The sequence below is a fragment of the Streptococcus mitis B6 genome (assembly GCF_000027165.1).
GTDB classification, from domain to species: Bacteria; Bacillota; Bacilli; order Lactobacillales; family Streptococcaceae; genus Streptococcus; species Streptococcus mitis_AR.
In genome coordinates this window covers 1841506-1899176 of record NC_013853.1, presented here as the reverse complement: position 1 = coordinate 1899176, position 57671 = coordinate 1841506, and the positions used below count along the sequence as shown (strand labels likewise).

Below are 57671 nucleotides of genomic sequence, written 5' to 3'. Positions count from 1 at the left end.
ACATGATCCTAAGTGAAAAATCACTTGGGATTTTTTGAATCAAGAAAATAGTTCTCTAGGAAACTTTTTTTCTTGACATCCCTTTTCAAAGTGGTAAAATAGTTCTCATGGAAACTTATTTAGTTCTCAGGAGAACCAAATACAATGGTTAGAAAGGAGTAAGTATGGATAAACCGATGTTGATTTTAAAACGTTTTGGACACCAGGTACATCTGATGGTACAAAAGGAAGCCAAACGTTGTGGCATTGAATTTATGGGTGGGCCTCAAGGACAAGTCCTGCGTTTTTTAGGTTGGCGTGAGCATGAACAAGAATTAACGCTCATCAAGGATATTGAACAAGAACTCAATATTAGCAAGTCTGTTGCTAGTAATTTGGTCAAGCGTATGGTGCAAAATGGTTTGGTGGAGTTGGAGGCGAGTCCTGTTGATAAGCGGGCTAAGTTTGTTCGTCTGACGGACAAATCTCGTTCTCAAATGCAGCAAGTTAAGGCCTTCTTTGAACGCATTGACAAGCAGTTGATAGAAGACGTAGATGAAGATGAATTACTGATTTTTGAGAAAGTCCTGGCTCAACTACAGGCAAATATCAAGAGAATAGGAGGAGATAATGAAGAAATTAGCTAAACGAATTAGTAGAAAAGAATGGGGGATGATTTTACTAGCCATTCTCTTTACTTGTTTTTCGGTCTATCTAGAGTTGGAAGTGCCGACCTATATCTCGAAAATTACGGATTTGCTAGGTAGTCAAGGAACTAATTTAGATGAGTTGTGGCAGCCGGCAAGCATGATGGTGGGAATGTCCTTTCTTGCCTTCTTGTCCGTAGTTGCAGTTGGATTTTTTGCATCCCGAGTGGCGGCTTCTTATACTAGTAGGTTGAGAAGTGATATTTTTAACCGAGTTTTGGATTACTCGCAGACAGAGATTAAGAAATTCTCTATTCCCAGTCTCTTGACGCGTACTACCAATGACATTACTCAAGTTCAAATGTTGATTACCATGGGCTTGCAAGTGGTAACGCGTGGTCCGATTATGGCTATCTGGGCTATCGGGAAGATTTTAGGCCATTCAGAATACTGGCTCTGGGCCGTTCTTGTAGCAGTGATTGTCAATGTTTTGATGACGACCGTTTTGATGACGCTAGCCTTTCCAAAACAGTCCTTGATTCAAAGTTTGACTGATAAACTGAACAGTATCACTCGTGAGAGTTTAACAGGTATTCGTGTTGTTCGCGCCTACAATGCTGAAGAATACCAAAATGAAAAATTTGCAGCAGCAAATGATGAATTGACACGCTTGAATTTGTTTGTCAACCGTCTTATGGCTATTTTGAACCCTATCATGATGGGGATTTCAAGTGGTTTGAGTGTGGCGATTTACTGGATTGGGGCCTATGTGATTAACGACGCTGCTCCGATAGCGCGTCTGCCTCTCTTTAGTGACATGATTGTTTTCATGTCTTATGCTATGCAGGTTGTCATGGGCTTCCTTCTCATGGGAGCACTCTTCATCGTTCTTCCCCGAACTATGGTCTCTGCCAAGCGCATTAATCAAGTTTTAGATTTGCATTCTTCTATCCAAAACCCTGCTCAAGTGCAGCTGGCTGATGAAAACCTCAAAGGTCAGGTCGAATTTAAGGATGTGACCTTCCGCTATGCGGCAAATTCGGAGGCGGTTATTGAGAATGTTAGCTTTAAAGCAGAAGCTGGTCAAACAGTGGCCTTTATTGGGTCAACAGGTTCTGGTAAATCTACTCTGGTCAATCTGATTCCACGTTTTTACGACGTATCAGCAGGAGAAATTCTTGTAGACGGTGTCAATGTTCAAGACTATGCCTTAGAAGATTTGCGCAACAAGGTTGGTTATATTCCTCAGAAAGCAGTTCTTTTTTCAGGTGATGTCAAGGGTAATCTAGACTTTGGACAGAGTCAAGAAACACCACTTAGTGAGCAGGCTATGTGGCAAGCTTTGGAGTTGGCCCAGTCTAAAAACTTTATCGAAGACAAGGAAGCGGGCTTGGCCTCAGAAGTGGCCCAAGGAGGAACCAACTTCTCAGGTGGTCAGAGACAGCGTCTGGCAATTGCGCGTGCCTTAGTTCGGAAGCCAGAAATCCTCATCTTTGATGACTCCTTCTCAGCCTTGGACTACAAGACAGACCGTGTCCTACGCCAAGAGCTAGCAGAGAAAACAAAGTCTATGACCAAGCTCATTGTTGCACAGCGCATTTCAACGATTATGGATGCAGATTTGATTTTGGTCTTGGATCAAGGGAAAGTCGTGGGGCAAGGCACCCACAAGGAACTTCTAGCTAATAACGAAGTTTACCAAGAAATTGCCTATTCACAACTATCGAAGGAGGAATTGGAACATGGAAAATAAAAAAATGTCTCTCTGGAAACAGAGTAAACCCTATCTTGCAGGTCTCCAGTTTGCCCTTCTGATAGCCTTTCTAGCAACAATCCTATCCAATATCATTACTGTATATGGTCCAACTCGCATCAAGGAAATGACCAATATCATTGCCAGTGGTCTGGAAACAAGTGTGGATGTCGTGGCGGTTGCAGCTATTGGTGGTTTTTTGGCCGTCATCTATGTAATTGGGCTTCTATCAAATTATTTGCAGGCATTTCTGTTTACAACAGCTATTCAACGTTTTTCAGAGCGTTTAAGAAGAGCTATTGCAGAGAAAATCAATAGCCTACCATTAGGATATTTTGATGGACACTCTCAGGGGGATACTTTGTCTCGTGTAACCAATGACGTTGACACTGCAGCCCAGTCCCTTAATCAAAGTCTGGGAACAGTTCTTTCATCTAGTTTACTGGTCGTGGCAGTCTTGGTAACCATGTTTGGGATGAACTGGATTTTAGCCTTGGTGACGGTTGTGTCAACACTTATTGGTTTTGTTTTCGTGTCTGTCTTTATGGGCAAATCACAGGGCTTTTTTAAGAGTCAGCAACAGGATTTGGCAGCTGTCAATGGCTATGTGGAGGAAATGTACTCTGGCCATAATGTGGTGACCAGTTACAATGCCATCGAGAGTACGAAAGAAGAGTTTGCGAAATTAAACAATCGTCTGTATGATAGTATCTGGAAATCTCAGTTTATTTCAGGGATTATGATGCCGATTATGATGTTTATTGGGAACTTTAGCTATGCCTTGGTGATTATCGTTGGTGCAGCCTTGGCCTTAAATGGGCAGATCAGTATCGGGATTATCGTTGCCTTTATGGCTTACGTGCGTATCTTTTCTCAGCCCCTTTCGCAAATCGCCCAAGGGATTACTAGTTTGCAGCAGGCTAGCGCAGCCATGGGGCGTGTCTTCGAATTCTTAGCTGAAGAGGAGATGAAAGATGAATCCCATAAAGAAAGACAATTGAGCGATATGAAAGGTCAAGTAGTCTTTGATCGAGTCTCCTTTGGTTATACACCAGAGCGAACCATTATCCATGACTTTTCTGCGACGGCTCATGCAGGTCAAAAGGTTGCGATTGTCGGACCGACCGGAGCTGGTAAGACAACTATTGTCAATCTTTTGATGAAGTTCTATGAGATTGATAAGGGAAGTATTCGCATTGATGGTGTGGATACCAAGGAGATGAAGCGTTCGGAAGTACACGATGCCTTTTCAATGGTCTTGCAGGACACTTGGCTCTTTGAAGGAACCATTCGCGACAATCTTATCTATAACCAAACAGGTATTAGTGATGAGCGTGTGATTGAAGCCAGCAAGGCTGTAGGGATTCACCACTTTATCATGACCCTACCAGATGGTTACGATACCGTCTTGGATGATACAGTGAACTTGTCTGTCGGGCAAAAACAACTCTTGACCATTGCTCGTGCTTTGCTGAAAGATGCTCCACTCCTAATTCTAGATGAGGCGACTTCTTCTGTTGATACCCGTACAGAGGAATTGATCCAGAAAGCTATGGACCGATTGATGGAAGGCAGAACTTCCTTTGTCATCGCCCACCGCTTGTCAACCATCCGAAATGCTGATCTGATTCTTGTTATGAAAGATGGGAATATCATCGAGCAAGGAAATCATGATGAGCTGATGGCGCAAGCTGGTTTCTACGCTGACCTCTACAACAGTCAATTTACAGAAGACGAAGCAGAAGAATAAACCCAAAGAAGGCTTGACGGCCTTCTTTTTCTGCACTATACTAAAAGACAAGTGCTTCCCTATAAGCAAAATTTGAGTAAGTGATGAGAAAATATATGAAAAATTATCAAGAATGGTATGACCACATTGCTGGTAAGATTGAAAACAATCCTTTCTTTCTGAGATTGCTAAGAGCTTTCAATCGGTTCATGACGGTGGTTATGCCTATGATTTATCTAACCTTGTTAGCAACTACCTATCTCCAACAAGGACTTGGGAAAAAGGTCGGGATCTATTTGTTTATTCCAGCGTCAGGTTTTGTGATTTTGTCCTTTCTTCGTAAGAAAATCAATGCCCCTAGGCCTTATGAGGAATGGACTATTAAACCCTTGCTTGACAGAGATAGTCCTGGTCAGTCAATGCCCAGTCGTCATGTCTTTTCAGCAACCATTATCTCCATGGCTTGCTTACATGCTAGTTTATCTGTAGGGGTTATCTTGTTGGTCTTGTCAGCTTTCCTCGGTCTAGTAAGAGTCTTAGGGGGAGTGCATTATCCCAAGGATGTAGTAGTTGGTTATATTTGTGGCCTTGCGTGGGGTGTGCTTTTCTTTCTATTTTGACCTGCAAGTTAAGGTGGTCCTACAACCACTTACGGGTCTAAAGTAACCACTTGCTTTTTTGCTCTTGTTTTCTTATTTTGGCTTTGATATAGTAGAGTCAGAAAGGAGATGGAATGAAGTTACGAATCGAAATTGACAGCAATTTAGAGGAAACTGAAATTATCATCAAGGCAGCGACTTTGACAGATGAGATTGCAGATTTACAGCGCCTCTTGCAAGAGTCCAAGTCTCCTCGGTTGATTTTTTACAAGGGAACAGGTGAATATTATCTGGACTTGTCGGAAATTCTCTTCTTTGAGACGGAAGGTAGCAAGATTTATGCCCATACCCATAAAGATGCCTACGAAGTTCGGCTTAAACTCTATGAGTTAGAGGCTATCCTTCCTCGCTATTTTAGTCGGGTATCCAAGTCAACTATTGCTAATATTCGGCAAGTCTATTCAGTGGACAAGTCCTTTTCAGGAACGGGCACCATTTCCTTTTATCAGACCCACAAGGAGGTTCATGTGTCACGGCATTACCAATCCCTCCTAAAAGAAAATCTAAGAAACATGAGGTAAGAAGATGAAAAAGAAAGCATTTGGTATTGTGTTGCTAGCATTGGCAGCTTTAGTGTTATTGCAGGGTAATTTTGGAATCCCTTCTCTGGGAGGGCAAATTTGGCCCTTGTTCGGTATTGCATTTTTTGCCTATCAATCAGTTGGAGCTTTGTTGCGTCGTCACTTAACTTCAGCCTCTTTTACAGCCCTAGTGGCCCTCATGATTGCTAACCACTTTTATGGCATTTTACCAATTCCCAATCAGTCATTGTTCTGGGCAAGTATTTTAATCGTAATGGGTGTCAACGCACTCACTCATTCTAACAGAACTTGGAATGGGAAAAAATGGTGGTATGATGGTAAAAAGACCATTCTTACAGATAAGGAAGTTGCTTTTGGGACTGGGACTTTCTACAAGCAAGAGCAAGAATTGGTAGAAGATCAAGTAGAAGTTGGTTTTGGCAATGCCAAGATATATTATGACAATGCAGAGATGTTGGGAGATAGCGCAACATTGAAGATAGAAGTCGGTTTTGGGAATGCAGTTATCTATGTTCCTCAACATTGGGGAGTTGATTTAAAGGTAGAAACTTTCTGTGGCGTAGCCAAGGCAGATACTCCTCTAGCCCCAACCAGCAAAACCTTGATTATCCGTGGAGATGTAGCCTTTGGGAGGTTGGGGATTGTCTACGTTAAATAAAAAGGTAACTTCTAAAACTAACTTCCAGTTTCCCACAACCTAGCTTTTAGTATGAGAAAAATGCGTGAAATCAGTGGAAATCCGTCTTAGACTAACTTCCACTGGTTTTCTTTTTCTTGATATATAAGGGTTCAAAAGCGAAAAGACTCAGAAAAAAGTGCACGACAAATAGCCCTAAAACAGAGTCGTCTTAGAGTAAATTCCAGTTGCTAGCGTTTAGTGTGAGACTTTTCGATGGTGATAAGATGTGTAGTTAGAGGGGAAAATTCCCTTTATTTCAATAAATCAGGTGATAAGTGTGTGTCTTCTGGTTTGACAAATTGGCAACCCAGAAGAGCAGCGATGTCCTCGCTAAAGGTGAAGGTGAAGACGTCGTAAGCAGATTTTCCTTGAAACTCTTCTCGTTTCAAGGAATTGACATGGGAAATGACTAGATTGACGTCTTTCTGAGTCAGTTGGTCAAAGGAAGTGCCCTTGGGAAGAATGGCTCGCAAAACCGTATGGTTCTTCTCAATCCGCCCCTTCTGGTCAGGACGGCTAGGGTCGCAGAAGTAGAGGTGAGACTTCCCATCAATGTCTCGCTCAAGCTCCTCCACATAGGCGAACTCAGATCCGTTGTCTGTGAGAATGACAGGGAACAGCTGATGGAACGCATACCCTCCGTCCATGACTCTTTCTTTCAAAGCTGCGAATTTAGTGGCGACTTCCAGAGCAGTCTTGTTGTCCAAAAGCAAGGCGAAGAGGAAATTACAGAAGGAAACGTTGAAGGTGAGCAGTAGCTTTCCACCAGGTCTGCCGATGACCGTGTCCATTTCCAACCATTTGAAGAAATCATCAGTTTCTCGTAACTCTTGGAAATCTTGATAGGTCCGCCCAATTTTCAGCTCTTTGGGAATAGCTACTTTTCTGGATTTTCTGCGTTCCTTGAACGTGACCATCCGAGGGAAATCAATGGGCTTGGCTGTCAGATAGCCCAGCTTGGCATGCCGATACACCGTAGCTTTCGACACAGGTAGGTTATGTGTCTGAATGATATGGTAGATGCTTTGTTTCTTCTGGATGCCTAGGGTTAAGATCTTGTCCATCTGATAAAAACTTTCCTTGTTTAGGGGAATGCCCTGTCTGGATTCCCTCAACATAGTCTCGTACTGCTCCTGTGCCTTTTTCGCGTAGTAAAGATAGCGGTTAAACCCACAATCCGTCCTCTTTTTTGGACAGTTGTTACAGACATAAGGAGCTTTTTTGAGAAGAGGGCAATCCGTGCAATCAGATTTGACGGATGTTGGATGCATGATGCGATTGCGCTTGATTTCCTTTGAAATCGTTGACGGGTCTTTCCCCATCTTCTCAGCGATGGAACGGAAAGTCTCCTGTTGGCTGATTCCAGTTTGGATGTCAATACGGTCTTCTAGAGTGAGATGTTTTTGTTTTTTCGTCATGAGGTACCTCCTCACGAAAAGTCTCAGACTTAATTCTAGCATAATTCATCGTCTGAGACTAACTTCCAGTTTTGGGAGAGAGATGGAAGTTACTTTGAGAAGTTACGCGTTAAATAAAAAAAGGTAACTTCTAAAACTAACTTCCAGTTTCCCACAACCTAGCTTTTAGTATGAGAAAAATGCGTGAAATCAGTGGAAATCCGTCTTAGACTAACTTCCACTGGTTTTCTTTTTCTTGATATATAAGGGTTCAAAAGCGAAAAGACTCAGAAAAAAGTGCACGACAAATAGCCCTAAAACAGAGTCGTCTTAGAGTAAATTCCAGTTGCTAGCGTTTAGTGTGAGACTTTTCGATGGTGATAAGATGTGTAGTTAGAGGGGAAAATTCCCTTTATTTCAATAAATCAGGTGATAAGTGTGTGTCTTCTGGTTTGACAAATTGGCAACCCAGAAGAGCAGCGATGTCCTCGCCAAAGGTGAAGGTGAAGACGTCGTAAGCAGATTTTCCTTGAAACTCTTCTCGTTTCAAGGAATTGACATGGGAAATGACTAGATTGACGTCTTTCTGAGTCAGCTGGTCAAAGGAAGTGCCCTTGGGAAGAATGGCTCGCAAAACCGTATGGTTCTTCTCAATCCGCCCCTTCTGGTCAGGACGGCTAGGGTCGCAGAAGTAGAGGTGAGACTTCCCATCAATGTCTCGCTCAAGCTCCTCCACATAGGCGAACTCAGATCCGTTGTCTGTGAGAATGACAGGGAACAGCTGATGGAACGCATACCCTCCGTCCATGACTCTTTCTTTCAAAGCTGCGAATTTAGTGGCGACTTCCAGAGCAGTCTTGTTGTCCAAAAGCAAGGCGAAGAGGAAATTACAGAAGGAAACGTTGAAGGTGAGCAGTAGCTTTCCACCAGGTCTGCCGATGACCGTGTCCATTTCCAACCATTTGAAGAAATCATCAGTTTCTCGTAACTCTTGGAAATCTTGATAGGTCCGCCCAATTTTCAGCTCTTTGGGAATAGCTACTTTTCTGGATTTTCTGCGTTCCTTGAACGTGACCATCCGAGGGAAATCAATGGGCTTGGCTGTCAGATAGCCCAGCTTGGCATGCCGATACACCGTAGCTTTCGACACAGGTAGGTTATGTGTCTGAATGATATGGTAGATGCTTTGTTTCTTCTGGATGCCTAGGGTTAAGATCTTGTCCATCTGATAAAAACTTTCCTTGTTTAGGGGAATGCCCTGTCTGGATTCCCTCAACATAGTCTCGTACTGCTCCTGTGCCTTTTTCGCGTAGTAAAGATAGCGGTTAAACCCACAATCCGTCCTCTTTTTTGGACAGTTGTTACAGACATAAGGAGCTTTTTTGAGAAGAGGGCAATCCGTGCAATCAGATTTGACGGATGTTGGATGCATGATGCGATTGCGCTTGATTTCCTTTGAAATCGTTGACGGGTCTTTCCCCATCTTCTCAGCGATGGAACGGAAAGTCTCCTGTTGGCTGATTCCAGTTTGGATGTCAATACGGTCTTCTAGAGTGAGATGTTTTTGTTTTTTCGTCATGAGGTACCTCCTCACGAAAAGTCTCAGACTTAATTCTAGCATAATTCATCGTCTGAGACTAACTTCCAGTTTTGGGAGAGAGATGGAAGTTACTTTGAGAAGTTACGCGTTAAATAAAAAAATCTTCCAATTCCCTTGCAAAAATGAAGAAAGTGTGATAACATAGTACAGTATGTGGTGCTAGCACATCCGCTATATTAGATCTAATAGGAGGAAAACACAATGGCTAAAGTATGTTACTTTACAGGTCGTAAGACTGTATCAGGAAACAACCGTTCACACGCGATGAACCAAACAAAACGTGCCGTAAAACCAAACCTTCAAAAAGTTACTGTTCTTATCGATGGTAAACCTAAAAAAGTTTGGGCTTCAGCTCGTGCTTTGAAATCAGGTAAAGTTGAACGCGTTTAATAATAAAAGTAAGGAGACCTTAGGGTCTTTTTTCTTTTACTGTAGATATAAAATCATTTGAAAAATAGAGTAAATATCCGCTGATACAGTATTCTGCTTTTACACTTGGGATGAAATATGATAAAATAGAGTATCAACTAGTTGAGGTAAAAAGGATGACTGTAAAAATTAATACAAAAGATGGTCAAATCGAACTAACAGATGAAGTGATTGCAACCGTCGTAGGTGGAGCAGCAACTGAGATTTTTGGTGTGGTCGGTATGGCTAGTAAAAATGCCCTCAAAGATAATTTCCAAGCCCTTCTAGGTAAGGAAAATTATTCCAAAGGTGTCGTCGTAAAGGCGGCCGAAGATGGCAGTATTGCAGTTGATGTATATACCGTGTTGAGCTACGGAACAAAGATTAGCGAAGTGTCAAAAAACATTCAAGAGCGTGTTCGTTTTAGTTTGGAAAACCAACTTGGAATTACTGCTCAGACTGTAAATGTCTACATTCAAAATATCAAAGTTGTAGGAGAATAACCGTGTCAAAAATTACTACTAGCTTATTTCAAGAAATGGTGCAGGCTGCATCAACTCGCTTGAATAAGCAAGCTGAATATGTCAATTCATTAAACGTCTTTCCAGTTCCAGATGGAGATACTGGAACAAACATGGGAATGACCATTGAAAATGGAGCTAAAGAAGTTGCAGACAAGCCAGCTTCTACTGTTGGAGAGGTAGCGAGCATTCTTGCCAAAGGTCTTTTGATGGGTGCGCGTGGAAACTCAGGCGTTATTACGTCTCAGCTTTTCCGTGGATTTTCACAAGCCATCAAGGATAAAGGCGAGTTAACAGGTCAAGACTTGGCCCTTGCCCTCCAATCAGGTGTAGAAGTTGCCTACAAGGCCGTTATGAAACCAGTTGAAGGAACGATTTTGACAGTTTCACGCGGAGCTGCTATCGGTGCTAAGAAAAAAGCTGAGCAAACAGATGACGCTGTTGAAGTCATGCGCGCAGCCTTGGAAGGTGCTAAAACAGCTCTAGCTAAAACGCCAGACATGCTTCCTGTATTGAAAGAAGTTGGTGTTGTGGACTCAGGTGGTCAAGGACTGGTCTTCATCTACGAAGGTTTCCTTTCAGCCCTTACTGGCGAATATATTGCATCTGAGGACTTTGTAGCAACTCCAGCTAACATGAGTGAAATGATTAATGCAGAACATCATAAGTCTGTGGCTGGCCACGTAGCGACTGAGGACATCACATTTGGTTATTGTACTGAAATCATGGTAGCTCTTAAGCAAGGCCCAACCTATGCCAAAGATTTTGACTACGACGAATTCCGTAACTACTTGAATGAACTTGGGGATTCTCTCCTCGTTGTTAACGATGATGAAATTGTCAAAGTCCATGTCCATACAGAAGATCCAGGACTTGTTATGCAAGAAGGTCTTAAATATGGTAGCTTGGTCAAGGTAAAAGTTGACAATATGCGGAATCAACACGAAGCGCAGGTTGAAAAAGAAGCTGCTCAAGTTAGCAAACCAGCTGAAGAAAAAGAGTATGCTTTGATTGCTGTAGTGGCTGGTAAAGGTCTAGCAGATATCTTCCGTTCTCAAGGTGTAGATTATGTTATCGAAGGCGGTCAAACTATGAACCCTTCAACTAAAGACTTTATCAAGGCTGTTGAACAGGTCAACGCTCGTAACATTATCTTCCTGCCAAACAACAAAAATATCTTCATGGCAGCTCAATCTGCAGCAGAAGTTTTGGAGCAACCAGCAGTAGTGGTGGAATCTCGTACTTTGCCACAAGGTTTGACAAGTCTTCTCGCCTTTGATCCAAGCAAGTCCATCGAAGAAAACCAAGAGCGTATGACTGCTGCTCTTAGCGATGTCGTTAGTGGAAGCGTCACAACAGCTGTGCGTGATACAACCATTGATGGCTTAGAAATCCATGAAAATGATAATCTTGGTATGGTGGATGGGAAAATCCTCGTGTCAAACCCTGATATGCACCAAACTTTGACAGAAACCTTGAAACATATGTTGGATGAAGATAGTGAAATCGTAACCTTCTATGTCGGTGAAGACGGAAGCGAAGAACTTGCCAATGAAATTGCCCAAGAAATCGCAGAAGAATTCGAAGATGTTGAAGTCGAGATTCACCAAGGCCAACAACCAGTTTACCCATACCTATTTAGTGTGGAATAAGATTAATGAAGGACTGAGAAATCAGTTCTTTTTTCTTTTTTAGTAAATGAAACCGATATCTTTTTTATAAAAACAAAAATAACATTCATAAATAAACGTTAAAATAGAAAATTCAGAAAATTTCTTCTTTTCTCTTGAAAAATTTTGAAAAAATGGTATGATAGTAACAAGTTATTTTTAAGAGAAGAGAAAGGGGAACAATGGAGAAAATCAGTTTAGAATCTCCTAAGACGGGGTCGGACCTAGTTTTGGAAACACTTCGTGATTTAGGAATTGATACCATCTTTGGTTATCCTGGTGGTGCTGTCTTGCCTTTTTATGATGCGATATATAATTTTAAAGGCATTCGCCACATTCTAGGACGCCATGAGCAAGGCTGTCTGCATGAAGCTGAAGGTTATGCTAAATCAACTGGAAAGTTGGGTGTTGCCGTCGTCACTAGCGGACCAGGAGCAACAAATGCCATCACAGGTATTGCAGATGCTATGAGCGATAGCGTTCCCCTTTTGGTCTTTACAGGTCAGGTGGCGCGGGCAGGTATTGGGAAGGATGCCTTTCAGGAGGCAGACATCGTGGGAATTACCATGCCAATCACTAAGTACAATTACCAAGTTCGTGAGACAGCTGATATTCCTCGTATCATTACGGAAGCTGTTCATATCGCAACTACAGGTCGACCAGGGCCAGTCGTCATTGACCTACCTAAAGACGTATCTGCTTTAGAAACGGACTTCATCTATTCACCAGAAGTGAATCTACCAAGCTATCAACCGACTCTTGAGCCAAATGATATGCAAATTAAGAAAATCTTGAAGCAATTATCTAAGGCTAAAAAGCCAGTCTTGCTAGCTGGTGGTGGAATTAGTTATGCTGAAGCTGCTGCGGAACTAAATGAATTTGCAGAGCGCTATCAAATTCCGGTGGTCACCAGTCTTTTGGGGCAAGGTACGATTGCAACAAGTCACCCACTCTTCCTTGGAATGGGGGGGATGCATGGGTCATTCGCAGCTAATATTGCCATGACGGAAGCGGACTTTATGATTAGTATTGGTTGTCGTTTCGATGACCGCTTGACGGGGAATCCTAAGACCTTTGCTAAGAATGCTAAGGTTGCCCACATTGATATTGACCCAGCTGAGATCGGAAAGATTATCAGTGCAGATATTCCTGTAGTTGGAGATGCTAAGAAAGCCTTGCAAATGTTGCTGGCAGAACCGACAGTTCATAACAATACTGAAAAATGGATTGAAAAAGTCACTAAAGATAAGAACCGCGTTCGTTCTTATGATAAGAAAGAGCGTGTGGTTCAGCCACAAGCTGTTATTGAACGAATTGGTGAATTGACGAATGGAGATGCCATTGTGGTAACAGACGTTGGTCAACACCAAATGTGGACAGCCCAGTATTATCCCTACCAAAATGAACGTCAGTTAGTGACTTCAGGTGGTTTGGGAACGATGGGATTTGGAATTCCAGCAGCAATTGGTGCTAAAATTGCTAACCCAGATAAGGAAGTAGTCTTGTTTGTTGGGGATGGTGGCTTCCAAATGACTAACCAGGAATTGGCTATTTTGAACATTTACAAGGTGCCAATCAAGGTGGTTATGCTGAACAACCACTCACTTGGAATGGTTCGCCAGTGGCAAGAATCCTTCTATGAAGGTAGAACATCTGAGTCAGTCTTTGACACCCTTCCTGATTTCCAATTGATGGCACAAGCTTATGGCATTAAAAACTATAAGTTTGACAATCCTGAGACCTTGGCTCAAGACCTTGAAGTCATCACTGAGGATGTTCCTATGCTAATCGAGGTAGATATTTCTCGTAAGGAACAGGTGTTACCGATGGTACCAGCTGGTAAGAGTAATCATGAGATGTTGGGGGTGAAGTTCCATGCGTAGAATGTTAACAGCAAAACTACAAAATCGTTCAGGAGTCCTCAATCGCTTTACAGGTGTCCTGTCTCGTCGTCAGGTTAATATTGAAAGCATCTCTGTTGGAGCAACAGAAGATCCGAATGTATCGCGTATCACCATTATTATTGATGTAGCTTCTCATGATGAAGTGGAGCAAATCATCAAGCAACTTAATCGTCAGATTGATGTGATTCGCATTCGAGATATTACGGATAAACCACACTTGGAGCGCGAGGTGATTTTGGTTAAGATGTCGGCGCCAGCTGAGAAGCGAGCTGAGATTTTAGCGATTATTCAACCTTTCCGTGCAACAGTGGTAGACGTAGCGCCAAGCACGATTACCATTCAAATGACAGGAAATGCTGAAAAGAGCGAAGCCTTATTGCGAGTTATTCGACCATACGGTATTCGCAATATTGCTCGGACGGGTGCAACTGGATTTACCCGCGACTAATACTCTTCGAAAATCTCTTCAAATCACGTCAGTTTTGCCTTGCCGTAGATATATGTTACTGACTCCGTCAGTCTTATTTACAACCTCAAAGCAGTGCTTTGAGCAGTCTGCGGCTAGCTTCCTAATTTGCTCTTTGATTTTCATTGAGTATAAAAATATTTTAAATTTGTTAAACCAGCCTAAAAGGTAATAAATAATAGAAAAGAGAGAAAAAACTATGGCAGTTCAAATGGAATACGAAAAAGATGTTAAAGTAGCAGCACTTGACGGTAAAAAAATCGCCGTTATTGGTTATGGTTCGCAAGGACATGCGCATGCTCAAAACTTGCGTGATTCAGGTCGCGATGTCATCATCGGTGTACGTCCAGGTAAATCTTTTGACAAAGCAAAAGAAGACGGATTTGACACTTATACAGTAGCAGAAGCTACTAAATTGGCTGATGTTATCATGATTTTGGCACCAGACGAAATCCAACAAGAATTGTACGAAGCAGAAATCGCTCCAAACTTGGAAGCAGGAAACGCAGTTGGATTTGCTCACGGTTTCAACATCCACTTTGAGTTTATCAAAGTTCCTGCGGATGTAGATGTCTTTATGTGTGCTCCTAAAGGACCAGGACACTTGGTACGCCGTACTTACGAAGAAGGATTTGGTGTACCAGCTCTTTACGCAGTATATCAAGATGCAACAGGAAATGCGAAAAACATTGCTATGGATTGGTGTAAAGGTGTTGGAGCAGCTCGTGTAGGTCTTCTTGAAACAACATACAAAGAAGAAACTGAAGAAGATTTGTTTGGTGAACAAGCTGTACTTTGTGGTGGTTTGACTGCCCTTATCGAAGCAGGTTTCGAAGTCTTGACAGAAGCAGGTTACGCTCCAGAGTTGGCTTACTTTGAAGTTCTTCACGAAATGAAATTGATCGTTGACTTGATCTACGAAGGTGGATTCAAGAAAATGCGTCAATCAATTTCAAACACTGCTGAGTACGGTGACTATGTATCAGGTCCACGTGTAATCACTGAGCAAGTTAAAGAAAACATGAAAGCTGTCTTGGCAGACATCCAAAATGGTAAATTTGCAAATGACTTTGTAAATGACTATAAAGCTGGACGTCCAAAATTGACTGCTTACCGTGAACAAGCAGCTAACCTTGAAATTGAAAAAGTTGGTGCAGAATTGCGTAAAGCAATGCCATTCGTTGGTAAAAACGATGATGATGCATTCAAAATCTATAACTAATTGATAGAAATCAAGTTGAAGGCGAGTTGGGGGGACCTAACTCGCTTTTATAATCAATTCATCTCTTTTTAAAAGATGGATTATGATAAGTATGAAATAGTCTAGGAGAAAAAGATGTTAAGTTCGAAAGATATCATCAAGGCTCATAAGGTCTTGAACGGTGTGGTTGTGAATACACCGCTTGATTACGACCATTATTTATCGGAAAAGTATGGTGCTAAGATTTATTTGAAAAAGGAAAATGCTCAACGTGTTCGTTCCTTTAAAATTCGTGGTGCCTATTATGCCATTTCGCAGCTCAGCAAGGAAGAGCGTGAGCGTGGGGTAGTCTGTGCTTCTGCGGGAAATCATGCGCAGGGAGTTGCCTATACTTGTAATGAGATGAAAATTCCTGCTACTATTTTTATGCCAATTACAACTCCGCAACAAAAAATTGGGCAAGTTCGCTTTTTTGGTGGGAACTTCGTGACCATTAAATTAGTTGGCGATACCTTTGATGCCTCAGCCAAGGCAGCTCAAGAATTTACAGTTTCTGAAAATCGTACCTTTATTGATCCTTTTGATGATGCCCATGTTCAGGCAGGTCAAGGGACAGTTGCTTATGAGATTTTAGAAGAAGCTCGAAAAGAATCGATTGATTTTGATGCTGTCTTGGTTCCTGTTGGTGGTGGTGGTCTCATTGCTGGGGTTTCTACCTATATCAAGGAAACAAGTCCAGAAATTGAAGTCATTGGGGTAGAGGCTAATGGAGCACGTTCCATGAAGGCTGCCTTTGAAGCTGGTGGTCCAGTCAAACTCAAAGAAATTGACAAATTTGCGGATGGGATTGCTGTACAAAAGGTAGGACAGTTGACCTATGAAGCAACTCGTCAACATGTTCAAACTTTGGTAGGTGTCGATGAGGGATTGATTTCTGAAACCTTGATTGACCTTTACTCTAAGCAAGGGATTGTAGCAGAGCCTGCTGGAGCAGCTAGTATCGCCTCTCTAGAGGTTTTAGCTGAATATATCAAGGGGAAAACCATTTGTTGTATCATTTCTGGAGGAAATAATGATATCAACCGTATGCCAGAAATGGAAGAGCGTGCCTTGATTTATGATGGGATTAAGCATTACTTTGTGGTCAATTTTCCACAGCGTCCAGGTGCTCTGCGTGAGTTTGTAAATGATATCCTGGGACCAAATGATGATATCACACGTTTTGAGTATATCAAACGAGCTAGCAAGGGGACAGGTCCAGTATTGATTGGGATTGCCTTGGCAGATAAGCATGATTATGCAGGATTGATTCGTCGAATGGAAGGTTTTGATCCAGCTTATATTAACTTAAATGGTAATGAAACGCTCTATAATATGCTTGTCTGAGGACCAATAAAAAAATATCATATTATTTGCACAACTGATGTATAGGTGCTATAATGAGGGTGAAGAAAGGGGGCGATTCCTATGGACTTAGGAAATCGATTACGTTATTTCTATCACAAGTCATTATAGTACCTATTATTTTTTGATTCAGTTTATAGTAGGGGAGTAAAATTACTTATTATATATAAGGAGTATTTTTAGAATCCACTATTTTATATATAGCTAATATGAAATTTGGCTAAATATAATAGGAAATAGAAAAAATAATCAATACTAAGAAGATAAAAGCGGTAGAAAATGTCGAAAGATAGAATACAATAGTTTACTGACTACTCATCTTTTAATGAGGTAGGAGAAACAAAAGGAATCTTGATAAAGTAAATAAATAGTACCAGTTGAGCAAGTGAAAAAGTGCTTATACAGACAGGAAGAAAGTCGAAGAAGGAGAAGAAAAAGAATAGTTAGAAATAGTGTGGAGATAAAGTTTTCCACTATTAGAAATGTCCTTTTAAAGTTGGATAAGTAGAATAAAGTTGAAGATAAAACCTGTCTAACCTATCAAAAACTGGTATTTGCGAATATGAATATTCTTACAAATAAAAGAGTTAATAATGCAATTATTTTAAAGGTAATTACTAATGGTTTATAGCAAGCAAAAACCTATATATTATCGGCTTTAATAAGATAGTAATAGAAATATAAATCATTAATTTTATTGAATATATGTTTTTTTATTGACAAAAGACATAAAAACGTATACAATTAAATATCGTAAAGAAGAAAATAGGAGAAGGACATGGCTAAGTCAAACTTTGAAAAAGTAGAATCAGTTGTTGGCTGGGTTCGTGATAAGAAGATCACAGGCTACCGTATCTCTAAAGAAACGAATGCGCGTGAAATGTCTATCATTGCTCTAGCGCAGGGTCGTGCAAAAGTAAAAAATATTTCATTTGAAACAGCTCTAGGTTTAATTGATTTCTATGAAAAAAATCATGAAAAATTTGAAGATTAATCTTTGGATAATGGCGGATTCTTGAATAAGGTCTGCCTTTTCATTTTGATACTCAATGAAAATCAAAGAGCAAACTAGGAAGCTAGCCGTAGGCTGCTCAAAACACTGTTTTGAGGTTGCAGATAGAGCTGACGTGGTTTGAATTTGATTTTCGAAGAGTATGAGGACAGCAAAAAGACTGCACGATTGATGCAGCCTTTTCTTTTTATTTGAGATAACGTTGAAGGAATTCTTTTGTTCGGTCTTCTTTAGGATTAGTGAAGAGGTCTTCTGGTTTACCTTCTTCAGCAATCACACCCTTATCCATAAAGATCACACGGTGAGAGACATCACGGGCGAATTCCATCTCGTGAGTCACTACAATCATAGTCAAGCCTTCCTGAGCCAAATCTTGCATGATTTTGAGGACTTCTCCAACCATTTCTGGATCGAGAGCTGATGTTGGTTCATCAAAGAGAATAGCGTCAGGATTCATGGAGAGGGCACGAGCGATGGCCACACGTTGTTTTTGACCCCCTGAGAGTTGTTTTGGTTTCGCTTGCCAGTAGCGTGCTCCCATGCCGACTTTTTCCAAGTTTTCTTTGGCAATCTTTTCAGCTTCTGCACGTTCGCGTTTAAGGACAGTTGTCTGAGCAACGATTGTATTTTCAAGAACGTTGAGATTTTCAAAAAGGTTAAAGGATTGGAAAACCATTCCCAACTTTTCACGGTATTGCGTGAGGTCATATCCTTTTTCGAGGACGTTTTGTCCATGATAAAGGATTTGTCCATCGGTTGGCGTTTCAAGAAGGTTAATGGAACGTAGTAAGGTTGATTTACCACTTCCTGAACTTCCGATAATCGAAATAACTTCTCCCTTGTGGACGGTGAGAGAAATGTCTTTTAATACTTCGTTTTGTCCATAAGATTTTTTGAGGTGTTTAATTTCAAGGATTGCTTGTGTCATTATTTCAATTCCTCCGTTTGCAATTGGTTACCACCTGTAGTATAGGTATCCATATCCATTCTTCGTTCAATGAAGCGCAAGATGCGAGTAACAGTGAAGGTGAGGACAAAGTAAATCACGGCGATGATTGTAAATGTCTGGAAGTATTGATAGGTTTGAGTTGCCACGGTATTTCCTGAGAAATACAGTTCGACAACAGAGATAACGTTCAATACAGATGTATCTTTGATATTGATGACAAATTCATTACCAGTTGCGGGTAGGATATTGCGAACAACCTGAGGTAGCACAATCTTACGCATGGTTTGGTTGTGGCTCATGCCAAGAGCTGTGGCAGCTTCGAATTGTCCCTTGTCAACTGCTAGGATACCGCCACGGACGATTTCAGTCATGTAGGCACCAGTGTTGATTGAAACGATAAAGATAGCAGCCAGTGTGCGGTCAAGGTTAATTCCAAAAGCTTGAGCAGTTCCATAGTAGATAACCATCGATTGAACAATCATTGGTGTACCACGAAAAATTTCAATGTAGACATTGAGAATCCAACTAACTAGTTTTTGTAGACCATAAATAGCTTTATTCTCAGAGAGAGGGGCAGTACGGAAGACACCGATGGCAAGTCCAATAATGAGACCTATGATGGTTCCGACAATAGAGATTAAAAGAGTGATACCAGCACCACGCAAGAGCTGTTGCCAGTTTTCAGAAAGAATTTTGGCAACTTGGCTAAAGAAACTACTGCTAGTCTCTTCAGTTGTTGTAGCTTCTGCAGGCTGCTCCTTGATCATACGATCCATCAGGGCAACTTGGTCATCTTTAGAAATGGTTTCAATGCTGGCATTGATTTGGCTAATACGATTGTCATCTTTACGAAGTCCAATGGCAATAGCTGTATCTTCTTCTCCAGTCTTGAATTCTGTTTCTGGTTTAATCATTTTAAATTTTGAATTAGCCACTTCAGCAGTTAAAGCCTCCGGACGTTCAGAAACATAGGCATCGATAACGCCAGCCTCAAGAGCTTGACGCATCTGAGCAAAATCACCCATTGCCGTCTCTTTCTTGGCTCCTGGTATTTGTTCAATCAAGTCATAAAGGTAAACACCTTGCTGTGAAGTGATTTTAGCTCCGTCGAAGTCATTTAAATTTTTAGCTTTAGCATAGGTAGAATCTTTTTTAACTACTAATACGGGCTCACTGGTGTAATAACTGCTTGAAAAGGCAATTTCTTGTTTACGTTCAGCGGTTGGGCTCATACCAGCAATGATCATGTCGATTTTACCAGAAGTGAGGGCGGGAATCAATCCTTCCCACTTAGTTTTAACAACCAAAGGTTCTTTACCTAAGTCCTTAGCGATTTTCTTGGCAATCTGGACATCGTATCCATTGGCGTACTGGTTGGTTCCATCGATTTTGACAGCTCCATTGCTATCATCATCCTGGGTCCAGTTAAAGGGAGCATATGCTGCTTCCATCCCGATGCGTAAATATTCATCGGCTTGAGCAACATTGACAAGTCCTAGCATCAGCAAGAGACTTGTGAAAATAGATAAGTATATTTTTCTCATGATTTCTCCTATTCTAATCTATTAAAAAATAACTGTCTCCTATTTTATCGAAAAAAACTCTATTTTTCAATATAGGTAAGCCCTTACTTATGAAAAAATGATATAATGAAAGCAAAGATAAAAAGGGGGCTTAGTTGATGAAAAAAATTTTTTTCTTACTAGTGTTAGGCTTGTTTTGCCTTCTGCCATTCTCTGTTTTTGCCATTGATTTCAAGATAAACTCTTATCAAGGGGATTTGTATATTCATGCAGACAATACAGCAGAATTTAGACAGAAGATAGTTTACCAGTTTGAGGAGGACTTTAAGGGCCAAATCGTGGGGCTTGGTCGTGCAGGCAAGATGCCTAGCGGATTTGACATTGATCCTCATCCAAAGGTTCAGACTGCGAAAAACGGTGCAGAACTAGCAGATGTTACTAGCGAAGTGACAGAAGGAGCAGATGGTTATACTGTTAAAGTTTATAATCCAGGTCAGGAAGGTGACACAGTTGAAGTTGACCTCACATGGAACTTAAAAAATTTGCTTTTCCTTTATGATGATATCGCTGAATTAAATTGGCAGCCTCTGACAGATAGTTCAGGAGCTATTGGAAAGTTTGAATTTCATGTAAGGGAAGATAAGGGGGCAGAAAAACTCTTTTTCCACACAGGAAAACTTTTTAAAGAAGGAACGGTTGAAAAGAGTAATCTTGATTATACTATTCGTTTGGACAATCTTCCGGCTAAGCGTGGAGTTGAATTGCATGCCTATTGGCCTCGGACCGATTTTGCTAGCGCTAGGGATCAGGGCTTGAAAGGGAATCATTTAGAAGAGTTTAATAAGATAGAAGACTCGATTTTTAAAGAAAAAGAGCAAAGTAAACAACTCCTTACTTGGGTCTTCCCTTCCATACTTTCTATCTCCTTGTTACTGAGCGTCTGCTTCTATTTTATTTATAGAAGAAAGACCACTCCTTCGGTCAAATATGCTAAAAATCATCGTCTCTATGAGCCACCAATGGAATTAGAGCCTATGGTATTATCAGAGGCTGTCTACTCGACCTCCTTGGAGGAAGTGAGTCCTCTAACAAAAGGAGCTGGAAAATTTACCTTTGACCAACTTATTCAAGCTACCTTGCTAGATGTGATAGACCGTGGGAATGTCTCTATCATTTCAGAAGGAGATGCAGTTGGTTTGAGGCTGGTCAAAGAAGATGGTTTATCCAGTTTTGAGAAAGACTGTCTAAATCTGGCTTTTTCAGGCAAAAAAGAAGAAACTCTTTCCAATTTGTTTGCGGATTACAAGGTATCTGATAGTCTTTATCGTAGAGCCAAAGTTTCTGATGAAAAACGAATTCAAGCAAAGGGGCGTCAGCTCAAATCTTCTTTTGAAGAAGTATTGAACCAGATGCAAGAAGGAGTGAGAAGTCGAGTTTCCTTCTGGGGGCTCCCAGATTATTATCGTCCTTTAACTGGTGGGGAAAAGGCCTTGCAAGTAGGTATGGGTGTCTTGACTATCTTGCCCCTATTTATCGGATTTGGTTTGTTCTTGTACAGTTTGGATGTTTATGGCTATCTTTACCTCCTCTTGCCAATACTTGGTTTTCTAGGTTTGGTTTTGGCTGTTTTCTATTATTGGAAGCTTCGGCTAGATAATCGTGATGGTGTCCTAAATGAAGCAGGAGCGGAAGTATACTACCTCTGGACCAGTTTTGAAAATATGTTACGTGAGATTGCGCGATTGGATCAGGCAGAGTTGGAAAGTATTGTAGTCTGGAATCGCCTCTTGGTCTATGCAACCCTATTTGGCTATGCGGATAAGGTTAGTCATTTGATGAAGGTTCATCGTATTCAAGTGGAAAATCCAGATATCAACCTCTATGTAGCTTATGGCTGGCACAGTATGTTTTATCATTCAAGCGCGCAAATGAGCCATTATGCTAGTGTCGCAAATACAGCAAGTACCTATTCCGTATCTTCTGGAAGTGGAAGTTCTGGCGGTGGCTTCTCTGGAGGGGGAGGCGGTGGCAGTATCGGCGCCTTTTAAAGAGAGCTATCACAGACTGAAAAAATATGCTATAATGGAAGATAGAAAAAGGAGTAATCTATGTATCTTATTGAAATTTTAAAATCTATCTTCTTCGGTATTGTTGAAGGAATTACGGAATGGTTGCCGATTTCCAGTACAGGTCACTTGATTTTAGCAGAGGAATTTATCCAATACCAAAATCAGAATGAATCTTTTATGTCCATGTTTAATGTCGTGATTCAGCTTGGTGCGATTTTAGCAGTCATGGTCATTTACTTTAACAAGCTCAATCCTTTCAAACCGACAAAGGACAAGCAGGAAGTTCGTAAGACTTGGAGACTGTGGTTGAAGGTCTTGGTTGCCACTTTGCCTTTGCTTGCAGTATTTAAGTTTGATGATTGGTTTGATACCCACTTCCATAACATGGTTTCAGTCGCTCTTATGTTGATTATCTATGGGATTGCCTTTATTTATTTGGAAAAGCGCAATAAAGCGCGTGCTATCGAGCCAAGTGTAACAGAGTTGGACAAGCTTCCTTATACGACAGCTTTCTATATCGGACTCTTCCAAGTTCTTGCCCTTTTACCAGGGACAAGCCGTTCTGGGGCAACGATTGTCGGTGGTTTGTTAAATGGAACCAGTCGTTCTGTTGTGACAGAATTTACCTTCTATCTAGGTATTCCTGTTATGTTTGGAGCTAGTGCTTTAAAGATTTTCAAATTTGTAAAAACAGGACAACTCTTGAACTTTGGGCAATTGTTCTTGCTCTTGGTTGCGATGGGAGTCGCTTTTGCAGTCAGCATGGTCGCTATTCGCTTCTTGACCAGCTATGTGAAAAAACACGACTTTACCCTTTTCGGTAAATACCGCATCGTGCTTGGTAGTGTCTTGCTACTTTACAGTTTTGTCCGTTTATTTGTATAAGAAAAAACCTTGAAGGGGAACCTCTTCAAGGTTTTATACTCAATGAAAATCAAAGAGCAAATTAGGAAGCTAGCCAAAGGTTGCTCAAAATACTGTTTTGAGGTTGCAGATAGAGCTGACGTGGTTTGAAGGGATTTTCGAAAAGTATTAAAATCCAGTCACGGTAATCCCCAACAGGCGGACACCTCTGTCTTTCTCGCTTAATTCTTCATAGAGTTGCAGGGCTATTTGGCTTATCTGACTAGCATCCTGTGTTTTTTGAGCAAGACTTTTTCGTTTAGTGAGAGTTGAAAAGTCTTCGTAGCGGATTTTCAAAATGACAATTTTTCCAGCTTTTTCTTGCTGATTGAGATTGAGAGCGACTCTTTCTGATAGAAGAGCTAGCTCTTTTTTGATGTCTTCCTCGGCACGGAGAATCTTTCCATAGGTTTTCTCCTTGCCAATTGATTTACGGATACGATTGGATTTGACAGGGGAATTGTGAATACCACGAGCCTTTCGATACAGGTCATAGCCCAGTCTGCCAAAGCGGTCTATTAGGGTTACCTCAGGGACTTCAAGTAGATCAGCGCCGGTAAAAACACCCATTTGATGAAGTCTTTCGACTGTCTTTTTTCCTACTCCATGAAATTTAGCAATATCCATTTGTTTGAGAAAGTCCTCAGCTTGTTCAGGTAGAATCACTGTCAAACCATGTGGCTTTTGATAATCGCTGGCCATTTTAGCTAAGAATTTGTTATAAGAAACGCCTGCGGAAGCAGTTAGATGGAGTTCTTGCCAGATGTCTTTTTGAATGAGGCGAGCAATTTTGACCGCTGACTTGATGCCGAGTTTATTTTCTGTTACATCCAAATAGGCTTCGTCAATGCTCATAGGTTCAATCAAATCTGTATAACGCTTGAAAATAGCTCGAATCTGGAGTCCCACAGCTTTATATTTTTCATAATTTCCTGAGATGAAGACGGCCTGGGGACAACGCTCATAGGCTTCCTTAGAGCTCATGGCTGAATGGACACCAAAAGCTCGCGCCTCATAGCTACAAGTGGAAACGACACCACGCCCACCTGTTTGCCGAGGGTCACTGCCGATAATGACAGGTTTTCCTCTGAGTTTAGGATTATCTCTGATTTCCACCGCAGCAAAAAAGGCATCCATGTCAATATGGATGATTTTTCTTGACAAATCATTTAATAAAGGAAAAATCAACATACCTAGCTCCCTTTTTACTGCTTATTTTCTTTTATTATACCCTTTTTTCTGAAAAAAAGAAAAAAAGACTTTATTTTTTCAAAAATATAATACAGTTTGACATAAAGAACGGTCTGTGTTAGAAAAGAAAGTGTAAAAATAAGGAATTTTCGCTTGTTGAAATCGGTTACTGTATGGTATACTAGTTTCATAAATGTAACAGATGACTGTTACTAGAAAGAAAACAGAGGACATTAACATGGTTGTTAAAACAGTTGTTGAAGCACAAGATATTTTTGATAAAGCTTGGGAAGGCTTCAAAGGCGTAGATTGGAAAGAAAAAGCAAGTGTATCACGCTTCGTACAAGCTAACTACACACCTTACGATGGAGACGAAAGCTTCCTTGCAGGACCAACAGAACGTTCACTTCACATCAAAAAAATTGTAGAAGAAACTAAGGCTCACTACGAAGAAACTCGTTTCCCAATGGACACTCGTCCAACATCTATCGCTGATATCCCTGCTGGATTTATCGACAAAGAAAATGAAGTTATCTTTGGTATCCAAAATGACGAACTCTTCAAATTGAACTTCATGCCAAAAGGTGGTATCCGTATGGCTGAAACTACTTTGAAAGAAAATGGATACGAACCAGACCCAGCTGTTCACGAAATCTTCACTAAATATGTAACAACGGTTAACGACGGTATCTTCCGTGCCTACACTTCAAATATCCGTCGTGCTCGTCACGCACACACTGTAACTGGTCTTCCAGATGCATACTCACGCGGACGTATCATCGGTGTTTACGCACGTCTTGCTCTTTACGGTGCAGATTACTTGATGCAAGAAAAAGTAAACGACTGGAATGCAGTCGAAGAAATCGATGAAGAAACAATCCGTCTTCGTGAAGAAATCAATCTTCAATACCAAGCATTGCAACAAGTTGTTCGCTTGGGTGACCTTTATGGAGTTGACGTTCGCAAACCAGCGATGAACGTTAAAGAAGCAATCCAATGGGTTAACATCGCCTTTATGTCTGTCTGCCGTGTTATCAACGGTGCTGCTACATCTCTTGGACGTGTGCCAATTGTATTGGATATCTTTGCAGAACGTGACCTTGCTCGTGGTACATTTACTGAATCAGAAATCCAAGAATTCGTTGATGATTTCGTTATGAAACTTCGTACAGTTAAATTTGCTCGTACAAAAGCTTATGACCAATTGTACTCAGGTGACCCAACTTTCATCACAACTTCTATGGCTGGTATGGGTAACGACGGTCGTCACCGTGTTACTAAGATGGACTACCGTTTCTTGAATACTCTTGACAATATCGGTAACTCTCCAGAGCCAAACTTGACAGTTCTTTGGACTGACAAATTGCCATACAACTTCCGTCGCTACTGTATGCACATGAGCCACAAACACTCTTCTATCCAATACGAAGGTGTAACAACAATGGCTAAAGATGGATATGGTGAAATGAGCTGTATCTCATGCTGTGTGTCTCCACTTGACCCAGAAAATGAAGAACAACGCCACAACATCCAGTACTTCGGTGCTCGTGTAAACGTATTGAAAGCCCTTCTTACTGGTTTGAACGGTGGTTACGACGATGTTCACAAAGACTACAAAGTATTTGACATCGAACCAATCCGTGACGAAGTTCTTGAATTCGAATCAGTTAAAGCTAACTTTGAAAAATCTCTTGACTGGTTGACTGACACTTACGTAGATGCTTTGAACATCATCCACTACATGACTGATAAGTACAACTATGAAGCTGTTCAAATGGCCTTCTTGCCAACTAAACAACGTGCTAACATGGGATTCGGTATCTGTGGATTTGCCAACACTGTTGATACATTGTCAGCTATCAAATACGCTACAGTTAAACCAATCCGTGATGAAAATGGCTACATCTACGATTACGAAACAATCGGTGAATACCCACGTTGGGGTGAAGATGACCCACGTTCAAACGAATTGGCAGAATGGTTGATTGAAGCTTACACAACTCGTCTACGTAGCCACAAACTTTACAAAGATGCTGAAGCTACTGTATCACTTTTGACAATTACATCTAACGTTGCTTACTCTAAACAAACTGGTAACTCACCAGTCCACAAAGGTGTGTACCTCAACGAAGATGGTTCTGTGAACTTGTCTAAACTTGAGTTCTTCTCACCAGGTGCTAACCCATCTAACAAAGCTAAAGGTGGCTGGTTGCAAAACTTGAACTCACTTTCTAGCCTTGACTTTGGTTATGCGGCTGACGGTATCTCATTGACTACTCAAGTTTCACCACGTGCTCTTGGTAAGACTCGTGACGAACAAGTTGATAACTTGGTAACAATCCTTGATGGTTACTTTGAAAACGGTGGACAACACGTTAACTTGAACGTTATGGACTTGAACGATGTTTACGAAAAGATTATGTCTGGTGAAGATGTTATCGTACGTATCTCTGGATACTGTGTAAACACTAAATACCTCACTCCAGAACAAAAAACTGAATTGACACAACGTGTCTTCCACGAAGTTCTTTCTATGGATGATGCATTGAGCTAATCAAGTTCTTGAATAATGAAAAGGAACCCTCGGTCAGTCGACTGGGGGTTGTTTTTTGGGATCTTAAATTCCTTAATACTCTTCGAAAATCAAAGAGCAAACTAGGAAGCTAGCAGCAGGTTACTCAAAACACTGTTTTGAGGTTGCAGATAGAGCTGACGTGGTTTGAAGAGATTTTCGAAGAGTATAAGTCAGGCACTGAAATGTCTGACCAGGATTCAAAGATAATTTGAGTTGGGGGAGTATTTGAAAATAAAAACACCACACTTTGTAAGGAAACAAGGTGTGGTTGTATTTTATCTCTTAGACCAAGTTCTCTTCATAAAGAGAAGTAAGATTGGGTAGATCTCCAAGCGCCCTGCAATCATTGCAAAGGAGAGGAGAATTTTTGAGATGGGACTAAAGATTGAGAAACTAGAAGTGGTTCCTAGGATAGGTCCGATATTATTGAAACAACTAAAAACAGCACTGGTAACAACTAGGAAATCATTGCTATCTAGGCTGACAATAAAGATAAGTGCTAGCAAAATCATAGCATAGATGACAAAGTACTTGAGAATCTTATGCTGGGTATCTTTGTCAATCACCGTTTTATTAACATGGAGGGTCAAAACACGGTGGGGCGATAGGATTGACAAAATCTGATTTTTAGCAATTTTTGAAAGGATGAGGCCTCGAATAACCTTGAGTCCACCTGCGGTTGAACCAGCAGAACCACCGATTGCCATAAGGAAGAGGAGGATAAACTGGGAGAATAGGGGCCAGTTGGTAATGTCTCCATATCCAAAACCAGTTGTTGTAATGATGTTGGAAACCTGGAAGAAGGCCATTTCAAAACTCTTTGAAAATCCTGGGTAGAGATAGAGGGTATTAAGGCTAATCAAGCCTGTAGAAAGCAGTACAATGACCAAGTAAGCACGAAGTTCTTCGTCACCAAAGAAGGCTTTGATGCGACGGAGCATGAGGTAGTAGTAGAGATTGAAATTTACCCCAAAAACCAGAACTCCTATACTAACCAGATAGGTAATCAGTGAGCTACCATAGTGAGCAATTCCGTCGTTATAGACGGTAAACCCCCCTGTTCCCGCTGTCCCCATAGCAATAACAAAACTATCAAATAGGGGCATGCCAGCTAGATAATAGATGATGACAAAGAGGGAGAAGAGAGCTAGATAAAGGAGATAGAGAATCTGAGCGGTGTTTTTTAGCTTGGATACAACTTTACCAAAGACGGGACCAGGAACCTCAGCCTTCATTACCTCTAGGTGGCTATTCTTGGCATTATCCATAATAGCAAGTGCAAAAACAAGCACTCCCATCCCTCCGATCAAGTGGGTAAAACTTCGCCAGAAGAGGAGGGAACGGCTGAGAACCGAAACGTCGTTCAGAATAGTTGCTCCGGTAGTTGTAAACCCAGAACTGATCTCAAAAAAGGCATCGATAACGCTGGGAATTTGCCCTGCAAAGACAAAGGGGAGACCACCAAAGAAAGACCAGAGGATCCAACAGAGGGCAACGATCAAGATTCCCTCCTTGGCATAAATCCGTTGATTTTTTGGCTTTTGTAAAATTCCTGAACCGCCTAGTAATACGAGAATCCCAATCGTTGTAAAGAGGGCTGTAAAGACTTGGATCGATTCACGGTAATAGATAGCAACAGCTACAGGAACCAAGAGAAGAGCAGCTTCAATCAAAAGTAATTTTGAAAGGAGGTAACGAATCATACTTTTATTCATTTCTTACCTCGCAATCAAGTCATAAATCTTGGTGATGTTTGGCAACAAAGTTGTTACTAGGAGCTTGTCTCCAACTTCCAGCATATCCTCCCCAGTAGGGAAAATAGTTTTGCCCTTTCGAATGATGGCTGCTATAAGAACCCCTTTTTTCAGTTTGAGTTGAGAAAGAGGTTTGGCAGTCATCTTATTAGCTTCCTTGATATGGAATTGCAGGGTTTCGATTTGGCCATTGGCTAGATGGTGCATGGCTTGAAGGTCTGAATACTGAGCATTAACCCGACCACGAATAAAGTGCATGATTGTATCAACAGCGATGCTTTTAGGTGTGATGATACTTGAAAAATCAGGTGCATGGATAATCTCGAGGAGACTGGTACGATTGACCTTGGTAATATTTTTCTGTACACCTACCCTGTCAAGGAACATAGAGGTAATCAGATTTTCCTCATCGACTCCTGTTAGAGTCGCAACGGCATCATAGTTTTGAGCACTTTCTTCCAGCAGAATATCTTTTGTGGTACCATCTCCTTGAACGATGTAGAGATTTGGGAATTTCTCGCTAAAGAAGCTGGCGATTTCAGGATTGATTTCAATAACCTTGGTATCTATACGACTGTCTTTGAGGATACCTAGTAGATAATAGGCAATTCTACCAGCTCCAACAATAAGAAGACTCTTCACGGCACGAGACTTGAAATAATTATGGAAGAGCATCATGTCAACACGGTTACCAGTGACAAAGATTCTATCTTTATCCTGTACAGTCATGTCACCGCTTGGAATGATAATTTGATGATCCCTCTCTATCGCACAGACAATGACATTGCCAAATTTTTTCCGAAAATCAGAAATGGGCATTTGGCAAAGACTACTGGAGGATTTAACAGTGAATTCCATCAAGCTGACCCGTCCACCAAAGAAACGTTCGACAGATAGGGCGTTGGGGAAGTCAATGATATTCGCGATAGCGCGGGCAGCTAGGAGCTCAGGATTAACGATAAGAGAAAAACCGAGAATATTCTTTTCCTTGAAATAAGAGTTAGAATATTCAGGGTTCCGCACCCGAACGATGGTCTCTTTAGCTCCCATTTTTTTGGCTAGAACGGCTGCAATCATGTTCACTTCATCGTACTCAGTCAGGGCGATAAAGATATCACAATCTTGGACGCTGGCTTGCTCAAGAATGGCAAAATCAGCTCCGTTACCAGGGATACCAATGATATCAAAGCGACTGACAATATGATTGAGAACAGCTTCGTCTTGCTCGATCAGCAAAACATCATGCTTTTCTGCAACCAAGGAGCGACAGAGGGCAAAACCAACTTTTCCCCCTCCGACAAGGATAATTTTCATAATAAAACCTACTTTTTCATGATGTAACTATCATACCTTTTTTCAAGAAAAAATGCACCTACTTGCTAATAACAAGAGCTTTTAGTGGAATTTTGCTATAAGGTAAAACTATACCCTAACCAATTGAAATAGCTATTAGCACCTTTCTCTGAAATATGGTATGATAAAGGATATACAAGGAGATAAAATGAATAATAATTTACTGGTGTTACAATCAGACTTTGGTCTGGTTGATGGTGCGGTATCGGCTATGATTGGAGTGGCTTTAGAAGAATCTCCAACCTTAAAAATTCATCACTTGACGCACGATATCACACCTTATAATATTTTTGAGGGGAGCTATCGTCTCTTTCAGACGGTGGATTACTGGCCTGAGGGAACGACTTTTGTATCGGTTGTCGATCCAGGTGTCGGCTCGAAACGTAAGAGTGTAGTTGCCAAGACTGCAAAAAATCAATACATTGTCACTCCAGACAATGGGACTCTTTCTTTTATCAAGAAACACGTTGGTATTGTAGCTATTCGTGAGATTTCTGAAGTGGCCAATAGACGTCAAAACACAGAGCACTCTTATACTTTCCACGGTCGTGATGTCTATGCCTATACTGGTGCTAAATTAGCCAGTGGTCACATTAGTTTTGAGGAAGTGGGGCCAGAGCTCAGTGTGGATCAGATTGTGGAGCTTCCAGTCGTAGAGACCATCATTGAAGACCATTTGGTGAAGGGAGCTATTGATATTCTGGATGTGCGTTTTGGTTCGCTTTGGACCTCTATCACGCGAGAAGAATTTTACAAGCTGGAACCAGCATTTGGTGACCGTTTTGAAGTGACTATCTATCACGCTGATATGCTGGTCTATCAAAATCAGGTTGTTTATGGCAAATCATTTGCAGATGTGAGAATTGGGCAACCCATCCTTTACATCAATTCCCTCTATCGTTTAGGTCTGGCTATCAACCAAGGTTCCTTTGCCAAGGCCTATAATGTGGGTGTCGGTTCATCTTGGACCATTGAAATAAAGAAAATAGAATCATAAAATAGGAGAATATAGATGAAAAATCAATCAATTAAACAAGTTGTTGCTATCGGTGTTGGAGCTGCGCTCTTTGTTGTTATCGGGATGATCAGCATTCCGACACCTGTTCCAAATACAAGCATCCAGCTTCAGTATGCGGTACAGAGCCTCTTGTCTATCATTTTTGGCCCTCTAGTGGGATTACTTGTTGGTTTAATTGGTCATGCAGTGAAGGACTCTCTTGCTGGCTACGGTCTTTGGTGGACTTGGATTATTGCTAGCGGGCTCTTTGGTCTAGCTGTGGGGCTATTTAGAAAGTACGTTCGCGTGATTAATGGTGTCTTTGACTGGAAAGATATTCTCATTTTTAACCTCATTCAACTACTTGCAAATGCTCTGGTTTGGGGTGTCTTGGCACCACTTGGAGATGTTGTGATTTATCAAGAAGCTGCAGAAAAAGTATTTGCCCAAGGGATTGTTGCGGGAATTGCTAATGGTGTATCTGTAGCTATTGCAGGAACTCTTCTCTTGCTTGCCTATGCAGGAACTCAAACTCGTGCAGGAAGTTTGAAAAAGGACTAAAATGATGGGGAAGGCTGGGCAACCAGTCTTTTTCGATGTTTATAGATTAGTTAGGCAAGTAAGCTAGGATAGGAATCTTTTTGGCGCTAAGATTTTAAGAGAAGAGACTGCAAGAAAGGCTTGATTTATGATAAAATAGAAGTCTAAGAAGCGAATGAAGAGAGTAAGATGAAAGAAGCTATAATTGAGTGGAAGGATTTCTCTTTCCGGTATGAAACACAACAAGAACCGACCTTGCAAGGGGTGGACTTGACCATTTACAAGGGAGAGAAAGTCTTAATTGTTGGGCCATCGGGGTCAGGCAAGTCTACCTTGGGTCAGTGTTTGAATGGAATTATTCCCAATATTTACAAGGGCCAGATGTCTGGAGAATTTTTAATCAAGGGGCAAGCGGCCTTTGATATGAGCATCTATGATAAGTCTCATCTGGTTAGCACAGTTTTGCAGGATACAGATGGGCAGTTTATTGGCTTGTCTGTGGCAGAAGATTTGGCTTTTGCTCTGGAAAATGATGTGACAAATCTAGAGGAGATGAAAAGCCGTGTTCATAAATGGGCTGAAAAGCTGGACCTTCTCCCTTTACTAGCTCAGCGTCCCCAGGATTTGTCTGGTGGACAAAAGCAGCGGGTCAGTCTGGCTGGTGTCTTGATTGATGAGAGTCCGATTCTCTTGTTTGATGAGCCACTCGCCAATCTGGATCCCAAGTCAGGTCAGGATATTATCGAATTGATTGACCAGATTCATAAGGAAGAGGGGACGACGACCCTTATTATTGAGCACCGTTTGGAGGACGTTCTGCATCGCCCTGTGGATCGGATTGTCTTGATAAACAATAGTCGTATCCTCTTTAATGGTGGACCTGACCAGCTACTGGCGACTGATTTATTGACACAAAATGGAATTCGAGAACCCCTTTATCTAACCACTCTCCGTCAATTGGGTGTGGATTTAGTCAAGGAAGAACAATTAGCAGATCTGGATAACTTGTCCATCTCAAAAGGTCAGGTTCAGCTGCAGAATGAACTGGCAAAAGAAACCCCAGAATTGCAGTCACTCTTTAAATTAGAGGACGTGTCTTTTTCTTATGATGATAGACCGATTTTAAAATTCATTCATTTAGATATTAAAAAGGGTGAAAAAATTGCCATTGTCGGAAAAAATGGAGCGGGGAAATCAACTCTAGCCAAGGCCTTAAGCAGCTTTATTCAGACTGAAGGCCGCTTTCTTTGGGAAGGACAGGATATAAAAGGAGATTCTGTTGCAGAGCGGGCGGGACGAGTAGGCTATGTGCTACAAAATCCCAATCAAATGATTTCGACCAGCATGATTTTTGATGAGGTAGCTCTGGGACTTCGTTTGCGAGGTGTGGACGAGAAGGAAATTGAAACGAGAGTCTATGAAACCTTGAAAATCTGTGGTCTCTATGAATTCCGTAATTGGCCCATTTCTGCCCTGTCATTTGGTCAGAAAAAACGTGTGACTATTGCATCGATTTTGGTCTTAGGGGCTGAAATTATCCTCCTAGATGAACCGACAGCAGGTCAAGACCAGAAGAACTATACTGAGATTATGGAATTTCTCGAAGAGTTACATCAAAAAGGGCATACCATTGTCATGATTACCCATGATATGCAATTGATGCTGGATTATTCAGACCGAGCTCTTGTCATGGTGGATGGGGAATTGATTGCCGATACTGATCCAGCTAGTCTTTTGAGCAATCCTGAGCTGTTAGTAAAAGCCAATCTAAAAGAAACTTCAATCTTCAACTTGGCCAAGAAACTAGACGTGGATCCACTTGCTTTAACGGCATTTTACAAAGAAAGGAGAGAAGGATGCAAGCTAAATTAATCGGTTACCAGCATAGAGATACTGTGATTCATCGCTTGTCAGGAGCTGGGAAACTCCTCTTTTTCATTCTCGTGTCATTGGCGGCCATGATTAGCTATGATACCAGACTGCTTGTTCTGATTGCCATCTTTTCGATATTTCTCCTCTATTTGTCAGAAATCCGTTTTAAAGATGTTTCCTTTGTAGCTGTTTTTGCGACGGTATTTGCGATTTTGAATGTCTTGATGGTCTATCTCTTTTCTCCCGAGTATGGGGTTGGACTTTATGGAGAGAGAAGTGTGATTTGGCAGGGAATCGGTGCCTACACTCTGACCAGTCAAGAGCTCTTTTATCTGCTAAATTTGGCTATTAAGTACCTTTGCACCATTCCTCTGGCTATTATCTTTTTGATGACAACCCACCCTAGTCAGTTTGCTTCCAGTTTAAATCAAATTGGTGTGCCTTACAAGATTGCCTATTCAGTCAGCCTGACTTTGCGCTATATTCCAGATTTGCAGGAAGAATTCTTTACTATCAAGATGTCTCAGGAAGCGCGTGGGATGGAATTATCCAAGAAAGCTTCTCTTATGCAACGAATCAAAGGCAATCTGCGCATTATTACTCCCTTGATTTTCAGCTCGCTAGAACGCATTGATACCATCGCGACTGCCATGGAGCTTCGACGCTTTGGGAAAGAGAAAAAACGCACTTGGTATAGTTATCAGGTCTTGAAAAAAGGAGACTATCTTACTTTGCTCTTGGCAGCCTTGTTTTTAGTAGCTAGTTTACTACTTATCTTGCAGAATCAGGGACGATTTTACAACCCTTGGAAATAGCTTGAAAAAATTGAAAAAATCAAGTCGTTTCTATTGACAATGATTCTGAAAGTGTTATACTAAGAAAGTAGTTTCGCTGATTTACTTCAAACCTGTTGTGAGGTAAGTTAACGATGCCTTAACCACGCTGTTTGCTGAGCTTGACTCCGAGCAGTGTGGCTATTTTTTTGCAATGGTGAAAGGAAGCAAGTCATGACAAATCACATTGTATTATTTGAACCTCAAATTCCACAAAATACAGGCAATATCGCGCGTACTTGCGCTGCGACCAATTCTCCCCTCCACATCATCAAGCCAATGGGCTTTCCTATTGACGACCGCAAGATGAAGCGAGCTGGATTGGATTATTGGGATAAGCTAGAGATTTATTTTTACGAGAGTTTGGAGGATTTCATGTCTCAGATGAAGGGAAAACTCTATCTGATTTCGAAATTCGCGGAAAAAGTCTATTCTGATGTGGATTTATCGACTAATGAAGACCATTATTTTCTCTTTGGACGTGAAGACAAGGGCTTGCCGGAGGACTTTATGCGAGAACATCCTGAGAAGGCTCTCCGTATTCCTATGAATGATGAACATGTCCGCAGTCTCAATGTGTCTAATACCGTCTGCATGATTGTCTACGAAGCCCTTCGCCAGCAGAACTTTTCAGGTCTTGAGCTTGTTCATACCTATGAAGTGGATAAATTGAAATAAAAAATGAAAATGAAAATGAACAAAATGTTTGCGCTTGCAAGCGTTTTTTGTTATGATAAAAGAGTCTTCAGGGCAGGGTGAAATTCCCGACCGGCGGTGACTTTAACTAGGAAATGATCTTTTCCTTTTATACTTTGTTGACAAGCTTTGCCTAACCAGAAGTTATGCCTACAGCTTGTCGCCTAGTCTAAAAGAAAAGTCTCTATTTCCTTCTCTTTAAAGAAGTCCGCGAGCGCAAGCTGATGTGGTGAGATTCCACAACCGACAGTATAGTCTGGATGGGAGAAGACGAAAGAATAGCTTTGTCTGTTCTGATAGATTTATAGCTAAACTGTAACCGCTTGCTTGAATTTCCTTAATAGAGTGAGAGGAAACTTTTGGGATATAAAAAGTGAGAATAGATAGAGGAATCCTTTCTAACTTCTTCTGATTTTATAGAAAATTGGAGGAACCTGTTATGACAAACACACGTCGACTTTCGACCATTGCGATTCTATCAGCCATCTCATTTGTGCTGATGTACTTTGACTTTCCGCTTTTACCAGCGGCGTCCTTCCTCAAGATCGAATTTAGTATCTTGCCAGTCCTTGTGGGTCTGGTAGTCATGGATTTGCCTGCTGCTCTAGGAATTCTCTTGCTTCGCTCACTCTTGAAATTGCTTCTTAATAGTCAAGGAGTGAATACTTACATTGGTTTGCCGATGAATATCGTAGCTTTGGGAGTTTTTGTCATCGTATTTGCTTTGATTTGGAAAAAGGAACGGACAGCTCTTCGTTTCCTACTAGGCTCTCTAGCTGGGACTGTTGGTTTAACTGTGGCAATGTTGGTTCTCAACTATGTTTACGCTGTTCCTTTGTACGCTAAGTTTGCTAACTTTGATATTGGAAAAATTTTGGGACTTTCCAACTACCTAATGACTATGGTGTTGCCTTTTAACTTGATTGAAGGTGTAATCTTTTCTGTTTCATTCTGGTTGTTGTACGTCCTTTTGAAACCAACCTTAAAACATTATGAAAGATAAACAAACATTTTTAATGAAGGGCAGTTTTGCCCTTTTACTTTTCGTTATTCTTGGCTACATGGTCAAATTTTACCCTGAAACGCTGGTCGGTTTTGACCAACCGATTCAGACTGCCGTTCGAGGAGACTTGCCAGATTACTTGACTATTCTTTTCAGGGCCATCACACGCTTGATTGATATCCCAGTGATTATCACTTGGGTTGTCATTACAGCTTTTATCTTTTATCGTAAGCGATGGAAGATAGAAAGTTTCTTTATGCTGGGAAATCTGGCTTTGGCAGGTCTTTTAATCGTGACCTTTAAAAATATCTACCAGCGTCCACGACCATCTATTTTACACTTGGTTGAGGAGAAGGGATTTTCCTTTCCAAGCGGCCATTCTCTGGCTGTAACCTTGATGGTAGGCACTCTGATTGTCGTCCTTAGTCAACGGATGAAAGATCCAGTCTGGAGAAAAATTGTGCAAATCGTCCTTGGCCTCTACCTAGTCAGTGTGCTGGTATCAAGGGTCTATCTGGGAGTTCACTATCCATCAGATGTTCTTGCTAGTCTCTGTGTAGGCTTGGGAGTCTTGTTTATCGAGTTTCCCTTTTATGATAAGCTCCGCTTCCAATGGCGATTTACAGGTAAGCAGAAGTGAGTATCAAATTCCCTTGAGGAGAAAGAAATGAAAGTCAGTATAGCAGATCTTCATCCGACTCAACTATATTTATCAGAAAAGAAGTTGCAAGATATTCAGATGCTTTATCAGTCTGTAGAACTAAACAATGTTGATCCAATTAGTATTCTTACATTTGGAAATTGCTTGTTGATTACAGATGGGCATCATAGGGCTTATCAGGCTTTATTGGCAGGTCGGGATACGATTTCTGCTGAGTGGGATAGAGACGGCGGTGATGAACTATATCATCTCTATGCGCAAGCTTGTGAGAAAAGAAAGATTTACTCTGTTCTGGATTTAAAAAATCATATCTTACCTCAAGATGAGTATGAAGCAAAATGGTATAACTGGTGTGAGGGTTTTAATCAAGCAGCAACTCTCTTATTGAAAAGGAAAGCAGATGAAACAGACCCTACAAATAGATAATGCACTGCGTCTTGTTCCTTATTATAAGGTCAATCATTGTGAGGAAGCTTTTGCTTGGTATCAGGATGTGAACTTGGTTTACCTCGTAGATGGTGTGAAGAGACCTTACAGTCCAGCGGCCTTGGAAGCTATGTATTCCTATTTGGATCAGCATGGTGAGCTTTTTTGGATTGAAGTCAAGGACAAGGGAGAATGGTTTCCAATTGGGGATGTTACTCTATCTCAGGATAATCTCCCCATTGTGATTGGGAATCCCGCTTATCAACATCTAGGGCTTGGGAAAAAGGTTCTAAGTACTTTGATTGAATTGGCTCGAGTAAAAGGGTGGAAAGAATTGAAAGTCAAGGAAATCTATACCTACAATCATGCTTCTAGGAGGTGTTTCAAGTCGCTTGGATTTGTGGAAGATGGAGCAACGGAAAAAGGAACGAGTTTTATACTGAAATTAGTCTAATCTAACTTGTTTTTTAACTAAAAATCTGATAAACTAAGTAGTAATTGAATAGGAATCCGCAAGACTAGTAACTCAAGGGAAGTATATCAGGGAGGAGAGCCGTGACTGCAAGCTCTCTATATGAAAGCTGGGTGAATTCACTTGCGCATGGATTTAGAAATGAAGGTCTGACTTGTCAGATGAAAACGGATGGTACCGCGTGTCAACGCTCCGAGTGGAGTTTTTGGCATGTGGTTTTCTTTTTATCTACGAGCGACTGATGGAGGAATTATGTCAACTATTGAAGAACAATTAAAAGCGCTTCGCGAAGAAACGCTGGCTAGCTTGAAGCAGATTACTGCTGAAAATGAAAAAGAGATGCAAGATTTGCGTGTCTCTGTCCTTGGTAAAAAGGGTTCGCTCACTGAAATCCTCAAAGGGATGAAAGATGTCTCTGCAGAGATGCGTCCAATCATTGGGAAACACGTCAATGAAGCTCGTGATGTCTTGACAGCAGCCTTTGAAGAAACAGCTAAGCTCTTGGAAGAAAAGAAAGTCGCGGCTCAACTGGCTAGCGAGAGTATCGATGTGACGCTTCCAGGTCGTCCAGTTGCGACGGGTCACCGTCATGTCCTCACACAAACCAGTGAAGAAATCGAAGATATTTTCATTGGGATGGGTTACCAAGTCGTGGATGGTTTTGAAGTAGAGCAAGACTACTATAACTTTGAGCGTATGAACCTTCCCAAAGATCATCCGGCTCGTGATATGCAGGATACTTTCTATATCACAGAAGAGATCTTGCTCCGTACTCACACGTCTCCAGTTCAAGCGCGTGCTATGGATGCCCATGATTTTTCTAAAGGTCCTTTGAAAATGATCTCACCAGGGCGTGTCTTCCGTCGTGACACAGACGATGCGACCCACAGTCACCAGTTCCACCAAATCGAAGGCTTGGTAGTTGGGAAAAATATCTCTATGGCAGACCTTCAAGGAACCCTTCAGTTGATTGTGCAAAAAATGTTCGGTGAAGAGCGTCAAATTCGTTTGCGTCCATCTTACTTCCCATTCACAGAGCCATCGGTTGAAGTGGACGTTTCTTGCTTCAAATGTTGTAGAGCGGGATGTAATGTCTGTAAGAAGACTGGTTGGATCGAGATTATGGGTGCCGGTATGGTTCACCCACGTGTCCTTGAAATGAGTGGTATCGATGCGACTGTTTACTCTGGATTTGCCTTTGGTCTTGGGCAAGAGCGTGTAGCTATGCTCCGTTACGGAATCAACGATATTCGTGGCTTCTACCAAGGAGATATCCGCTTCTCAGAACAGTTTAAATAATGATTAGAAAAGTAGAAATGGCAGATGTTGAGGTGTTGGCTAAAATTGCCAAACAAACCTTTCGTGAAACATTTGCTTATGATAATACGGAAGAGCAGTTACAGGAATACTTTGAAGAGGCTTATAGTCTGAGAACTTTGTTAACTGAGTTGGAAAATCCTGACTCTGAAACCTATTTCATTATGCATGAAGAGGAGATAGCCGGTTTTCTCAAAGTTAACTGGGGAAGTGCCCAAACTGAGAGAGAATTAGAGGATGCTTTTGAAATTCAACGCCTCTATGTGCTACAAAAATTCCAAGGATTTGGATTCGGTAAGCAACTGTTTGAATTTGCTCTTGAACTTGCTACAAAAAATAGTTTTTCCTGGGCTTGACTAGGTGTTTGGGAACATAATACAAAAGCTCAAGCATTTTATAATCGATATGGTTTTGAAAAATTTAGCCAACATCATTTTATGGTTGGTCAAAAAGTAGATACGGATTGGTTACTGAGAAAGAAATTAAGGTAAGAAGATGATTCTTCTATTGAAATGATAGGAAAGGAAAAGAACTAGAGTGACAACTGTCATTCTGGAAAACTAAATTATGCTTGTATCTTATAAATGGTTAAAAGAATTGGTGGACATTGATGTGCCATCACAAGAGTTGGCTGAAAAAATGTCAACTACAGGGATCGAGGTAGAAGGTGTCGAATCACCGGCTGCTGGTCTCTCAAAAATTGTCGTCGGTGAGGTCTTGTCTTGCGAAGATGTGCCAGAAACTCACCTCCATGTTTGTCAGGTTAACGTTGGCGAAGAAGAAGCCCGTCAAATCGTTTGTGGTGCCCCAAATGTGCGTGCTGGTATCAAGATTATGGTGGCTCTTCCAGGAGCTCGCATCGCTGATAACTACAAAATCAAAAAAGGAAAAATCCGTGGTTTAGAGTCACTTGGAATGATCTGTTCGCTTGGCGAATTGGGAATTTCTGACTCAGTTGTACCTAAGGAATTCGCAGATGGCATCCAAATCTTGCCAGAAAATGCCGTTCCTGGGGATGAAGTCTTCTCATATCTAGACTTGGATGATGAAATCATCGAACTGTCTATCACACCAAACCGTGCAGATGCCCTTTCTATGCGTGGAGTGGCTCACGAAGTGGCAGCTATCTATGACAAGGCGGTCAATTTTAAAGAATTTAGTTTAACAGAAACGGACCAAGCTGCAGCAGATGCTCTTTCTGTGGGCATTGAGACAGACAAGGCGCCTTACTATGCAGCTCGTATCTTGGACAATGTGACTATCGCACCAAGCCCACAATGGTTGCAAAACCTTCTTATGAATGAAGGTATCCGTCCTATTAATAACGTTGTGGACGTGACAAACTACATCCTGCTTTACTTTGGTCAACCAATGCATGCTTTTGACTTGGATACCTTTGAAGGGAGTGATATCCGTGTACGTGTAGCGCGTGCTGGTGAAAAATTGGTGACTTTAGATGGTGAAGAACGTGACTTGGAAACAAATGACCTAGTCATCACTGTCGCTGACAAGCCAGTAGCCCTTGCCGGTGTTATGGGTGGTCAAGCAACAGAAATTTCTGAAAAAACTAGTCGTGTTGTCCTTGAAGCTGCTGTTTTCAATGGCAAATCTATCCGTAAGACAAGTGGTCGTCTTAACCTTCGTTCTGAGTCATCTTCTCGCTTTGAAAAAGGTATCAATGTGGCAACTGTTAACGAAGCCCTTGATGCGGCAGCTAGCATGATTGCAGAACTTGCAGGTGCGACTGTGCGTAAGGGTAGCGTTTCAGCGGGTGAGCTTGATACTTCCGATGTGGAAGTTTCTTCAACTCTTGCCGATGTTAACCGTGTCCTCGGAACTGAGCTTTCATACGCTGATGTCGAAGATGTTTTCCGTCGTCTTGGCTTTGGCCTTTCTGGAAATGCAGATAGCTTTACAGTCAGCGTCCCACGTCGTCGTTGGGATATCACAATCGAGGCAGACCTCTTTGAAGAAATCGCTCGTATCTATGGATATGACCGCTTGCCAACCAGCCTTCCAAAAGATGACGGTACAGCTGGTGAATTGACTGTGACACAAAAACTCCGCCGTCAAGTTCGTACCATTGCTGAAGGAGCAGGTTTGACAGAAATTATCACCTACGCTCTAACAACTCCTGAAAAAGCAGTTGAGTTTACGGCTCAACCAAGTAACCTTACTGAACTCATGTGGCCAATGACAGTGGACCGTTCTGTCCTCCGTCAAAATATGATCTCAGGTATCCTAGATACAGTTGCTTACAACGTGGCTCGTAAGAACAAAAACTTGGCCCTTTATGAGATTGGAAAAGTCTTTGAACAAACTGGCAATCCAAAAGAAGAACTTCCAAATGAGATCAACAGCTTTGCCTTTGCCTTGACAGGCTTGGTTGCTGAAAAAGATTTCCAAACAGCAGCAGTTCCAGTTGATTTCTTCTATGCTAAGGGAATCCTAGAAGCGCTCTTTACTCGTTTGGGACTCCAAGTAACTTATACAGCAACATCTGAAATTGCTAGTCTTCATCCAGGTCGTACAGCAGTCATTTCACTCGGTGACCAAGTTCTTGGTTTCCTTGGTCAAGTACACCCAGTTACTGCTAAGGCCTACGATATTCCAGAAACTTATGTAGCGGAGCTCAACCTTTCAGCCATCGAAGCAGCGCTTCAGCCAGCTGCTCCATTTGTGGAAATCACCAAATTCCCAGCAGTCAGCCGTGACGTGGCTCTACTCCTCAAGGCAGAAGTCACTCATCAAGAAGTTGTGGACGCGATCCAAGCTGCCGGCGTGAAACGTTTGACAGATATCAAACTCTTTGACGTCTTCTCAGGTGAAAAATTGGGACTTGGTATGAAGTCAATGGCCTATAGCTTGACCTTCCAAAATCCAGAAGACAGCTTAACGGACGAAGAAGTCGCACGCTATATGGAAAAAATCCAAGTATCACTCGAAGAAAAAGTGAATGCAGAAGTACGTTAACTCATCAATCCATCCTTCGGGGTGGATTTTTGCTTTTCAAATAACAATTCAGGATCAAAAATAGACAGTTGAGGAACAGAGAAGATAAATTGGAGTTTACCAGTGTATAATGTACTCATAACTCAAAGCACCCTAAGATTTTTTACTAAAATGAGGATGATAAAATGGACAGAAATCATTGTAAAGGCTATCAAAAAGGAGTATAATGAGTGTAAGACATTTCGGAGGTGAAAGATGCTAGAAGTAAGAAGTCTAGAGAAAAGTTTTGGACCCAAGCAAGTTTTGTTTGGTATTGACTTTCAAGCACGACCAGGTCGTATTTTGGGACTAGTCGGGAAAAATGGTGCTGGGAAGACAACGATTTTCCACAGTATTTTGAAGTTTTTAGAATACCAAGGAGAAATTAGTCTGGATGGTCAAGATATCCGTCAGGAGACCTATGCTCGGATTGGCTATTTACCTGAAGAACGCAGTCTCATGCCTAAATTGACAGTCCTTGAACAAGTTCGTTACTTGGCGACTCTAAAAGGCATGGATGCCAAGGAGGTCAAGGAAAAACTCCCTCAATGGATGAAGAGGTTGGAAGTGAAAGGGAAACTGACTGATAAAATTAAGAGTCTGTCAAAAGGAAATCAACAGAAGATTCAGCTCATCATTACTCTTATTCATGAACCAGACTTGATTATCTTGGATGAGCCTTTCAGTGGATTGGACCCAGTCAATACTGAATTGCTAAAGCAAGTCATTTTTCAAGAAAAAGAACGTGGGGCAACCATTATCTTTTCTGACCATGTCATGACCAACGTCGAGGAGCTTTGTGACGATATTCTCATGATTCGAGATGGCCGTGTGGTCTTGCATGGACCAGTTCAGGATGTCCGCAATCAATACGGGAAAACGCGTCTCTTTGTTTCAAGTGAACGAAGCAAGGAAGAATTGGAAAACCTTCCTCATGTCAAGCAGGTGAGCTTGACCAAACAAGGCAGTTGGAAATTGATCTTGGAGGATGAGAGTGCTGGAAGGGAACTCTTCCCAATCTTGACTCAGGGGCAATATATCGCAACCTTTGACCAGCAAGCGCCAACAATCGATGAAATCTTTAAACTAGAATCAGGGGTGGAAGTATGAGAAATATGTGGGTTGTAATCAAGGAAACCTATCTTCGACATGTCAAATCGTGGAGTTTCTTCTTTATGGTGATTTCGCCGTTCCTCTTTTTAGGAATCTCTGTAGGAATTGCCTATCTCCAAGGCTCTTCAATGGCTCAAAGTGGTAAGATAGCAGTGATTAGCACGGTTCCAGCTGTGACAGAAGGTCTCAAATCTACCAATGGTCTCAATTTTGACTACAAGGATGAAGCAAGTGTTCAAGCTGCTATCAAGGATGAAAAATTAAAAGGCTATCTGACCATCGACCAAGAGGACAGCCTCCTCAAGGCCGTCTATCATGGTGAAACTTCTCTTGAGAGTGCTATTAAGCTAGGAGTAACGAGCAAGTTAAATGAGCTTCAAGATCAACTCAATCGTTCGGCAGCCAATTTGTCACAAGAACAGGAAAAACGCTTGGAACAAACAGTTAACTTTACGGAGAAAATTGATGAATCCAAGGAAAATAAAAAAATGATTCAAACCTTTGCGGCCGCAGGGCTTGGTTTATTCCTTTATATGATTTTGATTACCTATGCTAGTGTCACTGCTCAGGAAGTGGCTAGCGAGAAAGGAACCAAAATTATGGAGGTGGTCTTCTCTAGTATCCAAGCTAGTCATTATTTCTACGCTCGCATGCTGGCTCTGCTTCTTGTGATTTTGACCCATATTGGCATTTACGTCGTGGGTGGACTTGCTGCCATTCTTCTCTTTAAAGACCTACCAATCTTGGCACAATCTGGTATTTTAAACCATATAGGAGAGGCTTTCTCGCTCAACACCTTATTGTTTGTCTTGGTTAGCCTCTTTATGTACGTTGTTTTAGCAGCCTTCCTAGGATCTATGGTTTCTCGTCCTGAGGACTCAGGGAAAGCCCTGTCGCCTTTGATGATTTTGATTATGGGTGGTTTTTTTGGAGTGACAGCTCTAGGTGCAGCTGGTGACAATCTCATCTTGAAGATTGGTTCTTATATTCCCTTTATTTCGACCTTCTTTATGCCATTTAGAACCATTAATGGCTATGCAGGGGGAGCAGAAACATGGATTTCACTTGCTATTACAGTGATTTTTGCAGTGGTAGCAACAGGATTTATCGGACGTATGTATGCTAGTCTCGTTCTGCAAACAGATGATTTAGGCCCTTGGAAAACCTTTAAACGTGCCTTATCTTATAAATAGAAGAGCCTCGCGAAAGCGAGGTTTTTTAGAGATAAAAAGAGTGGAATTCAGAAAAATAGGTAACTTCTAAAACTAACTTCCAGTTTCCCACAACCTAGCTTTTAGTATGAGAAAAACGCGTGAAATCAGTGGAAATCCGTCTTAGACTAACTTCCACTGGTTTTCTTTTTCTTGATATATAAGGGTTCAAAAGCGAAAAGACTCAGAAAAAAGTGCACGACAAATAGCCCTAAAACAGAGTCGTCTTAGAGTAAATTCCAGTTGCTAGCGTTTAGTGTGAGACTTTTCGATGGTGATAAGATGTGTAGTTAGAGGGGAAAATTCCCTTTATTTCAATAAATCAGGTGATAAGTGTGTGTCTTCTGGTTTGACAAATTGGCAACCCAGAAGAGCAGCGATGTCCTCGCCAAAGGTGAAGGTGAAGACGTCGTAAGCAGATTTTCCTTGAAACTCTTCTCGTTTCAAGGAATTGACATGGGAAATGACTAGATTGACGTCTTTCTGAGTCAGCTGGTCAAAGGAAGTGCCCTTGGGAAGAATGGCTCGCAAAACCGTATGGTTCTTCTCAATCCGCCCCTTCTGGTCAGGACGGCTAGGGTCGCAGAAGTAGAGGTGAGACTTCCCATCAATGTCTCGCTCAAGCTCCTCCACATAGGCGAACTCAGATCCGTTGTCTGTGAGAATGACAGGGAACAGCTGATGGAACGCATACCCTCCGTCCATGACTCTTTCTTTCAAAGCTGCGAATTTAGTGGCGACTTCCAGAGCAGTCTTGTTGTCCAAAAGCAAGGCGAAGAGGAAATTACAGAAGGAAACGTTGAAGGTGAGCAGTAGCTTTCCACCAGGTCTGCCGATGACCGTGTCCATTTCCAACCATTTGAAGAAATCATCAGTTTCTCGTAACTCTTGGAAATCTTGATAGGTCCGCCCAATTTTCAGCTCTTTGGGAATAGCTACTTTTCTGGATTTTCTGCGTTCCTTGAACGTGACCATCCGAGGGAAATCAATGGGCTTGGCTGTCAGATAGCCCAGCTTGGCATGCCGATACACCGTAGCTTTCGACACAGGTAGGTTATGTGTCTGAATGATATGGTAGATGCTTTGTTTCTTCTGGATGCCTAGGGTTAAGATCTTGTCCATCTGATAAAAACTTTCCTTGTTTAGGGGAATGCCCTGTCTGGATTCCCTCAACATAGTCTCGTACTGCTCCTGTGCCTTTTTCGCGTAGTAAAGATAGCGGTTAAACCCACAATCCGTCCTCTTTTTTGGACAGTTGTTACAGACATAAGGAGCTTTTTTGAGAAGAGGGCAATCCGTGCAATCAGATTTGACGGATGTTGGATGCATGATGCGATTGCGCTTGATTTCCTTTGAAATCGTTGACGGGTCTTTCCCCATCTTCTCAGCGATGGAACGGAAAGTCTCCTGTTGGCTGATTCCAGTTTGGATGTCAATACGGTCTTCTAGAGTGAGATGTTTTTGTTTTTTCGTCATGAGGTACCTCCTCACGAAAAGTCTCAGACTTAATTCTAGCATAATTCATCGTCTGAGACTAACTTCCAGTTTTGGGAGAGAGATGGAAGTTACTTTGAGAAGTTACGATTCAGAAAAATATTTTTCATATCTATTGACTTTTAGGGGTGAAATTTGGTATTATAGTAGGCGGTATTGTTTACCCCATTTGAAAGGCCCCGGAACCTTCCAAATACTTTTCGATGGGAAGGAACACCCATCACCGTAAACAAAAATCGAACTATATATAGGAGAAATCATGAACAAAACAACATTTATGGCTAAACCAGGCCAAGTTGAACGTAAATGGTACGTAGTTGACGCAACTGATGTACCACTTGGACGTCTTTCTGCAGTAGTTGCTAGCGTACTTCGCGGAAAAAACAAACCAACATTTACACCACACACTGATACAGGTGACTTTGTGATTGTTATCAATGCTGAAAAAGTTAAATTGACTGGTAAAAAAGCAACTGATAAAATCTACTACACTCACTCAAACCACCCAGGTGGATTGAAACAAATCTCTGCAGGTGAACTTCGTTCTAAAAATGCAGTACGTTTGATTGAGAAATCAGTTAAAGGTATGCTTCCACACAATACTCTTGGACGCGCTCAAGGTATGAAGTTGAAAGTATTTGTTGGAGCTGAGCACACTCACGCTGCACAACAACCAGAAGTTCTTGATATTTCAGGACTTATCTAAGGAAAGGAACAATAAAGTATGTCACAAGCACAATATGCAGGTACTGGACGTCGTAAAAACGCTGTTGCACGCGTTCGCCTTGTTCCAGGAACTGGTAAAATCACTGTTAACAAAAAAGATGTTGAAGAGTACATCCCACACGCTGACCTTCGTCTTGTAATCAACCAACCATTCGCAGTTACTTCAACTGCAGGTTCATACGACGTTTTCGTTAACGTTGTAGGTGGTGGATACGCTGGTCAATCAGGAGCTATCCGTCACGGTATCGCTCGTGCCCTTCTTCAAGTAGACCCAGACTTCCGCGATTCATTGAAACGCGCAGGACTTCTTACACGTGACTCACGTAAAGTTGAACGTAAGAAACCAGGTCTTAAGAAAGCTCGTAAAGCATCACAATTTAGTAAACGTTAATCAATCCGATTATATCAACGTTTCAAAGCACTCAAAGGTTTGCCCTATGGGTGCTTTTTTCTGTACTTTCTACAAAAATTTGCCCTAAAATTTGCCCTAAAATTACCCTACTTGTTTTTAAGATGTTGGTAGGCAACTTGTCCAGCAGATAAAGGAACTATGTTTGAAGCATTAACATAAGTTTTAGTTGTAATTGTATCGCTATGAGTTAATGCTTCAGAAATGGCTTCTAAGCTCATTCCTGCCTTTTTAGCAAGTGTCGCTCCTGTATGTCGTAATTTATGAGGTGTAGCGTGTTTTAACTTTGGGTGTCGTCTTTTTACGGAGTTCATTTTGTTATTGAGATAATCAACGTGTAGAGGGCTATTTACATTACCTTTCGTATCTATATAGGTAAAGACTAGTTGATCGGATGTTTGCATTATACCAAATTTCGCTAACTCATATTTCTGTTGTTTTTTCCATTCTGAAAGAAGTGATACAAGGTAACTAGGAATTGAAAAAATCGTTTTCTTATTTCCTTTTGTTGACTTCACATTTTTATATTTGTCAAGTGCATGCCTTAAGTCAATTTGAGCATTTGCCAAGTCTATGTTTTTCCAATGTAGAGCATAGGATTCTGATTTTCTATCGCTCAAAATAAAGGTTGTAAAGAATAGGACATAATCTTTTAGTGATAATTTATCGTTCTCCAAATCTTCTCTAAAAGCATCAAACCAATCTTGTAATTCTTCACTAGATAGATACAAGTCTTCCTCATTTTTGGAGTCTTGGAGTTTTAGCTTTTTGGTAGCTTTAATTCGCTTAATTGTCTTGGATAATCTATTTGATTCTATGTACTCTAATTCCTCAGCCCAATCGAAAATTGAGTTTACATAGCTTCGAATAACCTTGAAATTAGCATACTCTTCAGCTTTCGCAGTCATTAAGTTTAGTACGACTTGCTTATTCTGGTTCAGAAAATTGATTGAATAATTACCGAACATTGGTAAGATATGCTTTCTAAAAACAGTTTCAGTATTATCAATAGTAACCTGTGTTGGAGGCTTAGTTGTCGAAGTTGTTTGACCAGCTTTGTATGAATCCCACCAAATATTATTAAAGAACTCAGAGAAAAGAATATCACTAGTTTTAGGGAGTAGGATATCCTCTCCATTTTCAAGTTGATGTATCTTTGTTAGAATTTCTAATTCAGCTTCTTTAGCCTCCTTTCTTGTTTTATAGCGTTTAACAAAGTGATTTCCTTTAATCCCCATTTTAGGTCGGATTTCTTTAGGTATATACACTTTAAGATTGTAAGTGTTACTACTTGTTTTTGTAACTGTCATGATGTTCTCCTTTTACGAGTCAGGATATATCATTAGAGATATTATAGCATAGCTTTTCTACAAAGCCACTTATCAATTTCATTTTTATTGAAACGTACAGTCTTACCAATTTTAATAACGGGTAGCCCTTTTTGTATCCAGCCATCTAATGTATTGTTAGATATCCCTAGATATTTGCAAGTTTGCCCCTTGTTAAGGTAAGGACTATCTAAACCTAAATCTTCTTTGAAATGAGAAATTTCGTTTTGCAAGAGATTAGTAATCATCGACTGTATTTCTTGAACTTGTTCTGTTGGTAGAATAACTTGCATTTTTTCCTTACTCCTTACTTAACTTTATTTTTTTGTATTTGACTTTATTGTCAATTAAGTGTCCTTTTCGAAATACTTTGCTAATATAGTTGCTTTCATATAGGATATCTTCATTCTTAACAAGGCTATCTAAGGATTCACTTGTAAATAATTTTATCTCTTCAGGCTTTTGTAAATTACGAGAAGAATAAAAAGCCTTCTTTCCTAGACTCTCTAATAATTCCTGTCCTATGCCTTTTTCCATATATTTTCCAACATAACGACCAGCATTAGAAGAATCATCTAAGTTATGTAGTTTGTTTATCCGAACTGCACCTAACCCCCAAATTGTCAGTAATTCTTTATGAGGGATAAAAGGAAATGAAAAAAGGAGAATGTGTGCATGCCACGCTCCCCTTTTTTGTCGTTCTAATACTGCAATATATTTAATAAGTCTTTTTTTGGAATGGTATATGTGATAGTTTAAACGTTTAATAAATTTATCAAAAAGTAAATTAAACTCATATCTGTTTTGTATATTTTCTTTAGTTGTAAGGGTAAGGAAACTAGTTCTTTCATCAAAATTTGTATCTATTAGGCGTTGAAGTTTCCATTTAGAATTTTTACGAGTGTTAGAAATTCTTTTTATTCGTTCATCTTGTTCAGCAGTTGTGAGTTCTTCAAAAGTTCTACGTTTCTTCTTTTCTTTTAGTGAAATGTGTTCTTCATCAATTTGAGTAGTATCATTTGAAAAAATTGGAGATTCGTATTCCCATATTTCAAGGTACGAAGAAGTTCGGATAATTTTGCGATTGTAACTCACAAAATCATCTCCTTTTCTCGTAATGTTTGCTTATATAATAAATAAACTAGGAGAAGCAAAGCTCCTCCATACTTCTATCATGTGTTTCTAAGCATCGCTCTGCTAAACACGCTTCCAGCTTGCCGACTTCCAGTCGGCAGTTTTGCTTAGTCACATGATGAGAAGTAGTAGTTAAATTTGAGGTTTAGGTAATTGTTTTAATGTTTGGTCTGTAGCCCAGTCAGTTGAAATGATTTCAAGATGTCCTTGGTCATAAACCAGCAGATCTCCGTTACCAATAAATTGATATTTATTATCTTTGTCAATATATAATGAAAAAGTATCTATACCAATAACATTTTTAGAAATATCGATAGATTCTTTAGGGGTATGTCCAACAATTTGTTTAGGGTAGTTGTTATTAGGGATTAGCTCTAGTTCTCTAAAATGAGCCCATAAAGGAGAACCAGCCATATCTCCTCCTCCACGCATATATCCTACTGCATTAGCAAGGATTTCTAATTCTTCTTCATATTCTTCAGTAAAAGGTTTAAAGTGCCATTCTTTTGGGTCAAATAGCAAATTGAAACCAGCATGGCTAACTAAATAATCATCTAGTTGATAAGCTATTTGTAAATTCAAATCTTGTAATAATTGTTGAACTGCGAAAAAGACCTCTAGATTTTGAATTGAGAAAGGAACTTGTTCTCCAAGTAAATAATAAACATCGTGATTGCCCATAAGGTTAATAACTTCTATTGAATTTAATTCTTTTTCTATTTTCCAATCGTATAGAAAAGTGAGATCTTTGGCATATAGTTGGATATTGTTAGTTTGTCCATGTAAATCAACATAATCACCAAGAAAAATGACTCTTTTAATATTATGTGTTTGGATAATCCTGTCAACAATAGGTAAAATTAGTTGAGATTTTAAATGTAAGTCGCCAATTAATAATGTCTTCATATAGATTCCCCTCTTTATTTTTGTTATTAGTATAAGAATAGAATTAAGCTTGCTTAAATTTTTTATGTAATAGAGAAGTATTTTTTTAATATTGATAGGATTTTGAAGCTGTATCATAGCAAAGAACAGGTATTGTTTTGCTATTCTTTACATCTCCATCAATAAAATAATGACTTTTACTATCATGGTAAATCTTACCTAGGTAACTTTTATCTTTAGCTACTTCCCAAGAAGCAACATGACCAGAAACAATATCTTTTAAAAATCCACCAGTGGTAAGAGGAAATTTATTTGTAAACATCTCTGAACTCGTTAGCTCTTTCCAAAGCTTGTCAGCTTCTTCATCAATGCCAGCATGAACAAAAATTTGGGTATCAGTTTCATAATAGCGTTTATCCCTATATCGTTTTTTAAACCAGTTTATGAATGAGTTGAACTTGATATTATTTTTAATTTCATTTCTAACACTTGTTTCAAAGTTGTTAGCATTCGATTTAAAAATATGGTTCAATTCCTCCGAAGAGAAGAAACTTTTTATTGTTTCTGAAAATGGAGAAGAAGTAGGTTTTTCTAAAATCAACCAATCATAAAACCATTCTTCATGATTTCCTAATAGAGTGATAATTTGATTAGGATAAAGTTCCTCAAGTGCAATTATTTTGGAAATAACTTGAAAAGATTGAAGTCCATTGTCAATGTAGTCTCCGATTAGAATAAGACGATTATTTTTATCAGATAAATCTACTTTACTGAGAGCGCATATGAACTCATCTAGGTAACCGTGTATATCAGATATTGCAAAAAGTTTAGCCATAAGTAATATCACCAAATTACTTAGAAATAGGGACTACATCGTTACAAGAAAACCATAAATTTCCGTTAAATTGTCCAACTGTTAAATTAGATAATTTAACGGGGCATGTTTTTTTATCCGATAATAATTGAGGAGTGGCAGTAGGAGATAACGTATTAACTTTTATCTGAATCATTTCCATAAAGAAATCAGAATCCTCATCTTGAATTGAAACATTAAGACGTAGTGCTACAGGTTTATTTGTTTCTCTGTCTAGAACTTCTGTATATCCTTTTACTGCCACGAATTTATTTCCTAATAATTCTGGTTTAAGAAAATCGTTAATTTTCATATAATACCTCATTTCTTTTTGTCATCGCTTAAGCGATGAGGAATAGATATTTTTGCTGAAAATCTATTGAATTTAAGCAAAAATATCTATTGAAATTATTTTGACTTTGTTACGTATAATTGTAGTTCTTTTATAAAATCGAATTGTGTTGTATCAAGATAAGGACTTTCCCAATATTGAGCTTTTTCTTTTCCTGAGCCCTGCATATAAAGATATCCTGCTCCCTTTTCTTCAATAGATTTAAACTTATCAGGTGTAGCCGTGCCAAATACCATGCGGTATCCCTCTATTGAGTTTGCTCCTAAAGCTATTCTCAAACCTAAATTATCTCTAAGATCAGTGTTTAGAGTTTCAGCTCTCATTTGTTGAGCAGATATAAGAATAAATACTCCTGCTTGTCGCCCTAGTAGGATAATTTGTTTGATACCGTCCATTACTTCGGCGATAACTTCTTTAGATTTTTTATCTGTTGCTGAAGCTTGAAATGCTCCCATTTCATCAAATATAAGCCATACTGGTTTAAAGCCGTGTTCGGCAAAATTTGAACCGTAATGAAAGTTATCACGCATGGCTTGATATCGTTCCTGCATTTGTTCAACTACCAAACGTACAATACGAGCAATATTATTGGGAGTTGTAGCTACATATTTATCGCTTAAATAATGAGATAAACTACCTAAATCACTGTTCTTAGGATCTGCAATATATAGTGTTGAATTTCTTTTAAGAAGTTCAATAATTAAAAAAGATATAAATATAGATTTTCCGCTACCTGTACCACCTGAAACTAAAATATGAGGACATTTTATAGGATTATAAGTTATATCATATCCTAAGTCTATATCAAGACTATCTATCTCTTTTTTATGATTATGGGGTGATAATATTAGTCTATCAGGTTTCTTGTAGTAAAAGTGATATTCCACAATATTAGGATGAGTAATTTTTTCTTCTAGTTCAAGTTCTAGAACTCCAGCTAATACATCATCAAGTGTCTGAACCTTTTTACTAAATTCGTCACCTCTGATAAGCGCTTTAATGATAATACGACCGTTTTGATTATCTAATTCATATTTTAAAATCGCACTTCTAATAATTTTTTCGTAACCTGAATTATCCTTTTCCGAAGTGTAGAGATGATTTGTATATAAAACAAATAGTAAGCTTTCCCTGATAATTAAATCAAAATCTAGTTCGTATCTAAAACCTTTTAATTTATTATTTATTTTATAGATTGCTAGAATACCAAAGACAATACATAAGATTTGAATAAAAGCAGGAGCTCTAATACTTACTATTAAACCTAATAAAGAAAAGATAGAAAAGACAATTATTATCAGATGTAACCATTTTAAACGTGAACTTGTAATAAAATAATTTCTTTTTAAGTTAGCTTCTTTTTTTAGTTTAAACATAAACAACCATCCTTTTTAAGTAGTAAAACAACTATACAATTGTTTATATAGAGAACCTAAGCAAATTCTGCTTAGGTTATTGTTGTGTCTTCCAATAGGAATATACAACAAGCTTAATGATGTAACTAAGCCTTGGTAATCTAGTAGCACCATCTTCTTTCATTAAATGATATCGAAATTCATCAAGACCATTTAGAACATTTTCATCTAAATAGAGTCTAGGGGTTACCGATGTTTCTAGACTGGGATTGACAGTTTTGATATCTTTTTCCATTTCTTGACGCAAATTCTGCCATTTAGCAATGGAGTAATTTTTTGTATTTCTATATGCTTCTTCAATAATACTTCCGATAGAAGCTTTTAAAACGATATTGAAAGAAACACCATTTAATTCATCGTAATGATTTGATAGAAGTGTTTGTTCTAGGGTGTTTAGAAAATTATCCTGATTTAGTTCTTTGATTTTACGCTCTTTTTTTTGAATAAGCTCATCTATCCATACTTTGGCTTCGTATGCAAGACGAACACTTTTATATACTCTGACCACAAATCCTCCTTTTTAAAATTCATTAGAAAATCTTATTGTATCCATATTTTTAATTTCCTTATAGAAATTGAAATCTTTTTGATCTAACTTATCACAGATTTGTTTAATGATAAATTTACCACGTTCTTCAATTCGCTCATTGACTTTTTTGAGGAAAATAGGAAAATGTTGACGCTCCATATTTGGTCTTTCGGATGTATGACCTTCCCAAAACAATTCAGTTTCATATTGCTCATTTACGTATGGTTGTAAATAGAAAGCATCTACGAAACATTTCCATGTATCGTTAGGTAAAAGATTGAGCCACTCTTGGAGAGAAAGCATTGTAATATCCCAATAATCTTTTGAGAAGTTATATCTCCCCGTATTTATCCAATGAGGTAATACGGTGAAATTTCCAATTGTGTGAGTTAATTTGGCAAATTTTTTAAATTGCTCTTTATTTTCTTTGATGATGATAAAGTTCTCATAATTATTGTTATTATATAGAGTTGGATATTGTTCGTTTAGATATTGCTCTTCATCTATCCCAATTTTTTTATATATACTTTTATAGTGAGGTGTTTTAGTAATAGAACGAGTGAATGTAGTTAAATAAGAGTTAAGAGTTTCCCCTCTAGTAATACAATTTTCCGAGTTTTGCCACCCCAAACATTTATATAAATAGAATGCTTCCTTATCACAGTCAGCACCCTTACCAAGCAGTTCTGTAACTCGAAAAGTAGTTGGATCAGTAAGTTCACCGTTTTTATATTTTAAAAAATTTGTAATACTATCAGGTGTTAGCGTATCGGAATAACAATTTTTAAAATCCCATTCCCATGGTTTGATATTATTTTCATCACAATATCTCAACCAATCAATAACTTCTTGATGTTCCATAAGTTTTTCCTTTCAGTTTTATTACGGTAATATTAAGTTTTGAGAATCTTAAGCGACTGTTTGAAGAGTATTTTTATTTTATGATGATCTAGTGCTTACAGCGTAAATGTATGCTAAATAGTTTGCAAAATCTCCTTGCCGTTGTCGGTCATCCGTGATTTTATCAAACCAACTAGTATCTTTACCTTTAGATTCGACTTCGCTTTTTAGTGCATTCAATTGTACGATGAAAGCATTATGAGCAGAAGTTCTAAGCTCCCCATGCTTGCCTTGTCTTTCTTTTGATAATGTTGCAGATTTGACACGAATTTCAGTATACTCTGCAGCTAACTCAATCAACATTGTCCAGTCATCAAGGAAAATTGGATCTTTTATGTCAAATGAACTAATTAGTTCATTATAGATTTTATGTGCATCTTCAAAAGTCAAAGCAGTTTTCTCTTGAAGAAAATCGGAATAAGTGTAAATTTCCATAAAGGGCCTCCACGAAAATATTTTTTGTCTAACTACGACTATACTTTTATTATAATCCTATCTAAAAATAATGTCAAGGATTTTTGTAAGTTTTTTAGAAAAAAATTTTTTTAATAGTGATGTATACCTATAAGGGGTTGTTTTGTCATAGTTAAGGTTTAATTAGTACTTCTTGATTTCATTAATTAGGGCAAATTTATGAGATATCTGACTCGTATTTTTTATTTGATAAAAAAATTTGCCCTATTTAAATGAAATTATTTAAAAATAGATAAAATTTAATTGACAATTGATTGTAAAAAAGTCCCTGTTTATAACTATTTGCTACATTTTAATTTAATAGTTAGCCAAACCAGGTCTTAAGAAAGCTCGTAAAGCATCACAATTCTCAAAACGTTAATCAATACGATTATATCAACGTTTACAGACATTCAAGAATTTTCTCTTGGATGTCTTTTTTTGTTCAAAAAACGAAAATTCACCCCAAGTTCACCCTATTACTTTTTGAGACTTCTAAAAGCTATTTCTCCTGCTATTTGATTTACTGTTTCAGTAGTATTTACATAAGTCTTCGTTATTTGGATGTTGCTATGAGTAAGTGCTTCTGAAATAGCGTTTAAGGATGTTCCAGCCTGCCTTGCCAAAGTTGCTCCGGTGTGTCTTAATTTGTGAGGTATGGTGTGAGTAAGTTCCTAATGACAGCGTTTGACTGATTTCATCTTATTACTAAGTCAGTTTGTTAAAAGCAAGAATGACACAAAAAGAATTGGGAAAAATTCTAGGTGTAACTAAACAAACAATTATTAACAATGAGAAAGGCACTACCGAACCCAGTTGAGAACGCCTAGAAGATATTGCGAAAGCTATAAAAATAGATGTGGATGAACTCTTTCCTTATAGTGAGTTTGGAGAAAAGAAAGAGGATTTAAAGTGGGAAGAGCATTTGGAACGTTTGGCAAATGATTTTCAGTATGCTCGTATGGTAGAAGAAGAATTGCTGTTACAGAGTCTTTTTGATTACTCAAAATTCCAGCGAGAGGTAGAACAAAAAACTTATATGAAAGAGAAACTCAATCAAACATTGAAATTGGGAAGCAACAATACTATGTCTGACGAGGAGAAGATAGAGCTTATTAACCTTAAATATGAAAAAGATATTCAGAAGAAAATTGACAATCTGATTGTGTTATATAAAGACCAATCAGACAAAGAACTTGATGTTATTCGATTTGAAAAGATAGATTTATAAAGAAATTACCTTGAAGTTGTCTTTTTTTGAGTTATTTATTAAGCAAATTATGATGATTGGAGTAATTGTGCTGAGAAATAATATAAAACGCAATCAACTTTTAAATTGATTGCGTTCTGTTTAGTTTTATTCTTTTCCATAAAGGTAACGACTAGCAATTAACCAAGTAGCAATATACATTATCACGTTAACCAAAAATGCGATAACGATGACTATATTCCAATCATGGGATAAATTAGTAGTTACAATCCCCATAATTGTTGTACCAAAAAGTCCACCAATCTGTTTGTTAGCGTTTAGAGTTGCACCAGCAATTCCAGATAATTCTTGACCAGCAGCTTCCATAAGAATGGTTGTAGTTGCTGGAGTTAACACTCCGATACCTAGACTCATTAAAGAAAATAAAGGAATTAGGATGTATAGTTGAATTTCATGAAAAAGAACTCCAATTCCAAAAATTCCTGCTGCTCCTACAATGGCAAAAATAATTGAGACAGTAGCGAGGCTTCCCACGGAAAATCGTTTTACAGCACGTGCGTAAAATAAATTACCAATAATTAAGACAATCATTCCTGGTAGAATGAGGAGTCCAGAAACCATTGAGGAAAGGTTTAAATAAGTTTGAAAATAGAGTCCTAGCACCAAAACAATGCCATATAGTGAAATGTTAACTACTAAACCTAATAGATTAGAGATAATAAACTTAGCATTTTTTAATAGTTGGTGGGGAACAATAGGTGTTTTACTTTTTTTATCGTGGACTACTAAACCAATAGCAAATAATATAAATAGGAGAAGAAACAATAAAAGATTTGAGTTACTATAACCATATTGATTCCCTTCAACAAGGTAAATAACTAGACTTCCGATAGTTGTAACCAGAAATATATTACTAAAGATGTCAATTCTGGTCTTTAGATTGGCAATATTATTTTTCACGAGAAGTAATATTGAAATTACTGTCAAAATTCCAAATGGAATATTGACCAAGAAAATACCCCTCCATCCGAAGTAGTTAATAATTAGTCCACCAATAAAAGAACCAGTACCGGTTGCAACAGAAATAATTGCTGTCCAGATTCCTAACATACGTGCTCTTTTAGTAGAATCGGGGTATGAAATGAATAAAAGTGCTAATGAACTTGGCATGAACAAAGAAGTACCGAAACCTTGAATGAATCTAAGTATAATTAATGTTTCAATATTTGGTGAAAAAGAGCACCCTAACGAGGCAAGTGTAAAAATTGTCATTCCAATTAATAAAATTCGTTTAGCACCATATTTTGTTGTTAAATTTCCTGAAAGTAGGAGCAAAGACCCTAAAGCTAGTGTGTAGGCATTAATAATCCAAATGGATTGCTCTAATGAGACGCTCATAGCTGTTTCAATATGGGGAACAGCAAGAACCACTCCGGTTGTATCTAGGACCGCCATAATGTATCCTAGTGAAAGAATAAAAAGTAGATAAGCTGGCGCTTTTGTATTTGTTTTTTTCATCAAGCTTCCTCCGTTATTTCATCAAACCAATTTTCATTTATCAATCAAAAGCAATATATTTAACTTTCTGAAAATATTTTACTTGAGTATATCCAGTATCAAAGTATCATCCATCAGCTCAACCGAGAATATCGTCAATACGGTCAAACTTAGTTATAATATCCATAGTAATTTCCCCTTTCAAGTGATATAATTAGCTTATCATGTAATTATTTATGAAACAAGAAGGGAAAAAAAGTATAGTAACTATCAAAAAAGGAGGAAATGAATGGAGACTTGCAAGATGCAACCTTTGAAAAAATCAATTTGTCCAGCAAGAAGGGTCTTGAATTTACTAAAGGGTAAATTTACTCTTGAGATTTTATCTGAAATTATTAATGGTAATATACATTATGGTAGTCTTTTGCGTAGTGTAGAAGGTATTAATCCTAGAATATTAGCTCAA

52 protein-coding genes, 3 pseudogenes and 1 riboswitch (1 of these 56 running past the window's edge) are annotated in these 57671 nt (G+C 39.6%); of the genes and pseudogenes, 35 read left to right on the top strand and 20 right to left on the bottom strand.

The genetic code is table 11. The annotated features are described in order from the left end of the window. Positions 1–164: 164 nt before the first annotated feature. The 6 genes from SMI_RS09315 to SMI_RS09290 all read left to right on the top strand — a co-directional run bounded on the left by SMI_RS09315 (position 165) and on the right by SMI_RS09290 (position 5967). Positions 165–626: a MarR family winged helix-turn-helix transcriptional regulator gene (locus SMI_RS09315; RefSeq protein ID WP_000360516.1), complete on the top strand. Its 462-nt coding sequence runs from the start codon at positions 165–167 to the stop codon at positions 624–626. Next, positions 610–2379 (top strand): ABC transporter ATP-binding protein, encoded by a 1770-nt coding sequence (locus tag SMI_RS09310; RefSeq protein WP_000731786.1) that lies wholly within the window; start codon positions 610–612, stop codon positions 2377–2379. Before SMI_RS09315 ends, SMI_RS09310 begins: the two co-directional genes overlap by 17 nt. Next, entirely contained in the window at positions 2369–4129 is a 1761-nt protein-coding gene (locus tag SMI_RS09305; RefSeq protein ID WP_000428271.1) for an ABC transporter ATP-binding protein, read from the top strand. Before SMI_RS09310 ends, SMI_RS09305 begins: the two co-directional genes overlap by 11 nt. A 95-nt stretch (positions 4130–4224) precedes the next feature. After that, entirely contained in the window at positions 4225–4728 is a 504-nt protein-coding gene (locus SMI_RS09300) for a phosphatase PAP2 family protein (RefSeq protein WP_000800902.1), read from the top strand. 113 nt (positions 4729–4841) lie between these two features. Beyond that, on the top strand, positions 4842–5288 hold the full coding sequence (locus SMI_RS09295; protein ID WP_000776602.1) for a LytTR family DNA-binding domain-containing protein: 447 nt from the start codon (positions 4842–4844) through the stop codon (positions 5286–5288). Between the two features lie 4 nt (positions 5289–5292). Next, a complete protein-coding gene (locus tag SMI_RS09290; RefSeq protein ID WP_000725708.1) occupies positions 5293–5967 on the top strand; it encodes a LiaF transmembrane domain-containing protein in 675 nt (224 codons plus the stop codon). 272 nt (positions 5968–6239) lie between these two features. Here the strand turns inward: SMI_RS09290 and SMI_RS09285 are convergent, their stop codons facing one another. Together SMI_RS09285 and SMI_RS09280 are read right to left on the bottom strand one after the other, a co-directional pair. Next, positions 6240–7406, bottom strand: coding sequence for an IS30-like element ISSmi1 family transposase (locus SMI_RS09285; RefSeq protein WP_000163004.1), 1167 nt, complete (start codon positions 7404–7406; stop codon positions 6240–6242). A 391-nt stretch (positions 7407–7797) separates the two neighbouring features. Further along, positions 7798–8964 (bottom strand): IS30-like element ISSmi1 family transposase, encoded by a 1167-nt coding sequence (locus SMI_RS09280; RefSeq protein ID WP_000163003.1) that lies wholly within the window; start codon positions 8962–8964, stop codon positions 7798–7800. A 222-nt stretch (positions 8965–9186) separates the two neighbouring features. Between SMI_RS09280 and rpmB the strand changes: the two genes are divergently transcribed. The 8 genes from rpmB (at position 9187) to SMI_RS09240 (ending at position 17553) form a co-directional block, all read left to right on the top strand. After that, positions 9187–9375 (top strand): 50S ribosomal protein L28, encoded by a 189-nt coding sequence (gene rpmB, locus SMI_RS09275; protein WP_001140948.1) that lies wholly within the window; start codon positions 9187–9189, stop codon positions 9373–9375. Positions 9376–9530: 155 nt separating this feature from the next. Beyond that, positions 9531–9896, top strand: coding sequence for an Asp23/Gls24 family envelope stress response protein (locus SMI_RS09270; RefSeq protein WP_000216437.1), 366 nt, complete (start codon positions 9531–9533; stop codon positions 9894–9896). A 2-nt stretch (positions 9897–9898) separates the two neighbouring features. Beyond that, entirely contained in the window at positions 9899–11566 is a 1668-nt protein-coding gene (locus tag SMI_RS09265) for a DAK2 domain-containing protein (RefSeq protein ID WP_000036677.1), read from the top strand. 200 nt (positions 11567–11766) lie between these two features. Beyond that, positions 11767–13467, top strand: a complete 1701-nt coding sequence (locus SMI_RS09260) for an acetolactate synthase large subunit (RefSeq protein WP_000411735.1) — start codon at positions 11767–11769, stop codon at positions 13465–13467. After that, positions 13460–13936 carry an acetolactate synthase small subunit gene (ilvN, locus tag SMI_RS09255; protein WP_001253805.1) on the top strand — a complete coding sequence of 159 codons (477 nt, stop codon included), beginning with the start codon at positions 13460–13462 and terminating at the stop codon, positions 13934–13936. The genes SMI_RS09260 and ilvN overlap by 8 nt, the downstream gene beginning before the upstream one ends. Positions 13937–14153: 217 nt before the next feature. Then, on the top strand, positions 14154–15176 hold the full coding sequence (gene ilvC / locus SMI_RS09250; RefSeq protein ID WP_000290683.1) for a ketol-acid reductoisomerase: 1023 nt from the start codon (positions 14154–14156) through the stop codon (positions 15174–15176). A 114-nt stretch (positions 15177–15290) separates the two neighbouring features. Then, positions 15291–16541, top strand: a complete 1251-nt coding sequence (gene ilvA, locus SMI_RS09245) for a threonine ammonia-lyase IlvA (protein WP_000952979.1) — start codon at positions 15291–15293, stop codon at positions 16539–16541. A 796-nt stretch (positions 16542–17337) separates the two neighbouring features. Then, a complete protein-coding gene (locus SMI_RS09240; RefSeq protein ID WP_001130036.1) occupies positions 17338–17553 on the top strand; it encodes a hypothetical protein in 216 nt (71 codons plus the stop codon). A 205-nt stretch (positions 17554–17758) separates the two neighbouring features. Here SMI_RS09240 and SMI_RS09235 read toward each other — a convergent pair whose 3' ends face one another. Together SMI_RS09235 and SMI_RS09230 are read right to left on the bottom strand one after the other, a co-directional pair. Further along, complete coding sequence (locus SMI_RS09235) at positions 17759–18499, bottom strand: amino acid ABC transporter ATP-binding protein (RefSeq protein WP_000189492.1); 741 nt, start codon at positions 18497–18499, stop codon at positions 17759–17761. Then, entirely contained in the window at positions 18499–20064 is a 1566-nt protein-coding gene (locus SMI_RS09230) for an ABC transporter substrate-binding protein/permease (RefSeq protein ID WP_001227293.1), read from the bottom strand. Before SMI_RS09230 ends, SMI_RS09235 begins: the two co-directional genes overlap by 1 nt. A gap of 137 nt (positions 20065–20201) precedes the next feature. Between SMI_RS09230 and SMI_RS09225 the strand changes: the two genes are divergently transcribed. Both SMI_RS09225 and SMI_RS09220 read left to right on the top strand, forming a co-directional pair. Then, the gene (locus SMI_RS09225) at positions 20202–22091 is read left to right on the top strand and encodes a DUF2207 domain-containing protein (protein ID WP_000717997.1); all 1890 of its coding nucleotides are present in this window, start codon (positions 20202–20204) and stop codon (positions 22089–22091) included. A gap of 60 nt (positions 22092–22151) precedes the next feature. Continuing rightward, positions 22152–22997, top strand: coding sequence for an undecaprenyl-diphosphate phosphatase (locus SMI_RS09220; protein ID WP_000280783.1), 846 nt, complete (start codon positions 22152–22154; stop codon positions 22995–22997). A gap of 147 nt (positions 22998–23144) precedes the next feature. On the opposite strand, the gene dinB is transcribed toward SMI_RS09220, so the two are convergent. Next, complete coding sequence (gene dinB, locus SMI_RS09215; RefSeq protein ID WP_000904583.1) at positions 23145–24206, bottom strand: DNA polymerase IV; 1062 nt, start codon at positions 24204–24206, stop codon at positions 23145–23147. Between the two features lie 238 nt (positions 24207–24444). Between dinB and pflB the strand changes: the two genes are divergently transcribed. Then, positions 24445–26760 carry a formate C-acetyltransferase gene (pflB, locus tag SMI_RS09210; protein ID WP_000260646.1) on the top strand — a complete coding sequence of 772 codons (2316 nt, stop codon included), beginning with the start codon at positions 24445–24447 and terminating at the stop codon, positions 26758–26760. Between the two features lie 296 nt (positions 26761–27056). On the opposite strand, the gene SMI_RS09205 is transcribed toward pflB, so the two are convergent. Together SMI_RS09205 and trkA are read right to left on the bottom strand one after the other, a co-directional pair. After that, on the bottom strand, positions 27057–28496 hold the full coding sequence (locus SMI_RS09205; RefSeq protein ID WP_012972599.1) for a TrkH family potassium uptake protein: 1440 nt from the start codon (positions 28494–28496) through the stop codon (positions 27057–27059). Between the two features lie 3 nt (positions 28497–28499). Continuing rightward, entirely contained in the window at positions 28500–29849 is a 1350-nt protein-coding gene (gene trkA, locus SMI_RS09200) for a Trk system potassium transporter TrkA (RefSeq protein ID WP_000691695.1), read from the bottom strand. Positions 29850–30036: 187 nt separating this feature from the next. Here trkA and SMI_RS09195 point away from each other — a divergent pair, with 187 nt between their 5' ends. The 14 genes and pseudogenes from SMI_RS09195 to SMI_RS09130 all read left to right on the top strand — a co-directional run bounded on the left by SMI_RS09195 (position 30037) and on the right by SMI_RS09130 (position 44002). Next, positions 30037–30885, top strand: a complete 849-nt coding sequence (locus tag SMI_RS09195; protein ID WP_001063590.1) for an SAM hydrolase/SAM-dependent halogenase family protein — start codon at positions 30037–30039, stop codon at positions 30883–30885. A gap of 15 nt (positions 30886–30900) precedes the next feature. Further along, a complete protein-coding gene (locus tag SMI_RS09190) occupies positions 30901–31446 on the top strand; it encodes an ECF-type riboflavin transporter substrate-binding protein (RefSeq protein WP_000795928.1) in 546 nt (181 codons plus the stop codon). Between the two features lie 168 nt (positions 31447–31614). Next, positions 31615–33297 (top strand): ABC transporter ATP-binding protein, encoded by a 1683-nt coding sequence (locus SMI_RS09185; protein WP_000656559.1) that lies wholly within the window; start codon positions 31615–31617, stop codon positions 33295–33297. Continuing rightward, positions 33282–34112, top strand: coding sequence for an energy-coupling factor transporter transmembrane component T family protein (locus tag SMI_RS09180; RefSeq protein ID WP_001148083.1), 831 nt, complete (start codon positions 33282–33284; stop codon positions 34110–34112). Before SMI_RS09185 ends, SMI_RS09180 begins: the two co-directional genes overlap by 16 nt. 192 nt (positions 34113–34304) lie before the next feature. Continuing rightward, a complete protein-coding gene (locus SMI_RS09175) occupies positions 34305–34808 on the top strand; it encodes a tRNA (cytidine(34)-2'-O)-methyltransferase (protein WP_000181384.1) in 504 nt (167 codons plus the stop codon). A 59-nt stretch (positions 34809–34867) separates the two neighbouring features. Beyond that, positions 34868–35102: riboswitch (FMN riboswitch) on the top strand. 163 nt (positions 35103–35265) lie between these two features. Next, positions 35266–35829: an ECF transporter S component gene (locus SMI_RS09170; RefSeq protein ID WP_000185820.1), complete on the top strand. Its 564-nt coding sequence runs from the start codon at positions 35266–35268 to the stop codon at positions 35827–35829. After that, on the top strand, positions 35819–36469 hold the full coding sequence (locus SMI_RS09165; protein WP_000653437.1) for a phosphatase PAP2 family protein: 651 nt from the start codon (positions 35819–35821) through the stop codon (positions 36467–36469). Before SMI_RS09170 ends, SMI_RS09165 begins: the two co-directional genes overlap by 11 nt. Positions 36470–36496: 27 nt before the next feature. Beyond that, positions 36497–36916 carry a hypothetical protein gene (locus SMI_RS09160; protein WP_000868605.1) on the top strand — a complete coding sequence of 140 codons (420 nt, stop codon included), beginning with the start codon at positions 36497–36499 and terminating at the stop codon, positions 36914–36916. Between the two features lie 4 nt (positions 36917–36920). Then, the gene (locus tag SMI_RS09155) at positions 36921–37370 is read left to right on the top strand and encodes a GNAT family N-acetyltransferase (protein ID WP_164925572.1); all 450 of its coding nucleotides are present in this window, start codon (positions 36921–36923) and stop codon (positions 37368–37370) included. Between the two features lie 270 nt (positions 37371–37640). After that, entirely contained in the window at positions 37641–38687 is a 1047-nt protein-coding gene (gene pheS / locus SMI_RS09150; protein ID WP_164925532.1) for a phenylalanine--tRNA ligase subunit alpha, read from the top strand. Further along, positions 38687–39196, top strand: a pseudogene (locus SMI_RS09145) (N-acetyltransferase family protein). Before pheS ends, SMI_RS09145 begins: the two are co-directional and overlap by 1 nt. 76 nt (positions 39197–39272) lie before the next feature. Next, positions 39273–41678: a phenylalanine--tRNA ligase subunit beta gene (gene pheT / locus SMI_RS09140; protein ID WP_000961516.1), complete on the top strand. Its 2406-nt coding sequence runs from the start codon at positions 39273–39275 to the stop codon at positions 41676–41678. 234 nt (positions 41679–41912) lie between these two features. Next, the gene (locus SMI_RS09135) at positions 41913–42806 is read left to right on the top strand and encodes an ABC transporter ATP-binding protein (RefSeq protein ID WP_000895282.1); all 894 of its coding nucleotides are present in this window, start codon (positions 41913–41915) and stop codon (positions 42804–42806) included. Further along, a complete protein-coding gene (locus SMI_RS09130; RefSeq protein WP_001245373.1) occupies positions 42803–44002 on the top strand; it encodes an ABC transporter permease in 1200 nt (399 codons plus the stop codon). The genes SMI_RS09135 and SMI_RS09130 overlap by 4 nt, the downstream gene beginning before the upstream one ends. A 327-nt stretch (positions 44003–44329) precedes the next feature. Here SMI_RS09130 and SMI_RS09125 read toward each other — a convergent pair whose 3' ends face one another. Further along, a complete protein-coding gene (locus SMI_RS09125; RefSeq protein ID WP_000163003.1) occupies positions 44330–45496 on the bottom strand; it encodes an IS30-like element ISSmi1 family transposase in 1167 nt (388 codons plus the stop codon). Positions 45497–45773: 277 nt separating this feature from the next. Between SMI_RS09125 and rplM the strand changes: the two genes are divergently transcribed. Together rplM and rpsI are read left to right on the top strand one after the other, a co-directional pair. Next, positions 45774–46220, top strand: a complete 447-nt coding sequence (gene rplM / locus SMI_RS09120; RefSeq protein WP_001044624.1) for a 50S ribosomal protein L13 — start codon at positions 45774–45776, stop codon at positions 46218–46220. Positions 46221–46238: 18 nt separating this feature from the next. After that, entirely contained in the window at positions 46239–46631 is a 393-nt protein-coding gene (gene rpsI / locus SMI_RS09115; RefSeq protein ID WP_000075964.1) for a 30S ribosomal protein S9, read from the top strand. Positions 46632–46738: 107 nt separating this feature from the next. On the opposite strand, the gene SMI_RS09110 is transcribed toward rpsI, so the two are convergent. The 11 genes and pseudogenes from SMI_RS09110 to SMI_RS09060 all read right to left on the bottom strand — a co-directional run. Next, positions 46739–47959 (bottom strand): site-specific integrase, encoded by a 1221-nt coding sequence (locus tag SMI_RS09110; protein ID WP_000219078.1) that lies wholly within the window; start codon positions 47957–47959, stop codon positions 46739–46741. Positions 47960–48000: 41 nt separating this feature from the next. After that, positions 48001–48270, bottom strand: coding sequence for a helix-turn-helix domain-containing protein (locus SMI_RS09105; RefSeq protein WP_001196077.1), 270 nt, complete (start codon positions 48268–48270; stop codon positions 48001–48003). 7 nt (positions 48271–48277) lie between these two features. Next, positions 48278–49072 carry a rolling circle replication-associated protein gene (locus SMI_RS09100; protein ID WP_000121259.1) on the bottom strand — a complete coding sequence of 265 codons (795 nt, stop codon included), beginning with the start codon at positions 49070–49072 and terminating at the stop codon, positions 48278–48280. Positions 49073–49243: 171 nt separating this feature from the next. Continuing rightward, entirely contained in the window at positions 49244–50017 is a 774-nt protein-coding gene (locus SMI_RS09095) for a metallophosphoesterase family protein (RefSeq protein ID WP_000854387.1), read from the bottom strand. Between the two features lie 85 nt (positions 50018–50102). Continuing rightward, on the bottom strand, positions 50103–50831 hold the full coding sequence (locus SMI_RS09090) for a metallophosphoesterase (RefSeq protein WP_001096144.1): 729 nt from the start codon (positions 50829–50831) through the stop codon (positions 50103–50105). A 16-nt stretch (positions 50832–50847) separates the two neighbouring features. Next, positions 50848–51162 carry a hypothetical protein gene (locus SMI_RS09085; protein WP_000700054.1) on the bottom strand — a complete coding sequence of 105 codons (315 nt, stop codon included), beginning with the start codon at positions 51160–51162 and terminating at the stop codon, positions 50848–50850. A gap of 95 nt (positions 51163–51257) precedes the next feature. Continuing rightward, positions 51258–52577, bottom strand: a complete 1320-nt coding sequence (locus tag SMI_RS09080) for an FtsK/SpoIIIE domain-containing protein (RefSeq protein ID WP_000475501.1) — start codon at positions 52575–52577, stop codon at positions 51258–51260. A 76-nt stretch (positions 52578–52653) separates the two neighbouring features. Then, on the bottom strand, positions 52654–53124 hold the full coding sequence (locus SMI_RS09075; RefSeq protein WP_000252741.1) for a hypothetical protein: 471 nt from the start codon (positions 53122–53124) through the stop codon (positions 52654–52656). A 12-nt stretch (positions 53125–53136) separates the two neighbouring features. Then, complete coding sequence (locus SMI_RS09070; protein WP_000400985.1) at positions 53137–54006, bottom strand: hypothetical protein; 870 nt, start codon at positions 54004–54006, stop codon at positions 53137–53139. A gap of 78 nt (positions 54007–54084) precedes the next feature. Then, positions 54085–54480 carry a hypothetical protein gene (locus SMI_RS09065; protein ID WP_000409324.1) on the bottom strand — a complete coding sequence of 132 codons (396 nt, stop codon included), beginning with the start codon at positions 54478–54480 and terminating at the stop codon, positions 54085–54087. A 497-nt stretch (positions 54481–54977) separates the two neighbouring features. Beyond that, positions 54978–55211, bottom strand: a pseudogene (locus tag SMI_RS09060) (tyrosine-type recombinase/integrase); the annotation flags it as partial. 8 nt (positions 55212–55219) lie between these two features. On the opposite strand from SMI_RS09060, the pseudogene SMI_RS09050 reads away from it, so the two are divergent. Continuing rightward, a pseudogene (locus SMI_RS09050) lies at positions 55220–55729 on the top strand (helix-turn-helix transcriptional regulator); the annotation flags it as partial. Positions 55730–55855: 126 nt separating this feature from the next. Here the strand turns inward: SMI_RS09050 and SMI_RS09045 are convergent. Beyond that, positions 55856–57226: an MFS transporter gene (locus SMI_RS09045; RefSeq protein WP_000753506.1), complete on the bottom strand. Its 1371-nt coding sequence runs from the start codon at positions 57224–57226 to the stop codon at positions 55856–55858. A 268-nt stretch (positions 57227–57494) separates the two neighbouring features. On the opposite strand from SMI_RS09045, the gene SMI_RS09040 reads away from it, so the two are divergent. Beyond that, positions 57495–57671, top strand: partial view of a winged helix-turn-helix transcriptional regulator gene (locus SMI_RS09040; protein WP_000447029.1) — the 5' portion only. 153 nt of this gene lie beyond the right edge of the window; 177 of the gene's 330 nt are visible here — the first part of the coding sequence; it begins with the start codon at positions 57495–57497; its stop codon lies off the right edge, out of view.

Excerpts from the sequence above, each read along its gene's own strand:
- SMI_RS09315 (WP_000360516.1), top strand. The coding sequence starts at position 165 with ATGGATAAACCGATGTTGATTTTAAAACGTTTTGGACACCAGGTACAT.
- SMI_RS09310 (WP_000731786.1), top strand. The coding sequence starts at position 610 with ATGAAGAAATTAGCTAAACGAATTAGTAGAAAAGAATGGGGGATGATT.
- SMI_RS09305 (WP_000428271.1), top strand. The coding sequence starts at position 2,369 with ATGGAAAATAAAAAAATGTCTCTCTGGAAACAGAGTAAACCCTATCTT.
- SMI_RS09300 (WP_000800902.1), top strand. The coding sequence starts at position 4,225 with ATGAAAAATTATCAAGAATGGTATGACCACATTGCTGGTAAGATTGAA.
- SMI_RS09295 (WP_000776602.1), top strand. The coding sequence starts at position 4,842 with ATGAAGTTACGAATCGAAATTGACAGCAATTTAGAGGAAACTGAAATT.
- SMI_RS09290 (WP_000725708.1), top strand. The coding sequence starts at position 5,293 with ATGAAAAAGAAAGCATTTGGTATTGTGTTGCTAGCATTGGCAGCTTTA.
- SMI_RS09285 (WP_000163004.1), bottom strand. The coding sequence starts at position 7,406 with ATGACGAAAAAACAAAAACATCTCACTCTAGAAGACCGTATTGACATC.
- SMI_RS09280 (WP_000163003.1), bottom strand. The coding sequence starts at position 8,964 with ATGACGAAAAAACAAAAACATCTCACTCTAGAAGACCGTATTGACATC.
- rpmB (WP_001140948.1), top strand. The coding sequence starts at position 9,187 with ATGGCTAAAGTATGTTACTTTACAGGTCGTAAGACTGTATCAGGAAAC.
- SMI_RS09270 (WP_000216437.1), top strand. The coding sequence starts at position 9,531 with ATGACTGTAAAAATTAATACAAAAGATGGTCAAATCGAACTAACAGAT.
- SMI_RS09260 (WP_000411735.1), top strand. The coding sequence starts at position 11,767 with ATGGAGAAAATCAGTTTAGAATCTCCTAAGACGGGGTCGGACCTAGTT.
- ilvN (WP_001253805.1), top strand. The coding sequence starts at position 13,460 with ATGCGTAGAATGTTAACAGCAAAACTACAAAATCGTTCAGGAGTCCTC.
- ilvC (WP_000290683.1), top strand. The coding sequence starts at position 14,154 with ATGGCAGTTCAAATGGAATACGAAAAAGATGTTAAAGTAGCAGCACTT.
- ilvA (WP_000952979.1), top strand. The coding sequence starts at position 15,291 with ATGTTAAGTTCGAAAGATATCATCAAGGCTCATAAGGTCTTGAACGGT.
- SMI_RS09240 (WP_001130036.1), top strand. The coding sequence starts at position 17,338 with ATGGCTAAGTCAAACTTTGAAAAAGTAGAATCAGTTGTTGGCTGGGTT.
- SMI_RS09235 (WP_000189492.1), bottom strand. The coding sequence starts at position 18,499 with ATGACACAAGCAATCCTTGAAATTAAACACCTCAAAAAATCTTATGGA.
- SMI_RS09230 (WP_001227293.1), bottom strand. The coding sequence starts at position 20,064 with ATGAGAAAAATATACTTATCTATTTTCACAAGTCTCTTGCTGATGCTA.
- SMI_RS09225 (WP_000717997.1), top strand. The coding sequence starts at position 20,202 with ATGAAAAAAATTTTTTTCTTACTAGTGTTAGGCTTGTTTTGCCTTCTG.
- SMI_RS09220 (WP_000280783.1), top strand. The coding sequence starts at position 22,152 with ATGTATCTTATTGAAATTTTAAAATCTATCTTCTTCGGTATTGTTGAA.
- dinB (WP_000904583.1), bottom strand. The coding sequence starts at position 24,206 with ATGTTGATTTTTCCTTTATTAAATGATTTGTCAAGAAAAATCATCCAT.
- pflB (WP_000260646.1), top strand. The coding sequence starts at position 24,445 with ATGGTTGTTAAAACAGTTGTTGAAGCACAAGATATTTTTGATAAAGCT.
- SMI_RS09205 (WP_012972599.1), bottom strand. The coding sequence starts at position 28,496 with ATGAATAAAAGTATGATTCGTTACCTCCTTTCAAAATTACTTTTGATT.
- trkA (WP_000691695.1), bottom strand. The coding sequence starts at position 29,849 with ATGAAAATTATCCTTGTCGGAGGGGGAAAAGTTGGTTTTGCCCTCTGT.
- SMI_RS09195 (WP_001063590.1), top strand. The coding sequence starts at position 30,037 with ATGAATAATAATTTACTGGTGTTACAATCAGACTTTGGTCTGGTTGAT.
- SMI_RS09190 (WP_000795928.1), top strand. The coding sequence starts at position 30,901 with ATGAAAAATCAATCAATTAAACAAGTTGTTGCTATCGGTGTTGGAGCT.
- SMI_RS09185 (WP_000656559.1), top strand. The coding sequence starts at position 31,615 with ATGAAAGAAGCTATAATTGAGTGGAAGGATTTCTCTTTCCGGTATGAA.
- SMI_RS09180 (WP_001148083.1), top strand. The coding sequence starts at position 33,282 with ATGCAAGCTAAATTAATCGGTTACCAGCATAGAGATACTGTGATTCAT.
- SMI_RS09175 (WP_000181384.1), top strand. The coding sequence starts at position 34,305 with ATGACAAATCACATTGTATTATTTGAACCTCAAATTCCACAAAATACA.
- SMI_RS09170 (WP_000185820.1), top strand. The coding sequence starts at position 35,266 with ATGACAAACACACGTCGACTTTCGACCATTGCGATTCTATCAGCCATC.
- SMI_RS09165 (WP_000653437.1), top strand. The coding sequence starts at position 35,819 with ATGAAAGATAAACAAACATTTTTAATGAAGGGCAGTTTTGCCCTTTTA.
- SMI_RS09160 (WP_000868605.1), top strand. The coding sequence starts at position 36,497 with ATGAAAGTCAGTATAGCAGATCTTCATCCGACTCAACTATATTTATCA.
- pheS (WP_164925532.1), top strand. The coding sequence starts at position 37,641 with ATGTCAACTATTGAAGAACAATTAAAAGCGCTTCGCGAAGAAACGCTG.
- pheT (WP_000961516.1), top strand. The coding sequence starts at position 39,273 with ATGCTTGTATCTTATAAATGGTTAAAAGAATTGGTGGACATTGATGTG.
- SMI_RS09135 (WP_000895282.1), top strand. The coding sequence starts at position 41,913 with ATGCTAGAAGTAAGAAGTCTAGAGAAAAGTTTTGGACCCAAGCAAGTT.
- SMI_RS09130 (WP_001245373.1), top strand. The coding sequence starts at position 42,803 with ATGAGAAATATGTGGGTTGTAATCAAGGAAACCTATCTTCGACATGTC.
- SMI_RS09125 (WP_000163003.1), bottom strand. The coding sequence starts at position 45,496 with ATGACGAAAAAACAAAAACATCTCACTCTAGAAGACCGTATTGACATC.
- rplM (WP_001044624.1), top strand. The coding sequence starts at position 45,774 with ATGAACAAAACAACATTTATGGCTAAACCAGGCCAAGTTGAACGTAAA.
- rpsI (WP_000075964.1), top strand. The coding sequence starts at position 46,239 with ATGTCACAAGCACAATATGCAGGTACTGGACGTCGTAAAAACGCTGTT.
- SMI_RS09110 (WP_000219078.1), bottom strand. The coding sequence starts at position 47,959 with ATGACAGTTACAAAAACAAGTAGTAACACTTACAATCTTAAAGTGTAT.
- SMI_RS09105 (WP_001196077.1), bottom strand. The coding sequence starts at position 48,270 with ATGCAAGTTATTCTACCAACAGAACAAGTTCAAGAAATACAGTCGATG.
- SMI_RS09095 (WP_000854387.1), bottom strand. The coding sequence starts at position 50,017 with ATGAAGACATTATTAATTGGCGACTTACATTTAAAATCTCAACTAATT.
- SMI_RS09090 (WP_001096144.1), bottom strand. The coding sequence starts at position 50,831 with ATGGCTAAACTTTTTGCAATATCTGATATACACGGTTACCTAGATGAG.
- SMI_RS09085 (WP_000700054.1), bottom strand. The coding sequence starts at position 51,162 with ATGAAAATTAACGATTTTCTTAAACCAGAATTATTAGGAAATAAATTC.
- SMI_RS09080 (WP_000475501.1), bottom strand. The coding sequence starts at position 52,577 with ATGTTTAAACTAAAAAAAGAAGCTAACTTAAAAAGAAATTATTTTATT.
- SMI_RS09070 (WP_000400985.1), bottom strand. The coding sequence starts at position 54,006 with ATGGAACATCAAGAAGTTATTGATTGGTTGAGATATTGTGATGAAAAT.
- SMI_RS09065 (WP_000409324.1), bottom strand. The coding sequence starts at position 54,480 with ATGGAAATTTACACTTATTCCGATTTTCTTCAAGAGAAAACTGCTTTG.
- SMI_RS09045 (WP_000753506.1), bottom strand. The coding sequence starts at position 57,226 with ATGAAAAAAACAAATACAAAAGCGCCAGCTTATCTACTTTTTATTCTT.